Raw genomic sequence first — 51739 nt, 5'->3', positions numbered from 1 at the left:
GCTAGGTCGTGTTGACGGTTCTAACCCAGAGCAATGCTGCGGCGATGCTTAGCATCGACAGGTACGCTCTGGCGGTTTTTTCGTAACGGGTAGCAACGCGACGGTATTGTTTGATGCGATTGACACAGCGTTCGACGAGATTGCGATGCTTGTAGGCCTCACGATCGTATTTGATTTGGATCGTGCGGTTCGATCGCGGCGGGATCACAGCCTCGATGCCACGCTCTACAAGATCAGCACGAATAGCGTCGCTGTCGTAGCCTTTATCGCCGAGAAGCTTTCTGGGATTGACGTCGTGAAGCTCCATCAATGCTTCGTAGGCATTAACTTCGTGGACCTCGCCGCCAGTGATGTCGAAGGTCAGCGGGTTGCCTTCGGCATTGGTGCGGACGTGGACCTTCGTCGAGAAGCCACCGCGCGAGCGGCCGAGCGCTTTCTGATTTTGATTCCCCCTTTTACTCCAGCCGCATGCTGGTGCGCCCGGATGATGGTGGAATCGATGGCGTGCTCCTCGTCGGCGGGAGGCCCGAGACTCGCCAAAGTCTCGAATGCCGCATCCCAAACACCAGATTTGCTCCAGCGGGTGAAGCGAATGAAGACCGAGTTCCACTTGCCATATCGTTCCGGCATGTCGCGCCATGGCACGCCAGTTCGCAGAACCCACAGAATGCCGTTGACCGTACGCCGCTTATCTAGAATTGGCGGGCCACGCTCGCCGCGATCGGGCAACAGAGGATCGAGTATCTGCCATTGTGTCTCCGTCAGATCGCCCCGACTCAATCCTGCCTCCCACAGAAAGGCAGTCTTGAATCAAAACTCGATTCCGCTGTCAAAAACCATCAACACGACCTAGTACGGACTTCAAACTGAATTAAGCCGCCAAGCTCGCAGGGCAAGGTCCATCAGAAAGGCGACCGAACTACACACCGCGGCCGCTGTCGGAGAGAAACGTTAGCGCATCAACTTCAACTTGTTTCGCCAACCAGAGATCGCGTCGCTCACTTCGCGAGAGCGCGTAATGCCAATACGTCGACTGCACTTTTCCGACATACAATAGATCGCAAGTTCTTTCAGTGTACTCTGCGCAACCAAGCAGCCGGGTTAGTTCTCTTGGTAAAGGCCGCGGCAATAATGCTGCCAATCAGCCAGCTGAAGAATGTTCGCATTAGAAGGGCGAAACAGCCCGCAATGAATGCTACTGAAAGTGCCCTAGTAGGAATTCTCCGTCCTTCGCTGTTGGTTCTGCGTCATCGATGAAATAGTTTAGATATCAGGATTGTATACGCAGGCCTTTTCATAAAGTACGCTGCTTCCATCGCTGTGTTAGCATTTCCACTCCGTGTATTTATAACCTCGAATTCAATTTCCTTCTTCAGCAGCCCTTCCAATCGATATGATGTCTGCAATGTCGCACTCGCGCACGCCCGGCGCGACGACATCAATAACTCGTTGCATCATCGCGTCGGCGGTTGACCCGGCTTGACGCATCAGCGCCAGTTCGGCTGGGCTTTTGACGATACGAATCCAGTTTACGAGCAAATCCGCATCGACAAATTTCGCCTGCGGCAACGCCCGCATCAGGTCCGCATGAGCCTTCCGAATAGTAATAGCCGCCTAACTCAACACCTATGCAGGGCCTCTCACCTCCGAGATCTTTGACTGTCTCAGCGATCACATCAAAGGCGGAAAGCGCCGCCGAGTGAACATACTTGTCTTCGTATGCATGGATGTTCTGGTCGTCGAGATAGCTAGTCATGACTGCGGAAACACGGTCCATGAACCGACCGATCCAGACCGGCTGCCGATGTTTCAAAGATACGATTACGAACTGCGGCACATAGTAGGAATAGGCGTCATAGCCCGTCAGGTAATTCATATTTGGCGACTCAGAGTTCATCGCGCAATTAAACGATATCCCGCCGCGATGGAGATCTTACGTGTGCTCCGAGAATTGGTAGGGAGACTATCCTGCCTTCTGCTGTATTCTTCAGGGATGACCGGTTCGCGACTAACGCTGCGACGAACCGCATTTTCAGCATGTTGATAAAGAGACAAGCCGCCATGGAAAATGCGAAACAAGCCCCATCTACACCAAAAGAAAACCGCGACCACTTGGAGTGCGTGCAAGGTTGGATCAACTTTGCTCGACGCACATCCGACGAAAACGCTCCCGACGTTTCTTTGTCAGGACCGTTTCCAAACGCCCTCTTTGGTCACATACCCGACCCACCACCCATGCTCAGCTACGACGTCACTATTCGAAACGCGCGTCCGATTGTGCACGAATTATCACTTGATCGGGAAGGCTTCACTTTAATTCAGCACAAAATATCCTGTGCAAACGAGCGTGATCCGGAGATTGTGTATGACAGGTACTTAGAAGAGATGGTTCCGTTCATCAAAAAGTACTTCAATGCGTCCTGGGTCGTTCCCCGCCGAGAAGCCGTTGTTTTTCGGTCTGCCGGCGGGAGCTCCATGCCCAGAATAAAGGAGCCGATTGTATGGGCTCATATTGATTACGCGCCGATCCTCGGCCCTGTGGCTGCCGCGATTGCGAGCCAATCACGAGGGATTCCGCTTCGATCGTATTCTCGATTGATGATTGTTCAAGCTTGGCATGCGCTTTCTCTGCCCCCCCACGATTTCCCCTTAGCGATCTGCGATGGCACCTCTGTTCACGATACCGATATTGAGGTGGTGGACAACGTGTTTAACGGTACCGCGCTTAAGCTCGGCCTGGCGCACTTCAATCCAGCTCAGCGTTGGTACTACTTTCCGGAAATGACGGCAAACGAGCTTATTCTGTTTAAGGCCTTTGATTCTCAGGAGCACTGCAATCCGAAGACTGTTCATGCAGCGTTTGATAATCGTCGCGCGCATCCCAATGCAAAGCCTCGTGAGAGTATCGATGCGCGCTTCTTCGTGTACTACGAGTGAGCGACGGAGGGAGTTTCCGTCGTTTCAATTATTAGTCGAGTTCCTAGGGGATGAGCTGCCACTGTCGGCGCGCCTGTCTTTTAAGAGGTTACTAAGTGTCCGACATCAAGGCCAGTGCATGGGCCTCCTCAGGCCACCACCCGATGGACCTTCCCGAGTTTGTCTTCGTTATCGCCGCCATCATGGCGCTGAGCACGCTGGCGATGGACATGATGCTGCCGGCACTCCCAAACATTCGCTCCACCTTCCAGATCGCCGACGGCAACCGTCCGCAGATGGTGCTGTCGATCTTCATGGCCGGCTTCGGTGTCGCCCAGTTCATCATGGGCCCGTTGTCGGACTGCTTTGGCCGCCGCCCGGTGTTACTCGGCGGCAACACAGTCTATTGCATCGCCGGCCTGCTCGCGATCATGGCGCCCTCCTTCGAGTCGCTGTTGCTGGCGCGCGTGTTGCAGGGCCTCAGTACGGCCGCGACCCGCGTGATGGCTACCTCGATCGTCCGCGATTGCTACGCCGGGCCTCGCATGGCGAGCGTGCTGTCGCTTGCGATGATGGTGTTCATCGCGTTCCCCATGATCGCGCCGTCACTCGGTCAGGTGGTGATGCTCCTGACGCATTGGCGCGGCATCTTCGTCCTGCTGATGCTCCAGGGCGTGATTGTCCTGGCCTGGAGCGCGACCCGTATACCGGAGACGCAGCCGAAGGAGATGCGCAAGCCGGTGGCGATCCCCGACGTGCTCTCGGCATTCCACCAGACCGTCACCAACCGCCAGACGCTCGGCTATGCGCTCGCCGCCGGCGGCGTGCAGGGCTCGCAGTTCGCCTTCGTGTTCTGCTCGCAGCAGATCTTCGCCGAGATCTTCAAGCTCGGACATTACTTCCCGGTCTGCCGTCGGCGTCGCAATCGCCTGCTTCCTCAACTCTCGCATCGTCAGCCGCATCGGCATGCACGTGATCTCGCATGCCGCGCTAACCGGCTTCGTGCTGGTGGCGGTCGCGCTGCTCGTCGCGGTGAAGATGCAAACCCTGTCGCTGCCGATGTGCATGGCGCTGGCGTCGCTGATGATGTTCGCCTTCGGGCTGATGATGGCGAACTTCACTGCGCTCGCGATGGAGCCGCAGGGCAAGATCGCCGGCACCGCCTCCTCGCTCTACGGCACGATCACGAACCTGCTCGGCGTTGGGATCGGCACCACGATTAGTCAGTATACGATGGCTCGCTTCTGCCATTCGCGACCGGCTTCTTAGTCTGCGCGCTGGTCGCACTCGCCGTCATTCTGGTGACCGAGAAAGGCCGCATGTTCCGGCCGTACCATCCAATTTGATGACTTCCGTAGATGGGGTAACGGGCCGAGCAGGCCGTTGAAAAAGGCGCTCGCCGTCGGCCGGCGACCGTGATTCATTGGCTCCGACGAGATTCGGAGATGGTGCGTGCGCGGCGGCGACGATCGAACGGGCGAGCTGTTCAGCTACGTTGATCCGGAGACGCGGGTGTGGCGTGATCATCCGCTGCGGGCGACGCTGTTGCAGGCGTTTTATTTGATCCGCTCGCCCCGGCAACATCGGCTAGGCCAAGGCCGCGCTCCCGAAAATCCGTCCAATCGCATCAACTCTGGCCCTGGAGAGCGATTCAGGCCGCGTTGTAGCGGCTCGTGTACGACTGCTCTCCCCGCAATTGGCGCGCCGATCGTGAACCCCCGATAAGCCTCTTGCTTGAGAGTAGTGAATAGCGCGTACGCAGTGGCGTGTCATCTGAAGGGACATGCCCGTTGTTGGATCTCCGACAACGCCGTCCTCAACCCCACAGGGGCGGCGTCGATGCCTGCGTAAATGATGCGTTCGGCTCTCGTGCTGGCTTGGACTACTGCTTCATCATGAACGGCGATCTCAAGGAAATTATCAATGTCACTTCGGCCGCGCGGCAGGTCAGCGTACCGTCAGACAAGAGGCAAACAGGAGCTGCCTTCGTTTGCGCGTTTTAGCAAGTAGCGTGTCAAATTTCCGGTAGCAGTAGGATGGCCCATTAGGTTAAAAAACCGTCGTCTGGAACGGCCAAGCACAATCAAGCGCCCAACGAGAATACGGCCTGGCACGACTGTTGCTATAGGTCTGATAGCAACTGGCTAAATGCTTGGGTGCATGTGGACCAGTAAGGCGACGGTGGCCTGGCTCTCGCGAATCCGTACCGCGGTTCTACTAAATTCACACATTATATCGCGCAACGTTCCAGTGCCAGATTTGGATAACAACTAGGTGGGTTTATCGGGGCTCGCCACGCAGCCAGCTCTCCATCCTAAATTCGAGCGACGGGGGTCGATGTAAAGCTTTGGGAGGTTTCTCAAGCGGCCTGAATTGCAGCAAGTGTTTATCAGTGCCGGATGGTCTGCGGCTGGTCCGCGGGTTCTAACTGGCGAGAGCGTGAAGGTGGATATTCAAACACGATTGAGGGGTTCTACGCTGCCGCTCTTTGCGCTGACATTACGTGAACGGGTAAGAACAAGGGACGGGCTTGATGCCAATCGACTATCCCGCAGTACTCAATCTAAAGTCCGAAGCGGCTCCCTATTCGTGGACTGATCATGAGGTAATGCTTTATGCGCTAGGCATCGGCATGGGCTCAGATCCTCTGAATGAAAGCGAGCTGCAGTTCGTCAACGAGGCGAAAGCAATTCCCAAGCAGTTGAAGGTGGTCCCGAGCTTTGCTTCGGTGTGCGTTTGGGGGGCGCGCCCCGCCGCTATCGACCTCAACCTGGTCATGCTAGTTGATGGTGAAAGCGACATCATATTCCACAAGCCAATACCTGTCGCTGCCAGCGTGACGGCGGATGCGCGCGTGCTTGACGTGTACGACAAGGGCAAAGAGAAAGGCGCGATCATTCAAAACGAAGTCATCGTCCGAGATAGTGGTGCTGGCAAGATCGCTACCATTGTCTCCACGATCTTTGCCAGAGGCGACGGCGGCTTTGGCGGACCATCAGAGGGAATGCCCAAGCCACACCAGGTGCCGCGCCGGGCGCCCGACAGATCAATGGACATCCCGATCCGCCCCGACCAAGCGCTGCTCTATCGTCTGTCGGGCGATCGAAATCCCTTGCACAGCGATCCAGAATTTGCGCGTCGGGCGGGCTTTCCTAAGCCCATTCTACATGGCCTGTGCACCTACGGACTGACCTGCCGGGCTGTTTTGCAGACGTATGCAGACTATGATCCCTCTGCATTTCATCGCCATCGCGTCCGCTTTTCTGCGCCGGTGTTTCCTGGCGAGATCCTTGCGGTCGATCTCTGGAGGGACCGAAATTTGATTTCGTTTGAAGCTCATATTCGAGAGCGCCAAGTTACGGTAGCCAAGCACGGGCAAACGCTGCTGGTCTGAGTATTTCAGGAGGTGTTCTCCTAGGACAATGCAGTTTGTCGCTTTCGCCCACAAAGCTGCTCTCGGGAATTTCGACTAATCTGTACTCATGCAATATGCAGATCTACTGCCGAGGTTGTGCCTCAAGGAACGCCATTTCTCCCTGGTGGTCTTTGTACGTCTGAGCGCTGCCCGCAGGAAACCATCTCATCACTTGTAGGAACCGCGAATAAGCGGTCAAGAGCTTCCGGCAACGATCGTGACAGGCGCGCGAACTGAAAGTTGACTTAAGCGGCCCTGGAAATATCGCCCAACGGGACGGATTCGTGCCGATGCTTAAGGGGCGCGGGAGCCGAGCTTGTGCGCGCTTCAGTGATGCGGTGATCAGCCACAGGTAGGGTAGGACACGGCGCTTGGTGCGGTGATCGCGACAGTCGACTCAAGATAATTTGAGGATACCGGCACTGAATTGGCTGGCGAGCTTTAAAAGCTCATGCTTGCCATTCGGATCCCAGGTTACGGGCTCGTCGCTCTTGCCGCTTATCGGGGTAGATGCAGCCGCCTCCCTTAAGCATCGGCAACTAATTTAGACACAGTGGAGCGTCGGCCGATCAGGTTGCAAGTAGCCTGCGGCGGCCGACGACGAAAGTGTAGCAATGGGAGAGCGGAAGCAGCTGCTGCGAGCGCCAAGAGCACAAGAGATCCGTCGATCACAGAGGCCCTGATCAGCCATCTCAAGCTCGAGATCGAGAAGCTGCGGTGGACACATTGCGGCACGCGCTGCGAGCGTAGGGCGCGCTCACTGGAGCAGATCGAGCTTGAGCTCGGGACCTGCATCCGCAACCGCAGACGAGCCGAGAAGGGGCGGCTTGGATTCAGCTTCAAGCCGCATAACGTTCGACCAAGTTCAGGCATCGCCACACGCCGTGGCCAGCGAGTTCGTCGTTGGCAAGATGCGCCGCGTGGACCTGGACGAGCCTGTTCGTGAGGTCCACCGTTAAGGCGCCCGAATAGTCGACGCGTGCCCAAAACCCTTTCAATCATGTCCGGGCCTCGGCAGTTGAAAGCGATTGTACGAGGCAACTATGCCGAGCCAATTCCACGCTGATCATGACGAATCGCGGGAAGAACAAGCGCGTTCGGCATAGTTCGCCTACCGCACACAGCCCTCACCCCTCATTGGCCATGCTTATGATTGAGCTGCCTCCAACACCTATAATATCGAGAGCATATTCCCGGCAGGGTAGTGACGCCCCCTACTTCACAAAAAGTTTGCGAGGCGTCGACGAGAGCGGTTCGTGGCCCGTCTCGGTAACGGCAAACGATTGAGTAATGGCAATACCGACATCGTCGAGCCACAAGCCGGGCATCATGTGGAAGCACATGCCAGACTGGAGAACTGTTTCGTCACCCTCGCGCAGACTTGCGCTCCGCTCAACAGCGCCAGGCGGATAACCAAGACCGATCGAGTATCCTAGCCGCGCTTCCTTCTCCAATCCGTGGCGGGCAAGTGAGCGGCGGAACACGCTTTCAACTTCAGAACAGGTAAGGCCGGGACGGACGCTATCCAAGGCCGCGTTCATCGCTTCAACTGCTACATCGGCTAGGTTTTGGAAGGCCGGCGAAGGGGTCCCCACCGCGATCGTACGACTGAGATTGACCTGGTACCGAAGTCGGTTTCCGAACAACTCAAGGTTGAGCGTTGTCGATTTGGACAGGGGCTTGTCTGTCCATGCAGCGTGCGGTGCAACCGCGCGCTCGGCGACGCAAAGCATCGGAGGAGCACACATGTACGAGCCTCCGAAATCGGGGGTACCAGAAGCCATCTGGTGATAAACTGCTGCTGCAATGTCGCACTCGCGCACGCCCGGCGCGACGACATCAATAGCTCGTTGCATCATCGCGTCGGCGATTGACCCGGCTTGACGCATCAGCGCCAGTTCGGCTGGGCTTTTGACGATACGAATCCAGTTTACGAGCAAATCCGCATCGACAAATTTCGCCTGCGGCAACGCCCGCATCAGGTCCGCATGAGCCTTCCGAATAGTAATAGCCGCCTAACTCAACACCTATGCAGGGCCTCTCACCTCCGAGATCTTTGACTGTCTCAGCGATCACATCAAAGGCGGAAAGCGCCGCCGAGTGAACATACTTGTCTTCGTATGCATGGATGTTCTGGTCGTCGAGATAGCTAGTCATGACTGCGGAAACACGGTCCATGAACCGACCGATCCAGACCGGCTGCCGATGTTTCAAAGATACGATTACGAACTGCGGCACATAGTAGGAATAGGCGTCATAGCCCGTCAGGTAATTCATATTTGGCGGCTCAGAGATCATCAGAACGTCGATCCCCCGTCTTTCCATGGTAGCCTTGACCGCGGAAAGACGTGCTTGGAACTCGCCCTTCTCGAAATACAATTCTTTGTTCACGTCTTTACCCGTATCCGGTGTCGTGAAGCCTTGCTTGATTTCCGGCACATTGCCGGCGACGCTTTCAATACTACAGCGAAATTGTGCCGCTATGAGGCAAGATTCAGCAAGATTTGCAAATATACTACAAGATTGACGATATAGTGCAGAATCTGCTCGAAGAAGCGGGCCAGTCTGCTGAATCAGTCAAACTAAACGAGAATCTCGAGGCGCTACGTCTGCGGCGATCAGTGGGCGCGTGCATAGCAGATCGGTATCCAGTATTGGCGCATCGCCTCGACGGCCGCTGGAATGTCGATGTCGGCGTTACGCAGAATGCCCCGGGTCTCACGGCCGCTTCGTAGTGATCCGAGCATCGGGCGATCGTGATCGTCGCGGCAGTGCAGCAGAATGCGCAGAAGCAGGCCGTGATTAACGTTGCGGGTCCAGCAATGGCTGTCCACGCCGACAGTCTAAGTCGCGTCCGCGGCGTAGAAACCCCGGCAAGAGGGAGCGGATCGACATCGCCTTTGATTTCGTGCCGGTGTATCGGCTCGAACGGCGAGGCGTAGTCGAACGGATCTGTTTGATCTTGTTAATGGCCGCAGCACGACGCCGGAGATCTCTGCGAACTCCGGCGTGCCGCCGTGGTTGAAAGCATCGGCATCGATGGCGAGCAAGGGACATATCCAGTCGAGCGGGCTCATAGACACCCGTCTGACCACGATCGCGGCGACGTAGCCGTGGTGCATGGGGAGGGTGACGTCAGGATGGTGATCAACGCCAGCTCGGAGCCATCGTTCGAGTTCCTCAAGCGGCATCACGGCCGCCGCCATTGATGACGAATGGCGACGCTCCCTCATACAGCGGCCTGCGCGATGCGCTCGCTGCGCGTTCCCGTTCCAGGCGAGCAGCACGTGCAGCTGACCGCTCATGCTGAATAATGCACCTTCCCATTGCAATCGGGCGGAACGCTCGACCGCATTAGCGACGACCTCGACGCGGCTGTCGCAGAGAAACAGCGTCAGCTCATTCCAGTGATTGATAGTTGATCGCCTCCGCCAGTTTCGACTGGGAGAAGAGCCGGCCGATCATAACGGTCCGTCGCGCCTTAAGCGTCGCCATCAGTGGCGCGCTCCTGGTGCGACGGGCGAGTGCCTTGTCGACGGCATAACTACCCACCTGCTCCAACGCTCTCCCGACCGATCCGGCGGCCCTGACCGAGATGGTGCTCGCGCTCGATGCCGAGGACGAGAAGCTGGCTTCCGGAAGATCATCTCCTTGAGCGTGTGCATCGCCACACCCGAATGCCGTAAAAGCCACGCCGCGTTCGATGAGGCGCGTTAGCAGCTTCGCCTGAACCAGCCTATCGGTGCGGCAGCCATAATCGCGATGAGCAGACGATACATGCGCGCACCGCATGCTCGGACCGCGCGTGCCGATCGGGAGCCAATTTCTATATTTCGGGACATAGACGGTAGCGTCGACACTCTGAGTCAGGACAATGCCGCTAACGGGGCGACCAGCTCCCCTGCCCCCATTTTTAGTTTTGGTTTTGTTCTCCAGTTAGGAGACAGACGATGCGTAAAGACAGGTTCACGGAAGAGCAGATCATCAAGGTGCTGGAGGAGCACGCTGCCGGATGTCGGCGAGCGCTCTATGCCGAACGCACGGAATCAGCGACGCGACGTTCTACAAGTGGCGGTTGCACTATGGCGGGATCGATATCTCCGACGCCCGCAAGCTGGAAGGCCTCGAAGAGGAGAACAGCAAGCTTAAGAAGTTCCTGGCGGAATCGACGCTGGATGTATCAACACTGAAAGAGATGCTCGGAAACAACTTCTGACGCCCAGCTTGCGGATGCCATGCTGTGACGAAGGCGATGAGCGAGAAGAATTGCTCGCAGCGGCGGGCTTACGGCCTCGTCGGGCTGTATCCGACAACCTATCGCTATGCTTCGACGCTACCGGACGACGGTGCATTGCGGACCCGGCCGAAGGAGTTGGCTTCGCAACGTTCTCGCTTTTCGGCTACCGAGGCCTGAGGCTGTTATTGGCTCGGCAAGGAGTCCACATCAACCACACGAAGTTGCACCGGCTCTACAAAGAGGAGCGTCCTGACCGTGCGCAAGGGCGTCGGCTGCAAACGGGCACTGGGCACGCGAGCGCTGGCGATCCCGCAGGATCAGAACCTGTGCTGGTCGCTCAAGTTCTGATGGATACTTGTCAGCGGCCGGCACGCACTTCCGTGTCCTCACGCTGGTCGACGACTTCACTAGGGAATACCTCGGCCTCGTCGTCGACCCTCGCTCACCGGCGTGCACGTGGTGCGTGAGCTCGGCCACTTCATCCAAAGCCGGGCTGCCACGCATGATCGTTAGAGAAGGCACCGAGTTTACCTCAAATGTTATTCTGGCTTGGCAGGAGGGGCTCGGCATCGAGGTGGCACTACATCGCACCCGGAAAGCCGATGCAAAACGGGCTTGTCGAAAGCTTCAACTGCCTCCCGCGTGACGAATGCTTGAACGAGCACCTGTTCGCAAATCTCAACGAGCCTCGGCAGATCATCGAGGATTGGAGGTTCGACTGCACCAACCGACCGCACACAGGCCTCAATGGGCTCACACCAACCGAGTTTGCAACCTGCCCAACGGGGCCAAGCCCAGAACAGATCCTTCTTTTAACGAGGGCAAAAGGGGCCACAGATAACGTTCTCTGGCATCGGATTCGGAATGGGGCAAAGAAGGAATCTGCAGGTTGTTTGCGCTCCATCCGTTCGAGCGCGACGGCCGCCACTGCTTTCGCAGGTGCGGCCTTAGGCGACGGTAGTAAAGGAAGCAGCGCCGCGAAGGCCGCTCTTTGATCGCGCCTGCGCCGAGAGCTCTCAGGGGCGACGCTGCAGCTCGAAAATCCGTATGGCGCGTTCCCAAGCACGCCCGGCATCCTCTACCAGAATGTGCGCGTTACTTTTCTGATGTCCGACGCGCAACGTGGGTGCGTCTTCCGCTTGATAGCCCCGGGCAATCGCGCAACGGACAAGCTTGCTTCCGTCCACTTAATGAGTTGCCCTCGATGCGCATCGATCCACTCGCTGCTTCCGGGCTCCCTTGGTGCGTTTCTCCCTGACATTGCGCGTGCGTGCGCGAGTTGACGAGGCCGAGGACTCTCGATGAACCGTCCTCCTTCGGTAGCCGGAGTCGACGTTCGATTCATATCAATCGACCTTCACGTCGATCATTCTCTGAGCCGCTGCGGTGTCGACGTCGAACGGACGTCGTGTCACGTGTGACGCTGCGACGATCATGATCGCTGACCGGTAATTCGCAATCAATGACGAGGCGGCGTACCTTTTGATGCTGATCCGCATGGGCGCGGACCGGGTAATGTTGGGCAGCTCGATTGTCCCAGATCGCAATGTCATCTTCCGTCCAGCTCCAGCGAACGGTATTTTCAGGCGCTGTGATATAGGATTCGAGCAGATCGAACAGCTTGTTGCCTGTATATGTCTGCAGGCCCACGAAACGTTGTTCGAAGTTGCCGAGCACTAGCAAGCGCTCGCCGGTCTCGGGATGGAATCTAACCACCGGATCCGCTCCTTCGCAGGGCATTCCGGCGAACGATTTGTCAAGCGGCGGTGTGCCCGCCCTGATTGGGCGCGCCTCCAGCGCATGGTCATGAGCGTTGCTGCGGACGACCCAAAGCTCGTCCGCGAGCCTGCGCAGTGGTAGCGGAAGGTCAAGATACGCAGCCGCCAAATTCGACCAGGCGGCATCTCCATGGGGCGCCATCACCGCGCCACGCATGACGGAGACCGTCTGGTCGTACCGAACATTCGCTTGCCCCGCCGAACGACCTTCGAGACCCGGATCTAAATCGGTACCTGACGACAGTCCCTTGGTCGGGGCTATAGACTGCTGTGCGAGTTTACCGAGCCTGATCGCAAGGCGCTCCTGCTCGGCACCGTCGAAATGCCGCTGGCCGCGAAAAAAGAGGACCCGATGCTCGATCAACAATTGCCTGATAGCGTCGACGACCTCCTCCGACAAGTCACCCGACAGCCTAACATTCCGAATCTCGGCACTAAGCCGTGCCGCGCACTTGATGACGTCCGCGCTCGGAATAACGTTACCACTGGAACTCGCAATACTCATCATTCTATTCCTATCATCGCGTTCCGCTGAACAAAGTGCCGCCATGCCTAGCTCTTGGTGCGGTTGTATTCAGTTGCTGGGAAGTCGGCACCACGGGCCCACGCTTCAGTTACGCAAACGGCTTCGATATGGCGCCACCGCATTGCGAGCCGTATCGGCTTGGCAATGATGTTGCCGATGGAAGCGATCAGTCGGACGGATTCGCGAAGCGATGCGGTCAGGGTCAAGGTGCGGCATAATGATGACCTCGCTTTGTGCTTAGAACTTAGGAGCAATCGGCTGCTAGTCAATGGAACGAGACCAACGTTATTATCGAGGGCAAATAATGATCATTCCGCGAGTGATGCTAACGCAGAAATATGCATTATGATTAGCGAATGGCCGGACACCTCACGCACTCTCTGGATAGGTCAAGCGATACTCCTGCGATCCGCAGAATGATAATGGACCATGTGAGCACTTCGCCACCAACGTCAGTTCACCTTATCGTTGAGGATGCAGATGGACTCACTGAGTACCGAAGTTCGAGACTGCCGAGGCATTCTGCTGGCGTTATCTGTCTCGAAGTAAAAGCAATTCAAAGACTTCGGATGAGGAGCTAGCCGAGCCTGTAATTAGTCGCGTCCGCAGGAGAAGTATCGCAACTTCATTATCGACGAACTAATACGAGATCATGACGAAATTGCCAAATGGTAGTCATCAAATCAATCAACAACCTGTGAGGGCGATTTTGGGCAGGCGGCCATTCCGTCGCGGCTCAAGGGTTGCGGTTGCTCTTGTCGCGTCCGGATCCTGGTTACCCAAGGCCCCGGCATTTGGCTCGAGCTGTCGGATCTCTTCAGCTCTCGCTGAGAGGCCAAGTCTCGTCACTTCGACGAGATCGTCTCAGAATTTGACGCAAGCATGTGTGCGACCGGGCTGGTAATGTATCGACGATCGTGCGCCTGACCCGCGCGCCCCAATGTGACTGCCGTTGTGACGGGCTGTAACGAAGGACTCTCGTCCCGTGCGTGACGCCACGGCTTGCCGCCGCTTCGGGTCGCCGATAGAAAGTGTCGAGGAGATCGGCTCCTTCAATGCTGGAGGCATCGCAGAACGCCAACGGGACATTGTGTGGGGGCGGCGAAATAACTTGCCACGTCTGGACGATCATCATACGGGAATACGCGCGGATCTCGAGGCCCTGAAGCTGGTTGTCCCGAGCGGCGATCATCGCTCCGGCGACCGGCGAGTAATCGATGTGGGCCCACCCGGCACCGTAGTCCTCACACTGGATCTAGTTTGCTCCGCCGGAGGAGCAAAGATGTTCCCGCCCAGAGAACGAATGTGTTGACACCTCCAAGGTCTACGGAGGTCACCCAAGACGCGTTGAAGTATTCCTTGAGGATTGGACCCATTTCCGCAGCGTACTTCTTGCGGAGAATGGCCGGATCGCGCTCGCTCACACAGGACAACTTCTTTCGAAGGAGCACGAAGCCTTCCCCGTTCAAAGGACAGCTCGTCCACGATGGGTCGCGCATTATGGATCGTGACATCGTGGTAGACAGCAGGAAAGTCGTCGAACCACTTCGGCGGAGTGGCCGCCTCTGCCTTCTCATCGGGCGCGCGACGTGCGAATAAGATCCGGCCCTGCACGCCCTCCAACTGATCACGGTTGACTGGTGGTGACGACGACGCCCGTTTCGCATTTCCCATGGCGTTCTCCATTGACGACATTACAATACCAACGAGGGTCGAAGCAAAAAGCGGCGAAAACTCTTCCCTACTGCAGAAATTCTGCAAAATGAGCGAGGCTTGTACCGATTCTGACGCCGTCGCGCATCCGACCGCTAGGTTGTTCAGAGCAAGCTTTTCGCAGACTGCCGCATCCGCGTACGAGAGATGACTTCAATCGGTGAGGTACCTGCGGTGGGCTCGCCCCTTCGGCGGGGCTACTTTGGGCTCTCTATGGCTTGCCGCAATGGCATCTTCCGGCGCACGCGGCGTAGCTAAGGGACGCTCCCTCGGCACGGCAACCCAATAACCTCCAGCAACCTGATTGGGAACAGCTACGGTCACGATCTCCGCAACAATCCGTGCCTGTCTTCGTCGCCACGCTTCAGCCGACGACCGGCTCCGGTGAAGATCGCCAGCTGCCGCACTGGCTCCGTGATAGCATTACGCAAGGTGTCCATTGTAAACCTAACGGTCCAACCGACCGCAGACCCGCAGATCAACCCGTCATTCGGTAGCTCGCCCCCTGAACGCCGCTTGCCGATCAGAGGCACGGGCCGACCCTCAACTCCTGGAGAGGAGCGGCCGTTAAGGGGGCATCGAGAGCCAATTTCTAGTATGCTTCTCGATTGGCCTTTTGGTTTGCGAAGCGAGCTCCAACAAATTCGAGCTAGGCTCACCAGTAACCGACGCGGTCTCCACGATTCGGCGGCGTTAAGTCGAGGGAGGTCGCTCAGCCGGCGACGGCAGGCCGTCGGGGGACGCTAAGTTGATGCATGATATCGCCGCCCCGACCTGAAGCCAGCGCGAAGCCGCAGTCATTAGGATTGCGACGCCAAGATCAATGAGATGGTTGGCCGCGTGCAGATCGTAACACGGAACAGCGCCAGAGAAGGAGTGGCGCCTTCGATAGCAATCGCAGTCGCAATACCCTCTACGTGTTGTCACATCTCGCACGTATCCTGCCCCTAACGACCGAGAACAGCCGGTGCAGGTCTTGTCGCCGTGCGGCATCCTGTGATTGATGAGTATGAATTTCATTTCTTCGACCGTGCAGTGCCGTTCCCACTGAAAGCTCTGTTGGAGCTGTCAAGCTGCTCCAAGCTAGACAAGCCATTTATGATAAGCCTCTCGCCGGGCTTTAAATCGGTCGACGCGTTTCTAGAACAAAGTGCTGTTCGCCAATAGTAGTGGCGGATTAGCCCGAACCGTCCACCGCATACAGCGCAGCAATTCACTGAAGAGCCTTGGATGTGATGAGAGCGGTTGCGCATTACTTGCCTCCGTTGACATAAGGTGGTTAGCCCCCTCAACGCAGCACCACCTCGCACGTGAAGCGCGCGTCGCATCTGCCAGAATTTGCTGCATGTACGGAACCCCGGGCGCAATGACTCGATCTGAGGTGCGCCGCGCTGGCGAATACGCACTACCTATCCCAATGCATCGCCAGTATGCGCACTGTACCCGCTTTCTTATGCGAGTTACTGCAATGAGCGGCGCGACGACGTCTATAAATCCTGTGGTGGGGCGGGTTTTGACGATCAATTTCGTTAAGCAGATCAGGCACACGGCTTGGCCTCACCACTCCACGCTCTCATCTGGCTCCACAAGCACGACGGGTGGAATGACGGCATCAACCGAGTTGCAGCCGTCCGCGAACTCATGTCCGCCCCAAGACGCTACCATTGGTTTTGGCGCTCGAAACCGGGGCATTGCAAACCAGGCTAGTGCGGCCAGTTGCAGCTGAATATTCACAGCGAAAGCGGTCTAGTAGGCCATCGCAGGATAGTGTCCAGCCTCGACAGCCCACTGCTCCAGGATCACCCCTGTCGCGTACTGCACGATGAAAGCCGAGCCGAACTGCAAGACACTCAAGCCGCTGTTCACGCGGGCAACCAGCCCCGTCCGAAAATAGTCCGCTATCATGGCGTAAGTCAGAGCTGTGGCAGAGCCGGCCATAGCTACGGTGCACCAAGACAAAAGTGAAGACCACGGCGGATGAAGGATGAGCGCGAGCTCCGCCACAACCAGCGTCGCCGCGACAATCGCAAACAGAGTCTCTGTCCTCTTGCTACGACTGCGCAGCCAGTTGCCAAGTATGCCTAACGCCAATGCGCCGAGACTCAGAGCGACCGCCATCGCGAACAGTTCGCTCACGAGACTCGCTCGGTCCAGTCGTTCGACATCGCAAAGCCAGGGTGCCGCCCACAAGGACTGTAACGCCCACGCCGAGCCGATGCAGATCGCTGCTAAAGGCGCAATTCTCCAGAACCGCGGATCCGAATAGATCCGTTTCAGAGTAGCAGCGTTGGTGCGGCCCTGCGGCTCTGTCTTTCGCTCAGGAACCGCGAGATAACTCAAAATGGCCATAGCAGCGCTTGCAACAGCTAGCGTTTCGAACAGTCCTCGCCAGCCCATCTTGTCAAGGGGCATCCCGGCAGGAGTCGTTGCCGTAACTGCTCCCAGCGAACCCAACATGATCATATAGCCATTGATGAGGGCGATACGCTCTCGTGGGAACCAGAGAACGATGATCTTCAGCGAGGACATGGGCTGCTGCAGTCCCAAGTCCGATCATCGCGCGCGCCAAGAGGAGTGACAGGATCCGGTCGATTCTGCGAAAACCGCGCACTGCCGGCGACAGTCAGCAGGAGCTGCGCTCTGGACCCTGCGCGGGCCAAAGCGATCCAAAAGCATGCCGAACGGAATTTGGACCGCCATGTCAACCAGGAAGTAGATCGACGTGAGTAGCCCGATATCGACAGCGCCGAGCCGAAGACCGGAGGCCAAATGACCCGCAATCAGCGTATTGATCATTCGGAACAGATAGGACAGTTAGTACCCGGCGCGAGGGGGAGAAACACGCACATCACGAGCCGCCACCTGGGAAGGGGGCTCAACGAGGGTTTCTGGCAATGTTCGAAGAACTTGCGCTCCGCCTGCCGACGCGGGCATGGAAAACCATCATCTGACGCGAGGGCACGGCTGATCATCGGTCTTTCTCGTTTTGCTTGCTTGCGCGTTGCGCGTTCGTGTCGCGCATCGTGATCAGCGACTCCAATCGCCGGCCTGAGGAATGGCTACTGATCGAATGGCGCAAGCGGCGAGCAGGAGCCGACAATATTGGCTCTTGACACTCGCGAAAGTTACCCTTTTTTGTGCGCCCGTGGACTTCGCCAAGCTGCGTTGCAGCGTCGAGCGTGACTATCAGGAGCTCAAGCAACAAGTTGGGGTCGGTCACTACGAAACCCGAGGACGGCGAGGCTTCATCGCCATATCAGGATGTGCCTCGCAGCCTGCGAATTCCTAATCTCTAAGCGGAAGATTTCACCGCGCCTTTCCCGCAACATGCCCTAACCGACGGCTACCGCCTCACAGGATCCGCCATTGCGGCCAGAGCGGCAATTTCCGAATTCGGCTGCAACGGTGCGCAGACGATTGATCGCTGCTCCCATCAAAAAAAGTCGCGATGCCCGTGCTGCACAGCTCCCATGGCCCGACAATCGCAGCGAGACATTTGTGACGCAGGAATACTACTAGAAGGGGTCGGTGCGCGCAGCATGGTAGCGTGCTAGGGGGAGCAGCATGGGAAATGAACTGTCACGATTCATCGAGCTACTCGAGTTGAGCCGATGGGGCGGCCAGAACGATTGTCACGTGTTCGTGGGGGCGGTGCGCCGGAGCTCCTAAGCTGCGCGATAGTTACCAAAGGCAAGGGGGCCGAAATATGTGCGGCATCTGTGGATGGATTGACTTCGATCGTGACTTAGGAGGCCTCGAGGCGCGACGGGAGGTTGCCCACATGACGGCCACCATGGCCTGCCGCGGCCCAGACGACGAGGGGACTTGGATCGACGGGCCCGCGGCGCTGGGGCACCGGCGCCTGGCGGTCATCGACCTTGAGGGCGGCCGCCAGCCGATGACGTTCGATGAGGACGGCCGACCCGCCTTGGTGCTCGTCTACAACGGCGAGACTTACAACTATCGCGAGCTGCGTCAACGGCTCGCCGCCCTGGGCCATCGGTTCGACACGAGCAGTGACACCGAGGTGGTACTGCACGTCCACCGCGAGTGGGGCCACCGCGACCCCCGCAGCGCCGTGAGCGAACTCAATGGGATGTTTGCCTACGCTCTCTGGGACACCGCCAAGCGCGAACTGCTTCTCATACGCGACCGGCTCGGCATCAAGCCGCTTTACTACTACCGCACCGAACACGGAGTGTTGTTCGGCTCCGAGCCAAAGGCGATCCTCGCCAATCCTCTCGCGAAACGGGCCATGGACGCCGAGGGGCTTCGTTGCATCCTATGCTCCGTCGCCGACCCGTATAACACCGCGTTCCGGGGCATGCGTGAGGTACGGCCCGGCCAAATCGTCCGCGTGACCCGCGACGGCATCGAGCAGATGAGCTACTGGCAGCTCACCGACAGCGGGCACACCGACGACGTGCCTACCACCGTTCGGCGCGTCCGCGAGCTGCTCGAGGACACGATCCAGCGGCAGCTCATCGCCGACGTACCGCTATGCACGCTTTTGTCGGGCGGGCTTGATTCCTCGGCCATAACCGCGCTGGCCGCGCGCTTCAGCGACGGACGGATCCGGTCCTTCGCCCTCGACTTCGTCGGCTACACGGATAACTTTATCCCCGGCCCGACGTGCGCCACACCCGATAGACCGTACGCGCAGGAGGTCGCGAAGTTCGTTGGTACCGACCACACGGACATCACGTTATCCGCGGACGAGCTCATGGACCCGGACGTGCGGGCCAGCACCCTCCATGCTCGCGACCTGCCGTTCACCATGGGCGACACCGACAGCTCGCTGTATCTGCTGTTCCAGGTCATCCGGCAGCACTCGACGGTGGCCCTGTCCGGGGAGACGGCCGACGAGCTTTTTGGCGGTTACTGGTGCTTCCACGATCCCGCGCGCGTTCAGGCCGACACGTTTCCCTGGCTCGAGGTCAGCGTAGATACCGCCCGGAAGTCCCTAGACCCCGAGCTCGCCGAGAAGCTCGATCTCCCCGGCTACCTCGACGAGCAGTACCGCAGGGCACTTGCAGAAGTACCCGCCATAACCGGGCCGGTGTCGGCGGATCCGCACGAGCGTCGCATGCGCGAGCTCTGCTACCTCTATCTAACGCGCTACCTGCCGAGGCTGTTCGACCGCAAGGACCGGCTGAGCATGGCTTTGGGTCTCGAGGTGCGGGTCCCCTACTGCGACCACCGCCTCGTTGAGTACGTATTCGGCACCCCATGGGCCCACAAGACTTTCGACAAGCGCGAGAAGAGCCTGCTGCGGGCCGCCACCGCGGACCTGCTGCCGCAGTCCGTGGCGCAGCGAGTTAAGAGCGTGTACCCGGCTATCCAGGATCCGACCTACGACAGAATGCTGCGCGCCCGGTTCACCGCGCTGCTGAATGACCGCAACGCGGCAGTGGCACCACTGCTGTCCGTCGACCACTCCCGTGCCTTGCTCAACGCGACCGACAAAGTCAGGTGGATGGAGCATATCCTGACTCTCCAAGATTTCCTGACCGACTACAACGTGAGCCTCACGCTCTGAAACGGCGGAACACGCATGAGACAGCAAAGAAGGTCTGGGCGCCCGATACCGCATTTGGATCCATGGCCAAGTCCCGAACTGTTAGCATTGCACATCGCTCAGAGCGCTGAGGCGCTTAAAAAAACGCAGGAGCCTCTGAAAAGATATCCCCGACCCTGCATCTCGGTTTGGCACAGCGGTGGCGTACGGATTCCGCACGATCTCTCCCACCATTTTGGATCTCGCCCATGATACCGATTTGAAGTCGTGCATCGTTTCGAGATCATCGCGCCCGCCATTCCCAGATGATGTCGCCCGGGGTGGGCTTTCTGGCTTTGATACGTCCAGCTTTTTTGGCTTTACGAAGAAGCGGACCTGGATATTGCGGGAGAGGCTAACGATGTGCCCTGTGCGCGATGTGATCAGACTGAGTCGTCCGGAATGCCTATCTGCGAGATCGCGCGGATCGGGGCTGCGCCTTCAACGGTGCGGGTGACGATCGCCTGTTCGAAACAGTGGCCCTGACCTGGCCGCTACCGGGACGTCACGGATGCAGTTGTAGCGGCCCGGCTTCTCGCTGGCGCCGGTACCAACACGGGCATAAGCACCGCGCCGAGCCCCGCTGGGCACCGGTCCACGGCGAGCTCAAGCGCAAGCATGTAAAGCCTGAAATCCTTGAGGTGGCAGAACATGCGTTCGATAAGATTGCGGCCTTTCTGGGTTTTGGCGTCGTATCTGTGAGGGTGTTTGCGGATTGGGGTAGGTGGGATCACAGCCGTTGTACGGCGTTCCGACCGACCACGCAGGCTCTTGGCATGGTAGGCTCTGTCGGCGAGTAATCGTCGAGCTGCAGGGACGGCTGGCAGCCGATCGCGTGGCCGCGAGATCATGGCAAGTGCCAAGGGTGATCAAGAAGGTGATCGGACGTCCGTGGTCCTCGGTCAGCGCGTGGATTTTGGTGGTACGCCCGCCGCGCAAGCGACCGAGGTGCTGAACGACGCCTTGGCGGCGGCCACTGGCGGGCTATCGGTCTGACGGTACTTCATGTAGAGCCTCCTGTGGTTGCCGCCCGTAATGCAAGAAGTTTTTGACCTTTTTGGCGTGTGATCGAGTGCGGTCTTCTGTCAGGCCTTCCTTTACGGCGTTTTCAGAAGCCGCTGGCCGGTATGGTGATCCGCTGATCAGGTCCAATTCGCATCTCCGAGCACATCGGCTCTTTGGCTCTAGCTGGTTTTCCTGATCCAGATCTGTTCGATCGTTGCGCCCATTCGGGTCGTCGCCTTCTCACCCCCCTTTCACCAACGAGCGAGCTGCTCCGGCTCTATATTCCTGCACACTGACGAAGCTGCACCATGAATTTCGACCCTTTTCCAAGATTCTCTTGTCATCTTAGCTAGCATGCAAAGTTGCTCTGAGCGCCATCCCAGCCGCCTGGCTGTTCGGCCATCGAATACGAGTGAAGGCACTGATCGTACCAACATGAGGTGAATTACAAATCCCGGAGTCTTGACGAGTTCGCCGTCGCAGGACGACTAGAGCATATTCCGATCACGTTGCGTCGTATCCTGCGGCGGCGAGATAGTTTCGACACTCGTCTGGCGCGAAGCGGTTGATTGCGTTGACGATTGCTTGCCAAAGATCTGGCATGGAGCGCGCGGCAGCGGCGCGCAACGACGCCTGCAATTTGGAAAAGGCCATTTCGATCGGATTGAAGTCGGGGCTATACGGCGGAAGGTAGAGTAGGCTCGCTCCGACCGCCTGGATGGCCTCTCGCACGCCATGAACTTTATGAGCGGGCAGGTTGTCCATGATGACGGTGTCGCCGGGGCGCAGCGATGGCGCAAGCAGCTGTTCGACGTAGGCAAGGAGAGCATCTCCATCCATGACTGGAGTTACCGATATCCCTGCTCCTGCAGGTCCAGGGCAAGGCCACGCCTGCAGGTGAAGACCGAGGAAACGTTCGAATTCGCGTGCGCCGACGCACATCGAATACTGGACCAAAGGCACGGCCCCCGTCCTGCTGATCGTCGTGGCTCTGAAGACGCGGAAGGCCTACTGGAAATCGCTGAAGGAGTGGTTTGCGGATCCGGAGCGCCGTAAGTCCCGCAAGGTCGTCTTCGAGAAGGCGAACCTACCAACACTAAGGGGTGTCCCGATGGGGCGATCTGAGTACAATAGGATCTGTGCTTGGTGGCAGGATTAAGCCGCCACAAAGATCGCACATGCCCCAGAAGCGAGGACTACGCATGCGCCGGAATTATCTTTTCGGAATGAGGCAAGCCGCGAGGCAAGCAAAGGCACTCCAAATTCCCGAAATCGGCGCTATCGAGTTTGGCGTCGCTGGCGGTAGGGGACTGCTGCAGATGGAACAAGTCGCCGAGAGTCTTCAGGCTGAAACGGGAGTTCGCTTCCGACTCTACGGCTTCGATCTGGAAACTGGCTTGCCGCCCTCTGACGATTACCGAGATCTGCCATACGTCTGGCGCGCCGGTTTTTTCAAAATGGATAGGGCTAAATTGGAGCCTCAATTAAAACGCGCCACCCTTATAATCGGCAATGTCGGCGAGACGGTTCTGACGTTTATCGAACGCTATTCGCCACCTGTTATCGGCTTTGTATCTTTCGACCTCGACCTCTATACAAGTACTAAGCTGGCACTAAACCTTTTCAACTCGGCTGCATCTCACTTTCTACCACGAACGTTCTGCTACTTTGACGATATCGTCGGTGATCTTGATGAAATACACTGCGAATGGGTCGGGGAACTTCTGGCAATCCGGGAATTTAACGATGCTCACGCAGCGCGGAAAATCGCAAAGATAAACGGTCTGTCTTGGAAGTTTGGCGCACCAACGGAGTGGCATGACCATAGCTTTGTGTTCCACCTGTTCGATCACCCCGCCTACAAGCAATACATCAATGAGCGGACAGACTGGCAACTGCCCCTACCAGAATAGGAAGTGAGGTGGTCCCGGTTGTCTGAACAGCAATTCTGCGTCGATAAGTGGAGCTTCTGCCAGAGTTAGGCTGCCGCGCGGAACGGCAGCGGGTTGAAGTAAGCTTGATCCGGGGTGCCGCCGTCAAGGCTCGAGTGAGGACGCCGGCCATTGTAAAAGTCGAGGTATCGGCCGATCGAGGCGCGGCTCATCGTCTCTCCTGATTCGCGGGACAATCTTGCCCGCCGTCAGGCAGAAATTCCACAATCGCCCTGTCCAGAGTTCCGGAGCCAGCTCTGAGCCGAAGTTTTTATTGAGTGGCTGCGCAAGGGCCTGATCCGACTCACCATTTTTGCGATCGCCCTTTTCAGTTACTGGACACGTTTCGGGTCGAAGCCGAGGAGCTGGAATGCCGCCTCCTGGAGCGGCATCGATTTCGAGAGAAGCGTGAAGCGATGCTTGGCCGCGAGCGGCATGCGCATGGTGTTGCGGGTCATGGTGCCGAGATGGTCGATGAGTCCGGCGAAGCTGTGGACACGGTCGCCATTTGCATTGCGCTTGGTGCCCTTCTTGGTCCGGGCTATCCTTCACGTGCTCGCGTACCAACATGGCAAGCCTCTCCATTCCCTTGCGGAAGTCGACCGGCCTGGTTCCCACCATCACCCGGACAGTTCCGGACGGGCCGATCACCGGCTTGCCTTCAGTGCATGGACGATGGCGCAATCATCGCCACGTCCGCGCCTCGGCCGACCCGGATAGTGACGCCTTCGGTTTCGATCTCGATGCCCCCGACATCCTGCTTGGCCTTGCGTTGCGCTGTCTTGCGCTCATGGCCAGCAACCGCAACTGGTGCCATGGCGTCTACCACCGCCGGTACAAACGGCGGATCGTCAGCCATCGGCGTCGGCAACCGGCGTGCTTGCCGGCGCCAGGTGAATACTTGTTGTGGGGTCAACCCGTGTCGCCTGCGGCAATCTCGGAAACGACCGCGCCTGGTACCAGCGTCTCCTCGACGATCCGGGCCTTGTCGTCCTTGGAGAACCAACGACGGCGTCCCGTCTCCGTGATCACTCCCAGCCGGCGCGCCGTCACGTCTGACTTAAGCGTATGCTCAAGCATAGACACAAGCCGATCCCTTCATAAAGATCGTGAAACTCGCCTATCCCATGTGCCGCGAGAAGGTGGGAGCAGAACGACGCTCTGACGTCCGCTGTCAAGGATTAGAACGCAGAGCCTCGCCCGATCGCCGATCGGCTGCTCATAGAGATGATCGTACATGGGTGGAGGCGGAACCGAAGGACGTCGGTGATCAAGCTCTGATGCGCGGGTTGGCTACCGCATTCCCGATTGTGCGTCCGAGGTCTGCTCCTATCTTACTGCGGGCGTCGGCGCTCTTGCCGGCCACAAAGCGTCCGACGGGCATTCCCTCTGCCGTGGTCCCGCCTCCGCCCATGCACGATGATGAGAAGGGCGCCTGATCAGGCTGCCTGCACTTGCCTTGCGATCGCCCACATGAACCCGACCAGTTCACGGGCGATAGCAGTGCAGACCACCGTCGTTCGCTTGCCGCGTGTAGCCAGCTTCCGGTGAGCGAGCGTACTTAGAGAGGCAAGTCCGTCGTCACCGCGTTGCGCGCTCGCTGTCTGAGTGATGCCGCGCGATCCTGCGATGTGCGGATGGCTTGCCAAGCAAGTTCGTGGCTATCGAACTCGGCCTCCATGAACACACCGTTGGCAAATGGCGCCGCCGATTTTTGAAAGATCGCTGCGATGGTCTGCTTGACGAGGCTCGCCCTGGCCGCCCTAGCACCATCAACGACGATCAGGTTGCCGCAGTGATCGAACGAACGTTGCAGACGACGCCAGCCGACGCGACGCACTGGTCGATCCGCTCGATGGCTGCGGAAACCGCCTTTTCCCACACCACGATCCGCCGAATGTGGGCGGCGTTCGGCTTGCAGCCGCACCGTAGCCAGACATTCAAGCTGTCGAGCGATCCGCTGTTCGTCGACAAGGTGCGCGATATCGTCGGCCTTTACCTGTCCCCGCCGAACCGAGCCCTCGTCCACAGCATCGATGAGAAAAGCCAGATTCAGGCGCTTGATCGCGAGCAGCCGGTCTTGCCGATGATGCCTGGCGTGCCGGAGCGCCGTACGCATAGCTATGTGCGGCATGGTACTACCTCGCTGTTTGCTGCGCTCGATGTCGCCTCAGGGTTCGTCATCGGCAAATGCTATAAGCGCCACCGGGCGGTTCTTGAAGTTTCTAAAAGAGATCGATGCTCAAGTTCCTGAAGGGCTCGATGTCCATATCGTCATGGACAACTACGCCACCCACAAGACACCCAAGATCAAGGCGTGGCTCGGCCGCCGGCCGCATTATCATGTCCACTTCACGCCGACTTCCGCGTCATGGATCAATCAGGTCGAGCGTTGGTTCGCTGAGCTCACCCGAAAGCAGATCCGCGAGGTGTTCACACCTCCGTCAGGCAGCTCGAGCCCGACATCCGCACCTTCATCGAGCTGCACAACAAAAACCCGAAGCCCTTCAAATGGACCAAGTCCGCAGACCAGATTCTGGCTTCGGTCAAACGCTTCTGCCACAAAGCCCAGCAGACTTTATGCGATGAACTTTAGATTCACGTGACTAGCCTATACCACTATCTACCTTTCCAAACCGGATCTCGCTTTTCGGCAAAGGCCCGGCGGCCTTCTACGCTATCCTCAGAATTGGCGAGCGTGTCTACGAGCTGCCGACGTGAGACTCTGTTCATAACATCCTGGAAGTTAGCGCCTCGGCTGAGCGCACCGTCTCCTTGATGGCGGCAAATACCAGCGGTGGGCCACCGGCGAGCCACTTTGCCATCTCCCAGACGCGCTGCTCCAGCTTTTCCTTGGGCAGCACCTCGTTGACCAGCCTCCACCGATGCGCCTCGGCGGCATCCATCCAGCGCCCGGTAAGCAAGAGCTCCATCGCGATATGATAAGGAATACGTTTCGGCAGCTTGATCGATGCCGCGTCGGCCAAGGCGCCGGCGCGGATCTCCGGCAGCGCGAAGGAGGAAGGATCAGACGCGTAGATCAGGTCGCAGGAGAGCGCAAGCTCCGCCGACCGCCATGCCATTGACGCAAGCAATCACCGGCTTGTTGAGATCGCGCAGTTCCTGCAGGCCGCCGAAGCCGCCGACGCCGTAATCGTTGCTGGTTGCATTGCCGGCGGCGGCCACGGGCTTCAGGTCCCAGCCTGCGCAAAAGAACTTGTCACCAGCGGTCTTGACGATGGCGACGCGCAGGTTCGGATCGTCTCGAAACGCCTTGAATGTGTCGCCCATCGGCCGCGAGGTCGTCCAGGCAATGGCGTTGACCTTCGGCCGGTCGAGTGTGACCTTGAGAATCGCGCCTTCATAGCGGGTAGTAATGACGTCAGCCATTCCTGTTTGCCCCTTTCTTTCCTCACAACACCAGCAGCGCGTCGGCGTTCCAGGCGCCCTCGCCTTCTGTACAGACGATCAGCGGATTGATGTCGAGCTCCTCGATCTCGCCGGCATGCTTCCGAACGAACTCGGCAATGCCCGCGATGACATCAATCGCCGCCTTGACATCAGCCTTGGGCCGACCGCGATAGCCTTCGAGCAGCGGGTAGAGCCTCAGGCTGCGCAGTGCCGTTTCAATGTCGTCGCGCGTCGCCGGCAGCAGAAGGGTGACACTGTCGCTTAAGAGCTCGACCATTACACTGCCGGTACCTAGGATTATCACCGCGCCGAACTTCGGGTCGTGGGTAACGCCGACGATCAATTCGGCGACGCCATTGCTTATCATGCGTGCGACATAGAGCCCGCTGCCAAGAGGCGATAGATCCTGAGCGGCGCTGCCGACGGTTTCGGCCTCCTTTAGATTCAGCCGCACCGCCCCGACTTCCGATTTGTGAGCGACACCAAGTTCCTTCAGCGCTACTGGGAAGCCGAGCCGCCTGGAAGACGCCACTGCGTCCAAGCCATTACCGGCGCGTTCGCCTTTCGGGACTGGAAGGCCGGCTCTGATCAGCATCGCTTTGGCTTGGGCTTCGTCGAGCGTCACACATTTGCCAGTCGATGCGTCGGCAGCCGTGGCGTCGACCGGCTGCGCCTGCGGCTCGAGCCAGAACCTGCCGATGGAGCCCGCCGCCTGAGCCGCATCCAAAGCTTCCGAAACGCCGAGGAGCGGCACAACGCCGCGCGCGATCAACTGTCCTGCATGTAATGATGGCGACCGCACCGCGACGTGCGAATTTCACCGGTTCACTTATGCCAGAGGTTCGAGCGCTTGCTCGCCGTCCATCCCTTCGAGCGCGGCAAGCCGTGCCAGGTGATGGTTGGTGTCGCCGAACAGCGTGTTGATCATGGTTACACGCTTGAAAAAATGACCAATACTGTACTCCATGGTCATTCCGATGCCGCCGTGGAGCTGAATCGACTCGTGGCCGATCGACTTCGCTGACCTACCGATCTGGACCTTTGCGGCCGAAATCGCGCGCTCGCATTCGGTCGAGTCGCTTTCTCCCACCATCATCGCGGCGTACATGGCCATCGAGCGCGACTGCTCCAATTCGACAAACATGTCGACAGCTCGATGCTGCAGCGCTTAGAAAGTGCCAATCTTCTTGCCGAACTGTTCGAGCGTTTTTAGATATTCGAGGGTGATAGCCTGCATCTTGTCAAAGCAGCCGACGGCCTCCGCACATAGCGCGGCGCCCCTCGTCGGCTACCCGCGAGATGAATGGGAAGGCCCCAGCCGGATCGCCAATGAGATTGACTGCGTCAATGCGTACATTCTCGAGCGTGATCTCAGCCGCGCGCAGACCATCCTGTGTCGGATAGCCGCGGCGCGTAACACCCGGCGCACCGGAATCCACCACGAAGAGGCCGATTCCAGCCTTCTCCCGGGTCTCTCCGGCCGTTCGAACTGAGACGACAATCTTGTCAGTTGTATCACCGTGAGGACGAGGCCTTTCGCGCCGTTCAGAATCCATCCGTCGCCGTCTTTCTTCGCCCGCGTTTTGAAGCGCTTTTGCGCGCGTAGCGTCGTCTCGTATTCGAGAAGCAGGCCGGCAGGCAGCAGGAATGCCGCTGGGCCGGGCCGACCAGTGCAGGCGGCAACGAACGCCATATCGATGTAGTCTTCGATACGCGACGCTGTTACGAACGTCGAACGAACTTTGCACAGGAAGAGAAGGGTCCGACGTGGTCGAACTCTTGGACGCGTTTCGGTCTGCCTGATCCCGGCTGACCTCTTGTACCAACGCAATCACGGGAATCGAGGCCTTGAGAGCCTCAGCCAGCGGCGGGACTAACAGAGTCTCTGCGGGCCCGTTTTGCGCCGTGACGATGGCGGGCTTTCCCGAAACGCGAGCAAAGGCGTCGGCCATGCATCCGCCCGCGTTCTCAGTCCGGTACGCGATCTGCCGAATCCCAGCCTCCTCACAGGCAAGTTGGAGCATGCTTGGAAGGCTCTGCCCGAAGGTGACCTCAATTCCGTGCCGCTTTAGTGCGTATTCCTAAACCAGCAGCGATTTCAAGTTGATGGTCGGGTCCGCGAGCGCGTCCGCGTTGGGAGCAAGCCGCCTGCCGATCATCATCTCGGCGAAACGTATTTGTTTCGCGATCGCGTCCAGGCTCCCGAAGCCACATGCGGCGACAAGGCGTCCATCGGCGGCTAGATAAAAGAAGATCTGGCCTTTCGCACCGAGGTTTCTTGCAACCGGGACGTCTTCTTCGCGACGGAGACCGGCGATTTGGAGGGTCTCGTCGTATTGATCCGACCAGAACCAGGGCACATCTTCGTAGGGACGTCTCATGCCCAGCATGTTGGTTGCGGCCACTGTACCTTGCCTACGCGCGTTGCGCCATGCCTCCAGCCTGATCCGCTCGCCATACAAGCTATGTGGGAACGAACAGCAGTCGCCAGCCGCGAAGATGTGCGGATCCGAGCTCGCCAGCGTCTCGTCCAACGCGATCCCGTTGTCGATAACCAATCCGGCCGTTTCCGCGAGCTCAACGTTTGGCACGACGCCGACTCCAACGAGCACTAGATCGGCAAGATGCGTACGGCCATCTGCGAGCACGACCTTAGAACGTCGTTCCTTGGCATCAATACGCTCCACCACGGCGCCAGTCTCGATGCGCACGCCCAAACGCTCGTGCTTGGTCCGTATGAGTTCGGCCATGGGCGGCGGGACTGCCCGCGTCAGCAGCCGATGGCCGGCCTCGACCACAGTTACTGAAGCGCCTCTCGACACCGCGCTCGCGGCAACCTCAAGCCCGATGAAGCCGCCGCCTACCACGACCACCTCACCCCCTCTGCGAATCATCTGGCGGATAGCCAATGCATCCGCATACGTGCGCAGCGTCGCCACTCTACTTCCGGCGTCGAACGGAATGCTCAGATTTCGGGGACGGGCGCCGGTAGCCAACAGCAGTCGTTCGTAGGCTAGTAACGACCCATCCGACAGTTTGAGCGTGTGTGTCGCGCGATCTATCCACTCGACGCTCCTCCCTTGGAGATAATGAATTCCCAATTCCGCCAAGCGCTCGGGCGTGACGAGCAGCTTGGGCCCAGGCTCTCTCTCCTCAACCAGGATCGCCTTGGATAGCGGCGGCCGCTCATATGGCAGCATAGTTTCGTTGCCGATCAGGACGAGGCGGCCACGCCAGCCGCGCTCGCGCAGGACAATCGCGGCGGCTGTGCCGGCTTCGCCCGCTCCGACGATGACCATTGTCGGTTCGTCGTTCAATCAACCGAACCGCGTGCGATAGAAAGTTGTTCGTCGACTGCGGTCCGCTCGAATAGGTCGCGCACGACTGACTTGATCAACAGAGCTTCCTCCCAGCGGTCGGTGGTATCGTTGCCCTCGCGATCAGTGATTGCATAGGGCCGCGGCCCGAGCTCGCACGCGAAAGAGAGAATCGCGTCCGCACAGGCGCGCCTTCGCCAGCTTCTGAAGCCGTATTCCCACCAACGTACGAACAGATCAAGCCAAATCTTGTGCTGCGGAAACGTTATCTCTACTTGTATCTGCTCGCGGGATGCGACGCGGCCGTGAAATGCCCACGTTCGGTCAAGCACCTGCCGCACCAACGCTTCGTCTTCGTCAGAGATCGGATACCAGAACTCCCGGCCAAGCAAGACGTGCGAGAGGTCCGCCAGGATACGCATCGCAGGAACTTGATCGATGAGATCGAGTGTGAACAGGAGGTCGGTCGTCATCCTGTTACGATGCGTCTCGAAGTAGATGGGCATGCCGACGTTCTGTGCTACTCTAATCCAGCCTTCCAGCAGCGGGATGCAGTCCGCAACGCGGCGCGGGCGGACGTCGGGCTGCACGTTGAGGTGCAGGGCGCCCAGTTGACCGCCGAGATCAATCGCGGCCTTCAAGTCGTCGACCGTCCGCGGATAGCAGTTGCCCTCGACCGCCAGTCCGGTGCCTGTCAGGGCACGTGCCATCACAGCGACACGTTCGAGATTCGTGCACGAGGCGCTGATACCGTCGAACCCAGCTTCCTTAATCATCGCCAGGTTATGCTCGATGGAGCGCTCGATTGCGTCCGGATGACGCCGCTCCATCGCCCAGAGCGACTGCAGTACAATTAACTTCTGCTTCGACACTGTGCTGTCTCTCGGTGATAGCCCGCTCAAATTTTGATAAAGAGGGTGCCGTCGTTTACCCTGGCCTCGTAGCTTTGCAGGTCAATGCAGGCGGGCAGCGTACGCGCCTCGCCGGTTCGATAATCGAAGCTTCCGAAGTGCTTCGGGCATTCGATGATATGACCATCTACAATGCCGCCCACGAGATGGACCTTCTCGTGAGAGCAGTGGCCGTCAATCGCGAAGTACTCGCCTTCCGGCGAACGAATAATCACAAACGTGCGCTCTCCATGATCGAAGCGGAGCACCCCTTCGGGCGCTAATGCATCAGCAGCACAGACCGCGACCCAATCTCTTGTGGTCGTTAACATGGCTTTCTCTGATCCTTCTTGTTGCATAACGGTCGAGACAGCAGGGCGAACTGCGGTCTTAATTTGTTCTGCCCATCGTCGCAAACCAGCGACCGACATGTGCACCGCGCAGAAGTGTCGGCCGAAGATGACGCGCCGCTGTAATATCAACGCGCGTACTTCTTTGCCTTCACTCGCTTGTACATCGTCTCGTCGGCTTCCGAGGAGCCGTCATGCAACGTGCCGAACCACGCATCGAGCGGAACGAGCTCAGTGCCGTAGTTCACCTCGAAATACTTGTGATGCAGGTAATGAAAGTAGTGGTCCGATTCGAAGTACTTCCCGTCGACCGTCTCGATCCGATGAAATCCGTAATGTCCCTGCACCGCCCCCAGCGCCTGACGAATCAAGTAAAATACTACATGCAGCGGGTGCGAGGGCACTACAAGGTAAATCAACACACCGGAGAAGTAGAGGAGGTGTTCAACCGGGTGCATCGACAGCCCCGACCAGGGCGCCGGGTTAACGTTCTTGTGATGCAGTTTATGGACAAGGTGGTAGAGCGGCCCCATATGGATCAGGCGATGGATTAAATAGAAGTGCAACGAAGTCCACAGCGGCACCAAGAGCATCAGTCCGATGAAATAGATCGGGTGTTGTCGGAAATCGACATACGGGATGTAACCATTGGCGAACGCCCACCAGGTGAACACCTCGTACGCTGTCCACACCGGCACACCGCTGCACATCGACCAAAAAACATTCTCGGCGGTCTGACTTCCAAACAGGAATGTCGAATTGTTAGTATCAGGCCACCTTACATTGTATTTGAAGTCAGTCTGCTGACGCCGCTGAATGTAAAGGAGAGTATGCAGGCCGCCATAGACTAGCAGCGTCAGCACCGCATTGCGCAGGAGAATCAGCGAAACCCAGCCGACTTCGAAATCGCGCATCGCTTCTAGCGAGGGCGTCAGCCCCCAAGCAACGAGCGTGATTACAAAGTAGATCGTGTTATATGGCCAAATATATCCTGGCAGCCAAACCAAGACCTTTTTCACTCGTATCGGCCAGACGAAGATCGGAGGAGTGCGCATCGACCGATTGTTGGGCTCCCAGTTGCCCCGTTTGTCACGCCTGCCATACATGGTGTCGTCCACGACTGTCTCCATTGTGTTGCAGCACCGCTGACACGCGCAATTGAATGCGCAACCTCCGCGACGCTCGTCAGATGCGTCAGACTTTTTCCGTAGGGTGCGCCAGGGCGGTACAGCAAGGGCGCCAACGTATCCACGCTTTATCGGCAAGCTCGCACAATTCGAAAGCAGAAATCACCTAAAGGCGGACGTCATGCAGCCGAAATTCTGCGTCTGTTTGGCCTGCCACTGAGTATTTCCTCCAGAAGGAGTTAGAGTCCGGGCCCGAAGAAGGACGGACAGATGAAGCGAGTAAGGTTCACGGAAGAGCAGATTATCGCGATATTGAAGGAGCATGAGGCTGGGGGGAAGACGGCTGACCTGGCTCGCAAGCATGGGATCTCCGAAGCGACGATCTACAATTGGAAGGCCAAATTCGGCGGCATGGACGTTTCCGAGGCGAAGCGGCTGAGGGCCTTGGAAGAGGAGAACGCGAAGCTGAAGAAACTTCTGGCCGAGCAGATGCTCGATACGGCCGCCCTTCGCGAGCTGTTTTCAAAAAAATGGTAGGGCCCGCCGCCAAGCGCGCTGCGGTCGCGCACCTGCAGGCCGTCATGAGCCTGTCGGAACGGCGGGCCTGCTCGATCGTGGGCGCGGATCGGAAGATGATCCGCTATCGCTCTGGCCGCCCTGCGGATGCGGCTCTGCGCGGCCGGTTGCGCGATCTCGCCAACGAGCGGCGGCGTTTCGGCTACCGCCGCCTGTTCGTCCTGCTGCGACGGGAGGGCGAGCCCTCGGGGATCAACCGGATCTACCGGCTTTATCGCGAGGAAGGGCTCACCGTCCGCAAGCGGCGGGCTCGCCGCAAAGCTATGGGGACCCGTGCCCCGATCCTGATCGAGGCGAGGCGCAACGCGCGCTGGTCGCTGGACTTCGTCCACGACCAGTTCGCCAACGGCCGGCGCTTCCGCATTCTCAAAATCGACGACGACGTCACTAAGGAATGCCTGGGCGCCATTCCGGAGACGTCGATCTCAGGACGGCGCGTCGCCCGCGAACTGACGGCAATCGTCGAGCGACGCGGCAAGCCAGGAATGATCGTGTCCGACCATGGCACCGAGTTCACCTGCAACGCTATGCTCGCCTGGAGCAAGGACACGGTCATCGATTGGCACTTTATCGCGCCGGGAAAGCCGATGCAGAACGGCTTCATCGAGAGTTTTAATGGCCGGATGCGCGATGAACTGCTCAACGAGACCCTGTTCTTCGATCTCGATGACGCCCGCGCCAAGATCGCCAACTGGGTCGCCGACTACAATATCCGGCGGCCTCACTCGTCGCTGAAATACCTGACCCGCGGCCTATGCCGCCCAGCTCACCGCAACGGACGATCGGCTGCGCAACCCCGACCAGCTCCGCCGATCGTCCGTTGCTCCACCCGCGCCACTTGGCGTACAAAACCCTGAGACTCTAACCGCTGCTGGATGAAAGTTCAGTGGCAGGTCACCCTGGGGACGCTTGGTAAGTCCCCAGGGAACGATGCATAGGCAGAAGAGAGCCTAGCTGCCGGGCGCGCCGACAGATCGGGCGCTATTAGAACCTCAAGATTACGCCCGTCAGGAAGGTAGTGGTCTCTGGGTCATCGTAACCAGCGGAAAAGCCGCCGTTGAGCTTCGACCAAACAACGCCACCATAAACGTCCCAGTGCTTGTCAAAACTGTAAACAGCAGAGAGGGACGCGGTCTCCCAGGAACCTGAGCAGTACGAGTGGGCGTTGGTCGAGCACGGCGTGGCAGTGGCGTTCCCCTGATAGTAGCCTTGCATTGCGCGGTAGTATGCAGCCGAGACCGCCCAGCCGCCAAGTTCATACTTCGCGCCAATCCATGCAAATCCAACACGCTTGTGGTCAAAGGAATAGGCGGTGTTGTTGACCGCACCGAACATATAGCCGCCGACTGTCGTATCTCCAATGGAGAGCGGATCAGACGGATTCGAATATGTGATGTTCTGATAGCCCGCATAAAACGTGAGCCTGTTGAGAGGAGCTCCCTTGGCACCCGCAGTAAAATCATAGGCATATTTGCCCATGAGAGCCCACGCGTCCGTGTTCTGTCCGGTAACACTAAGAGTACCGCAGCTCGGGGTGCCTGCCACGCCGCATCCACCAACCCCAAAGAGGCCGGATCTCACAGCGTCTCGCTCCGCGGTATATACCGCGTCGACATAGAGCCCCTGCCAGTTAAAACCGAAGTTCGCTGCATAGGAATCGCCATGGAGGGACGAGCCCTGGTGTTGTCCTTGGGCGAACATAACTCCCGCGTGAAGAAAGTCATTCGTATAAACGTATTTGGCTGAGTTGTTCCACCTGGTCGTCTCAGTAGCTCCCGTGCCGGCGGTAAATCCAAGCCCCCACAAAATCGCCGAGAAGTCGGCGATAACCACCGGGTCGAAACCCCATATGGAATCTGCAGCGAGCGAATTGTTTCTGCCAATCTGCAGTTGCCCGTAAGTTTTGTTGCTTACTCCGACCCAGACTTGGCGAGTGAGCCCGCCACATTGATTCGAGTCGCCGCTTGTCGTTTGCTGGCTGTTCGGCTTTCCATTGTTGTCGACCAGAGTCTTGCAGCCGTCATTAATTTGGCCGGTCAGCGGATCGAAGCCGGTTTCAATCCTGCCGATTGCTTTCCAGTCGTATCCGAGGGGTTCCTCGATTCTGAGACCGACGAACGAATAACCTTGCGTATTAATAGTCGAAATTGGTCCTCGCCCGGGAGGACTTGCGAAGACGTTCGCGTTCACGCCCGCGAAGTAATTGCCGATCGGAGCAGCATTGTTTGAATAGGCGTATCCAACATCAAGCGCGCCGTAGAGCGTGATACCGTTCCAGGTCAGCGTATCAGGGAGTTTTGGAGGAGCTTTCACAACCTCGCTCAAATCCGCCGCCTGTGCAGCGACGGTCAAGCCAGCAATGGCCAGCCCACAAATTACGCCTTTTGCAACCTGTCTCTCAATGGTCATCAATACGTCCCCCTTCATAGCAAGTTAATCAATGCTCGATACATGGTGCTGGATTACGTTCTTTTGTTAGGATCAGGTCATAACAGCACCCATCGTTCTGAGTCTGGACAGCACTGTTGGCCTAGGCCAACCCCATCAGTTCGCGTGCGGTTTCTACGGCGACGGCTACCATTTCAAACCGGCCGTTAGGGTCCGCCACCGACCATCTGTTTGGGGCAGCCGAAATCGCGACCGTTGCTTTCTCAATCTGAAGACACGTCTGGACCATTGACTGGGACTTTCGTGATATCGCAGCAGGCATCGCGCAGCGCCCCATGACACGCGGATTAAGCCTAGCCGACTGCATCCCCTCGGCGGCTGACAAACTCAGTACGTATCGGACCGCGGAAACTAGTCTGCGCCTGCGGCGTGATATTTTTGCATCACGAGCGTCCGTATCGCGCACTAGAACTGGCGACTAGAAGGAACATTCATTGACGCCATCTACCAGTGGTCGACAAAAAAATCGTTTTCGTTCACGTGTTAAGGGACGTCCGGTTCGCTTTTCAGCTTTAGGCTCTACAACGCTGCGGAAGCATCGGAGGCAATGTAAATCCGGTTGAGCAGGTGGAATCGACTTGTGTCGTGGGACATCGATAGAAACGGACAAGGCCTGTAAGGACTGCAATTGCCGAGCAGCAGGTACCGCATGCCAAAGTGAGTCCGTTGAGTTCGCGAGAAGTGCAGCTCGATCGACCATCTAACAAGGCACGGGTCCTGCGACGGCGATCCGTTGCTGCCACCGCCGTGCGCCTTTGCGTTCAGTGTGGCCGCGATTGATTCGGATACCTTAGCTGCTGCCGCCTAAAGTGCGGTGCGGCGTCCGAAGTCGATAGCGGAGGCCTGTGGATAGCCAAGCGCCGCAATTTCGTGAAGACCGCGAGCCATTGCAAGGCGCATCTAGTCTTAAGTTCGACGGCGAAATCGCCTTGAGTGCGCTGAAGGTCCTGCGAGGTCAGCCACGGAGCACGAGAGAGCTCGCTCCGCGTTGAGTGCCCTGAGAAGGGCTCGACGAGAGCATGCGGTGGGGGATCGGCCTCGCGAACAGGCTCGTCGGCCACTCGTACTTAGAAGGGTGGCGATGAGTCACCTTGGTTGCCGCCACTGATCTGCTATTGACGCTGCATTGCGTACCAATCGTCCCAGAAGTCGATCTCCTGCTTCTGCGGTGTCGGTATCGCGGCGATCGTCTCAGCAAAACCCATGGACTGCTCACTACCCGCGGTGAAATTCGGCCACCGTGGAAGTCCTGGGCCGTTGGGATCGCCTGTCTTTGCGAAGTTGACGCAGTACGACGACATTACGTCGGCCAGTTTCCGATCTGCCGGCCTCCAGGGCGGATTCGACGTATCCAGGGTATTCAGCTCGTAAACGATATCTGACCCGTGAAATGCGCCGAAGCGTTTTGAGGCTTCAATTACCGGCGGCATGTGGTCCCAATAGTAGAGATAGATGTTGCTCTTTCCGGTCTTCGCCTGCAGTCGTCCCCAGGCGCGCGAGACCCACCCCATCCAGTCGGTGGACACGATGGCAGCCTGGGCGTTTGGTACATCAGCGTCTGACGTCACCGGAAAGACTTTGAGGAATTCGTCTGCCATTGGCCCAAATCGTTTGCGTGCCGCATCCGGGAATTCGGCCGCTTTGGTGGGCATTCCGGAGTCGTCTCGGAACATCGTTCCGTCTCCGGAGGTCCAGCCGACGATCGTCGGTACATCTTGCTGCGTACCTCTTTCGAAAGTTGTATAAACATCGACGGGCAAGACATAGCCATCAACAACCGGACGAAAGCTGAATTTCGCTTGCACTAGATCCGCGGCCGATGTCGCGCGCAGTTCGGCAATGCCCTTCGCCCTGTGCTCGGCCGCGAACTTCACACCAACCTCTTCCGCATCTTTTAGCATCAAAATTGAGGACGACTTCTGCCACGTCCAATTCGAGGGCGACCTCTGCCACATGTCTGCGTCGCTCGAAGCGATGGCGCGAGCAATCAGACCGCGCGCGAGTGGCGTCGCGACCAGATAGTTGACGTCCATGCTCCTGATGAGTAGCCATGGACCGTGACATTGGCCGGATCTCCGCCAAAGGCAGAGATACGCGATGCACCCATTCCAACGCAGCGATCTGATCGAGCAGCTGATAATTACCCGACACGTTGTGCTCCGATTCCCTGCTAAGGTCCGGATGGGCAAAGAAGCCGAAGATGCCAAGGCGATAGTTGATGGTGACCACCACCAAGCCCTTGGAAGCCAACCCTTCGCCGGCGTCAAAGGAGCCGGACCCGTACGTGAAGGAGCCGCCGTGCAGTAAACCAGCACGGGACGCTTATCGTTTGTCGCCTTGGCAGGTGTCCATACATTCAAGTAGAGGCAATCTTCGCTCAAAGGCCAGCGCCTTTCGGTGGACTGGGCGTCAATGGCGGCCGCTTGCCCGCCTCCACAGCGGCGATCCTCACTGAAGCGGCGCTGACCGCAGGTTGCATGCAACTGTTGCCAAATTTGCCTCGCGCACACCTTGCCATGGTGGCGCTGGTTGTGGCGCACGCCAGCGCAAATTGCCGACAGGCGGGGTAGCGTACGGAATGCCTTTGTAAACGCGAGTTGTAGATCACTTCTTTGCATCTTCCAGCGGGCACATATTCGTGGTCGGCTCCGAGCGTCGGCCAAGCGCGTCGTCATCTTGTCCTATCTCAGAATTCCAGAGGAGTAGGCGAACAGGAGAGTCTAGCTCAGCACGGAGACAGCTTCGTGGTACATGCAGGCCCCGAGCTTACGTAAGCGTCCGCGCGCCTACTATATCGATCTTGATGTGAGCGGCGGTTGAACGGTGTGTCCTCGCGCGCTGATGACTCTAGGGCGTACATGGACGACGTCTGGATCCTGGCGTCAGGTCAACACCATCCGACACTAGGGCGGCAAGCGTGGAAAATGATCTTCCTGAGGAGTTTAGGCGGCGTTTAGCTCCATGTCGATCGAAGGAATATATCCGATGGCGGAATGGAGCCTGGTTCGATTGTAGAAGTCATCGATGAAGGCGAAGACGTCACGCTAGGCCTCGGTGCGGGTCCGGTACAGACGATGATGAACGAACTCGGTCGCGAGGGTGTGGAAGAAGCTCTCCATCAGGGCATTGTCGAAGCAGTCGGCCGTGGGCTCATCGATGCGGTGATGTTGGCCGCGACAAGGGCTGCGCGATATTCGTGTGAAGCGTACTGCACGCCGTGATCGGAATGATGTATCTCCGGCGCCTGGCCGCTCCTGGCGAAGCGCCATTGTCAGCGCGGACGAGACGAGTGCGACCCGCATGTGATCCCGCATCGCCCAACCGAGGATCTTGCGGCTGAATAGGTCCATGATGGCGGCCAGGTACAGCCAGCCCTCCGCCGTTGGAATGTAGATGATATCGGCAAGCCAGACCCGGTTTGGGGCTGCCGCGAAGAGGTCGCGCGCGATCAGGTTCGGTGCGATCGGCAGACGTGGCGACTGTCGGCGGTGCCGACCCGACTTGACGGCGCCATCATCGCCCGAATGCCATTCCGTCGCATCAGCCGTTCGATCCGGCCACAGCTGGCCACACGTCCCTGCCCGAGGATTGCCATAACGCTGGCGGCTCTCGCGATGGACCTGTCGATTCTCGGCCAGCAGCACAGCATTGGAGGTTGCGCGCACGCTCACCGGGCGCTCGCGCGCGTATAACCGGCCGGCGAGACCTCGAGCACCGCGCACATCGGCCGTACCGGATAGCTGTCGCGATCGTTTTCGATGAAGAAGGTCATGTCCGAGTTCCGGCAAAGATCGCGATCGACTTCCTAAGAAACAGCCGGATCGGGGGCGCCTGGAATGGCCTGTAACACGAAGCCCAGAGATTTGGCTCGGCGCTGAAGGATAGCGAGGACACGCCCGCGATATTGCTGCTCATAGTGATCCGCGCCGGGGTCTCTGTAGTGAATGCCGTGCCGGAGGGTGTTGTAGAATAAGACTGCGATCTTGCGGGCGGTCGCTGTCACCGCCTTTGACTTACCCGCGCGTGAGGACAGTCGGCGATAGAATGCACCAAGCGCCGTATCGCTCCGCCCGACGGTGGTTGCTGCCAACCGCAACAGTCCGGCTGCCCGACTGGACGATCTCCGTGTGCGCGAGGACAACACCTTGCCGCCAGAGATTTTGCCGCCTGGTGCAAGGCACAGCCAGGAGGTGAAGTGCTTGGCGTTCGGCCAAGCCCTCAGATCGGGGCCACACTCACCGACGAGCTTCAATGCCAGTGATGGACCCAACCCATGGATCTCAGTCAGATCGACGCCGAGCGCGCCGTACAGCGCGGTCCTGACATCGAAGGTGGGCGCGTTGACCTGTTTGGTCTTGATGCGTGGCTTGGATAGCTTTCCGACCGGCTTTGCGCCTATATTGTTCAGTGCCGCGATCAGGACCTCGAGCTTGCGGTCGCAGTCCAGCATCTTCGCCTGGTAGACATCGTATAGTTCCAGCGATTGGGTCAGCGCGAAGACATGTTCGTGCCGGTCGTTGCCGACCAGTGCCGCACGGATCGTCGCGATGGATGAATGGCATCGCGCGTCCCGATAGGTTGCCAAGACGTCAGGATTCCGCTCGCCTGCAACAATGGCTCGGATAATCCGCATGCCGGTTGCGCCGGTGATATCCGAGACCACATGATGGAGCTGCAGATTCATCTCTATCAGGGCCTTCTGCATGTGCTGGATATGGGCGGCGGCATATTCCACCAGCCGCTCCCGTTGGCGCAGATACGCGCGAAGCGTTGCGATCTCGGCATCAGGTCGGAAGCTGCCGCGTAACAGGCCATAGGAGTGAAGCTGGCGCAACCACGCGGCATCGCTGACATCGGTCTTGCGCCCGGGCCGTTCTTGGCGTACCGCGCATTGACCAGAATCACCTCAAACCCGCGCTGCTCCAGGATCTCGTAGACCGGGATCCAATAGACCCCGGTGGATTCCATCGCGACACTCGTCACGCCGCACGTTTTGAACCAGTCCGAGCTCATGCAGGTCTTGCGTGAATGTGCCGAAAGAGCGCACAGGCACGTCGGTGAAAAGCGGGGTTCACCGCAGCCATGTGCATCGTTGATCCGATGTCGATGGCAGCGGCGCCGACGTTGACCGGCTTCAGTTCCGGACGGTCGCCGGCCGTCCTCTTCTTGGGCATGGCAATCCTCCATTCAATGATGAGCAGGAGGGTCTGGGCTATGCCAATCGTCATCTTCCTAATCGGGATCGTCGCCAGGGCGACGTCACCACTCTCAAGTTCGCATGCACCCATGGACCACGTTTTTTAACGGGGATTGTGCCTCCAACAATCGAACGGCCACTACCCTCCCAGCCGCCAAGGATAGCACAAGGCTGTCTCTACGCCGCACAGGCGCGCCACGGTGCTGGACAGTTTTTTAAAATGTCGCGCTCCATCCGCAACCGTTCGTTCTCCTGGTGTAGCCGGGCGATCTCCGAAGCCTGGTCCGACCACATCGGCACCGCTTGCGTCGTGGACGCCACGCCGCCGATGCCGGCTCCTGTCGGAACTTGTCCCCCCAAGCGCCCGGCACCGAGTCTCGCAGACCGAGCTCCTTGGCGATCGACCCGATCGATCGACGCCCGATACCGCCAGTTCAGGGCCTTGCGCTTGTAGTCCTCTGTGAACGATCGACGTCGAGGTGCTGACATTTGACACCTCCGGGCTCTCTGAGCCTACTACAGGTGTCCACTCATTCGGAGGAGGTTCAAAAATGACTTTGTTAAAGCGGGCATTCTTTTGGTGAAATCGCCAACTCAGACGAGGCATAACTGTCCGAAATAAGCTTGTAGCAACCACAGGCCCTTTGCTCTAGAGCCTTACGTTCGTCGATCTGTAAGACGCCGCGCATCTTACGAACCAATCCTTGTTCATGGAGTCGGATTAGTGTCTCTGTTACGCCAGCGCGGCGCAGCCCTAGGAAGGACGAAAGGTAGTCATGGGTGACTGGAAGCACGTGAGCGCCAAAAGCATCACTCGCCAAACAGAGCCAGCTGGCGAGCCTCTTTTCGCGATCGTGCCGGACTCCGCATAATCCTGTTTGAGCGCAATGCAGGCCCAGTGCCTGAACATACTGCAAAAGGTGTTCCCGGATTTGAGGACGCTCGTCGATTATCCGGCGCAGATCCTCGACAGGAACCCGGTAGGCAGTCCCGCTAAACAACACTACGCACTGATGCGTCGAAAGATGCCCTCCCAGCAAAACCGATGCTCCGATAACCCCCCGATGACCTATGACCGCCGTTTCAAGGATGCTTCCCGCGCCAACAATCCTTAATGATACGAGCCCCGATTCGATAAAGTAGACATAATCAAGCTGGCTCTTTGGGTCTTGCAGAATCATCCTTTCTCTCAGGACGATCGGCTCAAGAAACTGAGCTAATGCCGCGCGGTCTTGCAGAGAAAGTCTGGCCAAAATCGCGTTTTTCACGGAAGGCAAAGTATTGCGACGCGCCGTGTCGGCATGCATCGAGCGAGTGGCGCACATTAGAGGTGTACCAGCTGAGCCGTCGTGCGGCTCGAGGACTGCGGGTACCTGCTGCTGGGTCATGTGCGGTCCGCCTCTTGGCCGCGGATCTATGATCCGTCGCTGGCTGGACCAGGAGTGTAGTTAGATTTCGATCTGATTTAATGCGGCGTACGGCGAGTCAGCGCCGAAATGCCGCGCTTGCGAAGGTTGTTTCGATGGATTTCGACGAAACACATGTGGAGATGGTGCCGCAGGCCGAGGGGCAATCTTGATTCTGCCAAGTGATCGGGCGGTCGTCTACGACGAGACATCCTTACAACGTAGACGAGTGGTTGAAAAGCACAACCTCTTCATCGGATTCAATCAGGGTGGCTTGGTGGTCCCGCGCTGAGCGACGGGATCGTGGTCTCGTCCAACTCCCGCGGCGGCTACCCACAGCGGTGTGTCAAGCGGCGGAACGCCATCGAATGGCTCTAGCGTACTGGCCCCCGTGTCATGGCGAAACTTCGATTATGGTATCGGCTGCGAAGATGCCTTGCCCTAGGGCGTGCGCAAAGACTGGATTGAGGTCTATGGGGGTGCGGCCCTGACTGGTACACCGATAGGTGCGACAGCATCGCTGCCAGTGCTTTGACGTCAACGGGCGGCTTGCCGCGCGACCCCAGCAGCAGCGGCGCACCTTTGATCGAACGAATCATCTCTTCGGCTACGTCCGCACCGAAATAGACATCGGCGTAGTGCCACGTCTTTCATCACCTCAACGCATATGCCGCCCAGCCCGAACACGGCGGCCGAAATACCGTGTCGCGCCGGATGCTAAGGATGCACTCGACACCACCGGAAAGTTGGTTAGCCACTAGTACGACCTGGGGCGCGGCCTGCTTGGCGCGCTCGATTAGCGTGGCGAAGCGATCGCGCGCGGGCCAGCGCTAACCACGTTCAGCAGCACGCCGCCGATCTCGGATTTGTGCAGAATATCGAGCGAGAGGATCTTGAGCAGTACCGGGAAGCTTAACGTCTCAGCGGCGGATATGCCTCGGCGGCCGTGGTACAGGCGCGCTCGGGCACGAGGACCATACTAGCTTCGGCCAGCATGCGCTTGGCCTTCGCCTCGTTTGGTATGCTGGCAGGCGGTGCCGCCTGTCGCACAGAGCGGGGCCAGGTCGACCCGCGTACGAAGGTCTCGCCAAACCGGCCCATCGCCGCGATGGCAACGACTCGCGCGGCCGGGTCTTCGAAGACAACGAAGCCGTGGGTCTTGTCACCCGCTCCTTCGACGCCAGAATTGAGAGCACAAATAGCCGGTCCAGGTGCTTGCCACGCACCGCCTGTTCTTCAGCAGCTGATCCTCCCACGGTACACACCAGGGGGCCTTGTCGAAGGGCGGCGCCATCGTTCGGGTCGTCGGCCCGTAATGTTCGAACGGTCGAAAGTGAGGCGCCGGATGTTAACGGATAATATCGTCGAGCTTCGGCAGCGTGAGGCCAACGTCACGCGCAGTTCAGGAGGTCAAGCGTAGGCACGCTTCTTACCGCTATAACGGCGACAGCCTCCAACAAATCTTTGGCACCTTGGACGGCCTCAAAGTCCTCGCGTTTTGTGTAGGATCGCGATCTTTCACAATCGTTCATTCGTCAGACATTCGTCTATCCCGCCAACGGGCGATGCATTTGCAATTACCGGCGGGCCCATTCAAGTGTCGCCAAGCCTGTTAACGCGGAATTTCCCCATGGTGGCCCCGTGCATCGCGGTTATTTGGCCTGAACCGAGAGAATTTGACGTTTTTCGGCTAGGAGGATCTCTACATTTATCCCGTTGAGTGAGGCCCGATACGGTAGGCCGTCCTAAAGACGCTTGCGAGTGTGCTCCTCTCCTCAAAAAATGAGCAATCGTATCGAACACATGCGAGTGGCGCGAACAATGACCACACGGCGGCTGCCAAATCGAGAGATCACTATTTCCTCCAGGATCAAAGCAGCGCAAAGCAGAAGTGATCTTTTCCGTGGTTCGCAAGCCACCTAACGAACCGCAACCCTCGAGGATTGCGGTTCGGCTTCACGTGCGCTGCCCATTACTGTCTCAGCGAAAACCTTCTTGTATCGGCCTAGCAGGGCAGCAATGACCGCGGTTCCTTTGGCGGAAACGTTGAAGGTTGTTTGATTGAGCACAAACCACTTGCTCGCCTAAGGGAGCTCGAACAATGAACGGTGCTGAAAGTCTGGTGCGGACGCTTGTGAACGGCGGGGTCAATCTTTGCTTTGCCAATCCAGGCACCTCCGAAATGCACTTCGTTGCCGCGCTTGACCGCGTTCCAGGCATGCGCTGCGTACCCGGCCTGTTCGAAGGCGTGGTGACGGGAGCGGCCGACGGCTATTTCCGCATGAAGGGCACACCGGCGTCGACGCTTCTGCACCTCGGCCCCGGCCTCGCCAATGGCCTCGCTAATTTGCACAACGCCAAGAAGGCGCATTCCGGTATCATCAACATCGTCGGCCAGCATGCCGGTTATCACATCGGCTACAACGCACCGCTCACCTCCGATATCGAGGGCCTAGCGCGACCGATGTCGTCCTGGGTGCGCACCTCTCCGGATGCCAGGTCCGTCGCCAAGGATGGCGCCGCGGCGATTGCTGCGGCCAGGAGTTCCCCGGCACAGATCGCGACTCTGATCCTGCCTGCCGATACCGCGTGGAACGAGGCCGCCGGCATTGCCGAGCTGGGGCCCGATCAGCAGCGCCCGTCTTATTCGCCGCAGGCGGTCGAGACCGCGGCAAGGATTTTGCGCAGTGATGGCGAGCGCACGCTGCTCCTGATCACCGGAAGTGCGCTGACCGAGCAGGGACTGCTGATGGCCGAGCGTGTCGCTGCCAAGTCCGGATGCACCGTGATGGGCCCGACCTTCCGCCCGCGCATGGCCCGCGGCCGAGGTCGTTTCTCGATCGAGCGTATTCCTTACGTCATCGAGCAGGCACTGTCGACGCTTCAGAAATTCCGTCACATCGTGCTGGTCGAAGCCGATGATCCGGTCGCTTTCTTTGCCTATCCGAACAAGCCGAGCCTGTTGAAGCCTGAGGGCTGCAATGTGCATCGCATGACCGCCTGGGGCGAGAATTCGATCGCCGCACTTGAGGCGCTCGCCAGCGTGCTCCATGCCAGCGCGAAAGACATCAAGCGGCAGACGCAGCAGGAACTGGTAAAGCCGACCGGCCCGCTCAACCACACCACCATCGCGCAGGCGATCGCTTATGCGATTCCCGAGAATGCGATCGTCATCGACGAATCTATCAGTACTGGCCGCGGTTTCTTCTCGGCGACCACGGCGGCAGCGCCACATGATTGGCTGCAGAACATGGGGGGCTCGATCGGCTTCTCCACGCCGCTTTCAATCGGAGCCGCGATCGGCTGTCCGGACCGCAAGGTGTTCTGCATGGTCGGCGACGGCAGCGCGATGTACACCATCCAGTCACTGTGGACGCAGGCCCGTGAAGGGCTCGACGTCGTCACGATTGTGTTCGCTAACCGCATCTATCAGATTCTGCGTGGCGAGTTCGATGGCGTCGGCGCCGGCGAGCCGGGGCAGCGCGCTCTCGACATGCTGAAGATCGACCGGCCGACCCTTGATTTCGTGGCGCTGGCGCGCGGCATGGGTGTGCCGGGCCGCGCGGTGAGAACTGCCGACGAGTTTAACAGCGCTTTGGCCGAAGCCAACGCCGAGTCCGGACCAAGGTTGATCGAAGTTCAGATGTGAAGCAGGCAGAGCGCCGCTGGCGGGCAAGATGCCGGACCAAACTGAACAAAGGTGATGCCGCGCTTCCCGCGTGTTACGCCGCGCTTTCGAGAAAGGACGGCGGTAAGCTCACCAGCACCTGCGCGCGGCAGGTAGCGTGAAATCGTTCCTGGGCCATCGCCAACAACCATAACCGGCCCAGTTGCCGCACACTGGACTCCCGCACAGCAGCATGCCCTGCTTCCCCCGACGCGTCCGCATGCACTTACAAATCATCATTCCAAAGGGATCCGCTTCGGGGGCCGAGAGGGTTCAAATCTATTTATTAGCTAGCTTTGAGTGTTGCAGCATCGGGCGACATCGAAGGCCACCGTCGGAAAGAGTTCCGGCTGAGCCCCCTTTCGTGCCGTCCTCGCGCGCACCCGGGTCCCTGATGTGGAAAAATCTGGATGCGCATCGACCGCGGCGACCAAGTTCGCGCTCGTGACGCCCAGCGCGCGCTCGCCCGCAATGAAGGACGATAGCTCGAAGATGGCCAGCATGGAATCATCAGCGCCGTCTGCAGCGCCTTGAACAAGTCGGCGTCGACGTCGCTTCGCGCGACTTTGATCGGAATGCGCGGGGTCAGTCCGCACGACTTCGACTGCCTCGGTCAAAGCATTGTATTCTGGTATTCGGAGTTGACGGCAGCGAAAAAACAGCGAAATCGCTGAGTGAAAATGACTCTCAAGTGCATCAGAGACGTTTAACTCTCGGTTCGTTCGAAGGGCAAGGAGAACGCAAGCCCTCCCCTCGCCTCGTTCCGATTTACTTCGCGAGCCAAGCGGTAAATCGCTGTTTAAGCTCGTCACCCTTGTCGGCCCAGAAGTCAGCATCACTATGCAGGGAATTGCCCGCACGCCCGGGCGCAGTCACAAGGTCAGGCAGTACGGCCGGATCGAGAAACGCGGTCGCGTCGTTATTGGCAGGTGGATAGGCGATGTATTCTGTCAGCTTACCCTGCACCTGAGGTGAAGCAGCGAAGGCGATGAAGCGGTAGGCGGCGTCCAGGCGCGGGCTGCCCTTGGGGATCACCCAGACGTTTCCAATTCCCACTTTGCGGCATCCCACATGATCTGGAAGTGCTTACCAGCGTTCTTACTGGCGTCGGAGATGCGATCGTTCCAAGCCGAGGTCATTACAACTTGGCCATCGGCGAGAAGCTGCACCGGCTGCGCCCCCGATGTCCACCAAATGACGTCTTTCTTAATAGTGTCGAGCTTTTTGAACGCGCGCTCAACGCCCTCGGGCGTACCGAGGACCTTGTAAACGTCTTTGATAGGCACGCCATCGGCGATCAACGCCCATTCGAGATTGTCTTGCGGATTCTTCCACAGCCCTCGCTTGCCGGGAAAGTTCTCTGTGTCGAACAGGTCGGCGATGGTTTTCGGGCCGTTTGGCAGTCTGTCCCTGTCATAGGCGACGACAGTGGCAGATATGACGGAGGGGCACCCCGCAATCATACGTTTCGCCGTCCACGAACTGGTCCGATCAAAGCCCAGCCGCTTCCAGTCGATTCTCTCCAGAACACCGTCGGCGCATAATTGATTGACCCAGACCGAGTAACCGTCGACGACATCCCAACTCACGGACTTGGACTTGACCATGGCTCGGATTTTAGCGGCTTCGCCGTTGTATTCGTCTTCAACAACCTCAATCCCGGTCGTCTTCGAGAAGGGCTCGAAAAAGCCTTCCGCTGACCCATCTGCAGGGCTCCGCCCCAGGAGACAATTGTCAAGCGATCCCGTGCGAATGCAGGCGCTGCCGGCACTAGTGCGGTCACCGCCAGTCCGGTTGCGGCAATGGCGCCGACGACAGTCGAGGTTGCCCGCATGGTATCGTTCTCCTCCTGTTTTGCCGGCCTGAAGGAAGCGGCGTTGACGAACGCGGGGACCGTCGCATGAGTTCGGAGCCGAGCGGCCGACGAATAACCGTCTCCTGCCGACGGGGAGCGCCGCGCGCGCGGCTCCAGCTGCATCAGGCCTTCGAAATGCGGCAGCCTGGTCACCAATCATCACGGCCACTCACCACGACGCGGTTGCGAGTACCGTCGGCCAAATAGATCACCTGCGCAACCGGCGCGCAGAGGACAGCGGGCAGCGTGCCCAGTGTCGGGCTCAGCCGAAATCGCTCAGGCCGCAACGGCAGCACGGTCGGCCGATCGATCGCCTCGACATTGATCATCGGCACCTGCATGTCGCTCGCGCCCGCAACCTCCACTTTGCAGGTCATGCCTTTCATCGCCACGACCTCCCATGCGGCCGGATATTTTTGTCGATGAACTGGACGAAGGCCTTTGGACGCTCGAACGGCTCAGTGGGAGCGGCTGGACAACTCCGTCTTTCATCAGACCTCCGTCTTCCAACATTCTCGGGCTCACGCGTCCCATGGACCGTGGTGACATCGAGAGCCTCGTGGATGTGCTTAATCTCGAGCTGAATCTGCTCGCGGAGCGGCCGTTGGAGGTCCGCTGGACGCCGAAAACGTCGCAAAGGCGTTGTTCTCCCGGCATCGACCCTCCCGGCCCCTGCGCTTATCCCGCAACTGTGCCGTCAACTACCAGCGACATTCGGTTTGCTGCGAACGAGCTTGTATTCTAGGCCCCTAGGCAATGTTATCGGTCAGCTAGGGTTAAATTCTATTCATGTTGCATCTCGACCGGCCGAAATCCTGCGGTAATCGGGAATTTTCGAAGCTTTGCGTCCGATTAGGCGGACGTACTCCGGTTGATCTGCAGTGATTTCGGTCGGCCAATCGCGGTTTCGACGAAACCCCCCTTCGATCGAGTTGAGACCAGCCATCGCAGACTACATAGCCGCCTTAGCTGAAGGATCTCGCCTGCTAAGGTTGATCAACCGCCATCGTGGACCGAAAGCAAGGGCGACCATCAGCCTCGAAAAGCCCATCTGCAGTCGCTTATTGCTAAAGTCGCGGTCAGCGCAGCCAAGTCAATGATATGCTGGATACCGTGGTGACTCTATTGCGCCGTAAGCTCACGATTAAAAATGAGATCTCGTCTTCACAACAAGTAAGCGCCTCGCCGACTTCAAGATGGCCGCGCGAAATTCACCCGTCCGCCTGCGCATCGCTCGCAGCTCACCCTGAAACTGCGGATCCGGTGATGGCGATCAGTGATGCGGCCCGTTCGGTGAGCGACAAGGTCCGCAAATCGTCAGCGCTATGTTCCGTCACCTTCGTCCGTCTCCAAGCGGCGCGGGCCCCGACAGGAGCCAAACGATTCGGCTTCGAAGTACGCCCCTCACGTCCACCGTCGAGGGCAGAGGAACGATGGGCTCACGACACACGCGGTCACTTAGGAAATCGATGGCGCCGCCGATTGTGCCTACATAACGGCCTGCCACCGTCTCTGTATTCGTCTGGCCGGAGAGGTCGACTTCCAGGGCGGAGTTGATCGCGGTGAGAACTTCGAAGGCTGCGAGGATCTCAATTGCATGCGTCGCCCGGATCGGCCGCGACAATGCTGGCTGAGGGATTAGAATAGTCGCCCTCGAGGCGTCTGACCGCGCAGGGACGCCGATGGGGTGTGCCCGGCAGGGTTTCCCGTTTCTCGAAGATCAGCATCCTTCGCCTTCGAAAAGGAGCCCGGCGGGCGCGCGCGCTCTGACCTGGTTTTGCCCGGATACTCGCATTGGCCGACCAAACGTTAGGCGCATCGAGCCCCAATCGGCTTAACGGCACTCGAATTCGAATTTTAGACGAGTGAGCTTCGATCGCCTGAAAAGTTCGTGTTTCGCCAACGGGAGCAAAATTGCGACTAAAAAAGGCCCCATATCGCGGAAATCCAGCGCTTGCGGGCAGTAACATCGGACCGAAATACAACGTCGCTCTGCGCAGGAACCGACTTTGGAGCTGGTATCCAGATGGAGATTGCGCAGCACTAGCGCCAAGCGACCTCCGGTCGGTGCAATAGGTCAAAAGTCGCTGCAAGCGGCCCAACACTGATTGGAAACCGCATGTGAGAACCCACAATAGGGACCCTGGATCGCGCATCGTCGCGAGACACGGTCTTCCGGATGAGCTGGTCACAGTAGGAGTTGCTCGACGGCGCGGGCCGATAAACCGGCGCGAACAATTAACCAGGCACTTCCTCATTTCCTTAACAAGCCGAATGGAGCAAAGACAATGACGATCAGCAAAGGACCGCAGCTGTTTCCGCGAGAAGAATACCTGCGCAGGCTTGCCGCAGTGAAAAAAGAGATGGCGCAACGCGACATCGATGCGTTTATCGTAAGCAGTCCCGCGAACATCACGTACCTTTCGGGTCACACTGCTCATACAGCGTATGTCCCGCAAGGCCTTGTAATCTCGATGCAGGAAGAGGAACCGACGTTTATCATGCGTCGTATGGATGCGCCGGCGGCCATCCACGAGTCGTTCCTCAACCGCAATAACGTGATCGGCTATCCAGAAAACCTGATCGCAAACCCTGAGAAGGACGGCTACGACGTCATCATCGATTTTCTTCACGAGCGCGGTCTGGCAAACCGCGGCGTAGGCCTCGAGCCCGGCTTCTTGACGCTTAAGCAGTTTGGGCGGGGCCAAGACAAGTTCGCGATAAGATTGCCGAAAGCGAGGATTGTGGATTGCTCCAGAGCAATAGACTGGATCCGGCTCGTTAAGTCCGACCTCGAGATAGCAGTGATGCGGGAAGCCGCCGCGATCGCTGACGCGGCGATCATGCGCGCGGCAGCCGTGATACGACCCGGCGTGCGGGAAGCGGACGCGGCAGCCGAGGTGGTTGGAACGCTGATACGCGGTGCTAACGGCAAGCCTGGAACAGCAATTGCGCCCTATTGCATGTGCTCCTCGCCGCGCACAGGTACAGCCCACATTCGGTGGAGCGACGACGTCTTTCGTGAAGATTCGCAGATCAATCTCGAAGTGGGCGCCGTCCGCCAAGGCTACACTGCCGCGCTGATGCGCACTTACATAATCGGCAAGCCCTCCGACCGTCTGCGTCGCCTGCATGAGGCAGAGGTCGCCGGCTTGGAGGCGGCGCTGAACACGGTACGGCCCGGTGCGACCTGCAGCGATGTCGCGAACGCATTCTATCGCACGCTTGAGAAGCAGGGTTTCACGAAGGAATCGCGATGTGGGTACGCGATCGGCATTGACTGGACGGAGCCGACCGCGAGCCTCAGGGATGGCGACACGACAGTGCTTAAGCCAAACATGACCTTCCATGTGATGCTGGGCAACTGGGTCGAAGAGGATTTCGGCTACGCCATCAGCGAGACATTCCGCGTTACCGACTCCGGCAGCGAAGCCTTGACAACTGCACCCCGGAAGCTTTTCGAGCTTTGATTGGAGCACCCAACGGCTGTTTTGCCCAATTATGAACTGCAGGGACCGCACGACCTCGGCGGCCCCTCAGGTATCGGAGCCGTCGTGAGACGGTCGACTGCAGCCTTAGGGTCTGTACCTAATTAGCGCGCTCTGATTCTCTTGCACCCGAACTGATTCGGCACGGGGGCTTTGATGCGCAAGGGGCTGTTCTGGCTCAACGACAAGCAGTGGGCTCAGATAAAGCCGCATCTGCCAACGAACCAGACCGGACCGGAGCGCGAAGATGATCGACGCATCATCAGCGGTATCATCCACATGCTTCAGTGTGGCGCGCGCTGGCGCGATTGCCCGCCCGACTTTGGTCCTTACACGACGATCTACAATCGGTTCAATCGCTGGGCCAAGCGCGGACATTGGCAGGCGATCTTTGAAGCGCTCGCCCGCTGCGGCAAGGATGGCGTGACTTTGTCCATCGACTCCACCTCGATCAAGGCGCATCGCTCGGCGAGCGGCGGAAAAGGGGGGAACATGAACAGGCGATCGGCCGCTCGCGCGGCGGGCGGACCACGAAAATCCACGCGCTGAGCGACCCTGATTGCAAACCCTGCGCATTTCATCTCACTCCGGGCCAGGACGCAGATATTGCCGCAGCGCCGGCCCTTTTGGAACTCGCGCCGCCCATGTCTGCCCTCATTGGGGACAAAGGCTACGACGGCGACGGCTTTCGCGCCGAAATCGTCAATCGTGGCGCCAAGCCCGTCATTCCAAACAAATCCAACAGGGTGACCTTCCACAACTTCAGCAAGCGCATCTATAAAGGGCGCAATGTTATCGAGCGTTGCTTCTGCCGGCTCAAGGATTTCAGGCGTGTCGCAACTCGTTACGATAAACTCGCCAGAAACTTCTTGGCTGCCGTCCACATCGCAGCCATCGTCGCCTATTGGATCAATTGAGTCTGGACCCTA

At 58.6% G+C, this 51739-nt stretch carries 35 protein-coding genes and 14 pseudogenes; 13 read left to right on the top strand and 36 right to left on the bottom strand.

What is annotated here, in order from left to right; all coding sequences use genetic code 11:
• Position 1: 1 nt before the first annotated feature.
• A pseudogene (locus AYJ54_RS46825) lies at positions 2–729 on the bottom strand (IS5 family transposase).
• Between the two features lie 709 nt (positions 730–1438).
• Positions 1439–1876: a hypothetical protein gene (locus AYJ54_RS51690; protein ID WP_210184076.1), complete on the bottom strand. Its 438-nt coding sequence runs from the start codon at positions 1874–1876 to the stop codon at positions 1439–1441.
• Between the two features lie 185 nt (positions 1877–2061).
• Between AYJ54_RS51690 and AYJ54_RS06700 the strand changes: the two genes are divergently transcribed.
• From AYJ54_RS06700 to AYJ54_RS06690, 3 genes and pseudogenes are all read left to right on the top strand, one after another.
• A complete protein-coding gene (locus tag AYJ54_RS06700; protein WP_245328920.1) occupies positions 2062–2937 on the top strand; it encodes a CmcJ/NvfI family oxidoreductase in 876 nt (291 codons plus the stop codon).
• Positions 2938–3080: 143 nt separating this feature from the next.
• A pseudogene (locus tag AYJ54_RS06695) lies at positions 3081–4262 on the top strand (multidrug effflux MFS transporter).
• Positions 4263–5449: 1187 nt separating this feature from the next.
• Positions 5450–6310 carry a MaoC/PaaZ C-terminal domain-containing protein gene (locus AYJ54_RS06690; RefSeq protein ID WP_063697644.1) on the top strand — a complete coding sequence of 287 codons (861 nt, stop codon included), beginning with the start codon at positions 5450–5452 and terminating at the stop codon, positions 6308–6310.
• Positions 6311–7545: 1235 nt separating this feature from the next.
• On the opposite strand, the gene AYJ54_RS52060 is transcribed toward AYJ54_RS06690, so the two are convergent.
• From AYJ54_RS52060 to AYJ54_RS52045, 4 genes are all read right to left on the bottom strand, one after another.
• A complete protein-coding gene (locus AYJ54_RS52060; RefSeq protein WP_245328921.1) occupies positions 7546–8187 on the bottom strand; it encodes a M24 family metallopeptidase in 642 nt (213 codons plus the stop codon).
• Complete coding sequence (locus AYJ54_RS52055; RefSeq protein ID WP_245328919.1) at positions 8171–8770, bottom strand: aminopeptidase P family N-terminal domain-containing protein; 600 nt, start codon at positions 8768–8770, stop codon at positions 8171–8173. Before AYJ54_RS52055 ends, AYJ54_RS52060 begins: the two co-directional genes overlap by 17 nt.
• A gap of 179 nt (positions 8771–8949) precedes the next feature.
• Positions 8950–9165 carry a hypothetical protein gene (locus AYJ54_RS52050; RefSeq protein ID WP_063697642.1) on the bottom strand — a complete coding sequence of 72 codons (216 nt, stop codon included), beginning with the start codon at positions 9163–9165 and terminating at the stop codon, positions 8950–8952.
• Positions 9166–9730: 565 nt separating this feature from the next.
• Positions 9731–9883, bottom strand: coding sequence for an IS66 family transposase (locus AYJ54_RS52045; RefSeq protein WP_245328918.1), 153 nt, complete (start codon positions 9881–9883; stop codon positions 9731–9733).
• Between the two features lie 398 nt (positions 9884–10281).
• On the opposite strand from AYJ54_RS52045, the pseudogene AYJ54_RS46810 reads away from it, so the two are divergent.
• A pseudogene (locus AYJ54_RS46810) lies at positions 10282–11344 on the top strand (IS3 family transposase); the annotation flags it as partial.
• A 565-nt stretch (positions 11345–11909) separates the two neighbouring features.
• Here the strand turns inward: AYJ54_RS46810 and AYJ54_RS06665 are convergent.
• The 3 genes from AYJ54_RS06665 to AYJ54_RS52040 form a co-directional block, all read right to left on the bottom strand.
• Complete coding sequence (locus AYJ54_RS06665; RefSeq protein ID WP_063697657.1) at positions 11910–12851, bottom strand: TauD/TfdA dioxygenase family protein; 942 nt, start codon at positions 12849–12851, stop codon at positions 11910–11912.
• Between the two features lie 838 nt (positions 12852–13689).
• Complete coding sequence (locus tag AYJ54_RS54300) at positions 13690–14091, bottom strand: hypothetical protein (protein ID WP_488226330.1); 402 nt, start codon at positions 14089–14091, stop codon at positions 13690–13692.
• 2240 nt (positions 14092–16331) lie between these two features.
• Complete coding sequence (locus AYJ54_RS52040) at positions 16332–17114, bottom strand: MFS transporter (RefSeq protein ID WP_245328917.1); 783 nt, start codon at positions 17112–17114, stop codon at positions 16332–16334.
• A gap of 1177 nt (positions 17115–18291) precedes the next feature.
• On the opposite strand from AYJ54_RS52040, the gene asnB reads away from it, so the two are divergent.
• Entirely contained in the window at positions 18292–20124 is a 1833-nt protein-coding gene (gene asnB / locus AYJ54_RS06650; protein ID WP_063697637.1) for an asparagine synthase (glutamine-hydrolyzing), read from the top strand.
• Between the two features lie 1527 nt (positions 20125–21651).
• On the opposite strand, the pseudogene AYJ54_RS06645 reads toward asnB, so the two are convergent.
• Positions 21652–21963 (bottom strand): annotated as a pseudogene (locus AYJ54_RS06645) (transposase); the annotation flags it as partial.
• 169 nt (positions 21964–22132) lie between these two features.
• Between AYJ54_RS06645 and AYJ54_RS53900 the strand changes: the two are divergent.
• Both AYJ54_RS53900 and AYJ54_RS06640 read left to right on the top strand, forming a co-directional pair.
• Positions 22133–22306: a hypothetical protein gene (locus tag AYJ54_RS53900; protein WP_430641401.1), complete on the top strand. Its 174-nt coding sequence runs from the start codon at positions 22133–22135 to the stop codon at positions 22304–22306.
• A 43-nt stretch (positions 22307–22349) separates the two neighbouring features.
• The gene (locus AYJ54_RS06640) at positions 22350–23060 is read left to right on the top strand and encodes a hypothetical protein (RefSeq protein ID WP_136623494.1); all 711 of its coding nucleotides are present in this window, start codon (positions 22350–22352) and stop codon (positions 23058–23060) included.
• Positions 23061–23125: 65 nt separating this feature from the next.
• Here the strand turns inward: AYJ54_RS06640 and AYJ54_RS53895 are convergent.
• From AYJ54_RS53895 to AYJ54_RS53885, 5 genes and pseudogenes are all read right to left on the bottom strand, one after another.
• Positions 23126–23248: pseudogene (locus tag AYJ54_RS53895) on the bottom strand (IS3 family transposase); the annotation flags it as partial.
• 162 nt (positions 23249–23410) lie between these two features.
• Positions 23411–23620: pseudogene (locus tag AYJ54_RS53890) on the bottom strand (IS1634 family transposase); the annotation flags it as partial.
• Positions 23621–23739: 119 nt separating this feature from the next.
• Complete coding sequence (locus tag AYJ54_RS48990) at positions 23740–23937, bottom strand: hypothetical protein (protein ID WP_136623493.1); 198 nt, start codon at positions 23935–23937, stop codon at positions 23740–23742.
• 53 nt (positions 23938–23990) lie between these two features.
• Positions 23991–24164, bottom strand: coding sequence for a hypothetical protein (locus tag AYJ54_RS50550; protein WP_161491811.1), 174 nt, complete (start codon positions 24162–24164; stop codon positions 23991–23993).
• 353 nt (positions 24165–24517) lie between these two features.
• A pseudogene (locus tag AYJ54_RS53885) lies at positions 24518–24637 on the bottom strand (IS110 family transposase); the annotation flags it as partial.
• On the opposite strand from AYJ54_RS53885, the pseudogene AYJ54_RS06630 reads away from it, so the two are divergent.
• A pseudogene (locus AYJ54_RS06630) lies at positions 24619–25674 on the top strand (IS630 family transposase); the annotation flags it as partial. The pseudogenes AYJ54_RS53885 and AYJ54_RS06630 sit on opposite strands and share 19 nt — an antisense overlap.
• A gap of 23 nt (positions 25675–25697) precedes the next feature.
• Here the strand turns inward: AYJ54_RS06630 and AYJ54_RS06625 are convergent.
• From AYJ54_RS06625 to AYJ54_RS06590, 8 genes and pseudogenes are all read right to left on the bottom strand, one after another.
• A pseudogene (locus tag AYJ54_RS06625) lies at positions 25698–26468 on the bottom strand (carnitinyl-CoA dehydratase).
• Between the two features lie 22 nt (positions 26469–26490).
• On the bottom strand, positions 26491–27261 hold the full coding sequence (locus tag AYJ54_RS06620) for an acetate--CoA ligase family protein (protein ID WP_245328916.1): 771 nt from the start codon (positions 27259–27261) through the stop codon (positions 26491–26493).
• Positions 27262–27318: 57 nt separating this feature from the next.
• A complete protein-coding gene (locus AYJ54_RS51180; protein WP_283808639.1) occupies positions 27319–27654 on the bottom strand; it encodes an acyl-CoA dehydrogenase family protein in 336 nt (111 codons plus the stop codon).
• 453 nt (positions 27655–28107) lie between these two features.
• A pseudogene (locus AYJ54_RS51175) lies at positions 28108–28546 on the bottom strand (thiamine pyrophosphate-binding protein); the annotation flags it as partial.
• 24 nt (positions 28547–28570) lie between these two features.
• On the bottom strand, positions 28571–29788 hold the full coding sequence (locus tag AYJ54_RS06605) for an NAD(P)/FAD-dependent oxidoreductase (RefSeq protein WP_063697622.1): 1218 nt from the start codon (positions 29786–29788) through the stop codon (positions 28571–28573).
• Between the two features lie 14 nt (positions 29789–29802).
• A complete protein-coding gene (locus AYJ54_RS06600) occupies positions 29803–30636 on the bottom strand; it encodes a sugar phosphate isomerase/epimerase family protein (RefSeq protein WP_063697655.1) in 834 nt (277 codons plus the stop codon).
• 68 nt (positions 30637–30704) lie between these two features.
• Positions 30705–31028 carry a Rieske 2Fe-2S domain-containing protein gene (locus AYJ54_RS06595; protein ID WP_063697653.1) on the bottom strand — a complete coding sequence of 108 codons (324 nt, stop codon included), beginning with the start codon at positions 31026–31028 and terminating at the stop codon, positions 30705–30707.
• Positions 31029–31174: 146 nt separating this feature from the next.
• Complete coding sequence (locus tag AYJ54_RS06590) at positions 31175–32164, bottom strand: sterol desaturase family protein (RefSeq protein ID WP_063697651.1); 990 nt, start codon at positions 32162–32164, stop codon at positions 31175–31177.
• Between the two features lie 279 nt (positions 32165–32443).
• Here AYJ54_RS06590 and AYJ54_RS52035 point away from each other — a divergent pair.
• Together AYJ54_RS52035 and AYJ54_RS06580 are read left to right on the top strand one after the other, a co-directional pair.
• A pseudogene (locus AYJ54_RS52035) lies at positions 32444–32596 on the top strand (transposase); the annotation flags it as partial.
• Entirely contained in the window at positions 32563–33606 is a 1044-nt protein-coding gene (locus AYJ54_RS06580; protein WP_245328915.1) for an IS3 family transposase, read from the top strand. The pseudogene AYJ54_RS52035 and the gene AYJ54_RS06580, both read left to right, overlap by 34 nt.
• Positions 33607–33733: 127 nt before the next feature.
• On the opposite strand, the gene AYJ54_RS06575 is transcribed toward AYJ54_RS06580, so the two are convergent.
• From AYJ54_RS06575 to AYJ54_RS53870, 8 genes and pseudogenes are all read right to left on the bottom strand, one after another.
• Positions 33734–35158, bottom strand: a complete 1425-nt coding sequence (locus AYJ54_RS06575) for a porin (protein ID WP_136623491.1) — start codon at positions 35156–35158, stop codon at positions 33734–33736.
• Positions 35159–36309: 1151 nt separating this feature from the next.
• Positions 36310–37230, bottom strand: a complete 921-nt coding sequence (locus AYJ54_RS51170; protein WP_063697615.1) for a carboxylesterase family protein — start codon at positions 37228–37230, stop codon at positions 36310–36312.
• A 73-nt stretch (positions 37231–37303) separates the two neighbouring features.
• A pseudogene (locus tag AYJ54_RS53880) lies at positions 37304–37707 on the bottom strand (carboxylesterase family protein); the annotation flags it as partial.
• Positions 37646–37783: pseudogene (locus tag AYJ54_RS53875) on the bottom strand (carboxylesterase family protein); the annotation flags it as partial. The pseudogenes AYJ54_RS53875 and AYJ54_RS53880, both read right to left, overlap by 62 nt.
• Positions 37784–38241: 458 nt before the next feature.
• Positions 38242–38841: a DDE-type integrase/transposase/recombinase gene (locus tag AYJ54_RS06560; RefSeq protein ID WP_161491810.1), complete on the bottom strand. Its 600-nt coding sequence runs from the start codon at positions 38839–38841 to the stop codon at positions 38242–38244.
• A gap of 161 nt (positions 38842–39002) precedes the next feature.
• Positions 39003–40371, bottom strand: a pseudogene (locus AYJ54_RS06555) (IS110 family RNA-guided transposase).
• 583 nt (positions 40372–40954) lie between these two features.
• Positions 40955–41782 carry a Crp/Fnr family transcriptional regulator gene (locus tag AYJ54_RS06550; RefSeq protein WP_063697608.1) on the bottom strand — a complete coding sequence of 276 codons (828 nt, stop codon included), beginning with the start codon at positions 41780–41782 and terminating at the stop codon, positions 40955–40957.
• Between the two features lie 814 nt (positions 41783–42596).
• The gene (locus AYJ54_RS53870) at positions 42597–42734 is read right to left on the bottom strand and encodes an acetate--CoA ligase family protein (RefSeq protein ID WP_430641402.1); all 138 of its coding nucleotides are present in this window, start codon (positions 42732–42734) and stop codon (positions 42597–42599) included.
• Between the two features lie 1167 nt (positions 42735–43901).
• On the opposite strand from AYJ54_RS53870, the gene AYJ54_RS06545 reads away from it, so the two are divergent.
• A complete protein-coding gene (locus AYJ54_RS06545) occupies positions 43902–45449 on the top strand; it encodes an acetolactate synthase large subunit (protein WP_063697605.1) in 1548 nt (515 codons plus the stop codon).
• Positions 45450–45757: 308 nt separating this feature from the next.
• Here the strand turns inward: AYJ54_RS06545 and AYJ54_RS06540 are convergent, their stop codons facing one another.
• The 5 genes from AYJ54_RS06540 to AYJ54_RS53865 all read right to left on the bottom strand — a co-directional run bounded on the left by AYJ54_RS06540 (position 45758) and on the right by AYJ54_RS53865 (position 48946).
• A complete protein-coding gene (locus tag AYJ54_RS06540) occupies positions 45758–45970 on the bottom strand; it encodes a hypothetical protein (RefSeq protein WP_063697603.1) in 213 nt (70 codons plus the stop codon).
• A 265-nt stretch (positions 45971–46235) separates the two neighbouring features.
• Positions 46236–46502 carry a hypothetical protein gene (locus AYJ54_RS53420; RefSeq protein WP_283808636.1) on the bottom strand — a complete coding sequence of 89 codons (267 nt, stop codon included), beginning with the start codon at positions 46500–46502 and terminating at the stop codon, positions 46236–46238.
• Positions 46499–47482 carry an extracellular solute-binding protein gene (locus AYJ54_RS06535; RefSeq protein WP_283808635.1) on the bottom strand — a complete coding sequence of 328 codons (984 nt, stop codon included), beginning with the start codon at positions 47480–47482 and terminating at the stop codon, positions 46499–46501. Before AYJ54_RS06535 ends, AYJ54_RS53420 begins: the two co-directional genes overlap by 4 nt.
• Positions 47472–47699, bottom strand: a complete 228-nt coding sequence (locus tag AYJ54_RS06530) for a hypothetical protein (protein WP_136623489.1) — start codon at positions 47697–47699, stop codon at positions 47472–47474. Before AYJ54_RS06530 ends, AYJ54_RS06535 begins: the two co-directional genes overlap by 11 nt.
• 956 nt (positions 47700–48655) lie before the next feature.
• Positions 48656–48946 (bottom strand): acetyl-CoA hydrolase/transferase C-terminal domain-containing protein, encoded by a 291-nt coding sequence (locus tag AYJ54_RS53865; RefSeq protein ID WP_063697595.1) that lies wholly within the window; start codon positions 48944–48946, stop codon positions 48656–48658.
• A gap of 664 nt (positions 48947–49610) precedes the next feature.
• Between AYJ54_RS53865 and AYJ54_RS06515 the strand changes: the two genes are divergently transcribed.
• Both AYJ54_RS06515 and AYJ54_RS46770 read left to right on the top strand, forming a co-directional pair.
• Positions 49611–50792 carry a M24 family metallopeptidase gene (locus tag AYJ54_RS06515; RefSeq protein ID WP_063697593.1) on the top strand — a complete coding sequence of 394 codons (1182 nt, stop codon included), beginning with the start codon at positions 49611–49613 and terminating at the stop codon, positions 50790–50792.
• A gap of 174 nt (positions 50793–50966) precedes the next feature.
• A protein-coding gene (locus tag AYJ54_RS46770) for an IS5 family transposase (protein ID WP_430641378.1) occupies positions 50967–51727 on the top strand; the annotation gives its coding sequence in 2 pieces (ribosomal slippage) (positions 50967–51323 and positions 51326–51727; 759 coding nt in all).
• The last annotated feature ends 12 nt before the right edge of the window (positions 51728–51739 follow it).

This window comes from Bradyrhizobium centrolobii, assembly GCF_001641635.1.
GTDB classification, from domain to species: Bacteria; Pseudomonadota; Alphaproteobacteria; order Rhizobiales; family Xanthobacteraceae; genus Bradyrhizobium; species Bradyrhizobium centrolobii.
This window is presented reverse-complemented; position numbering and strand designations above follow the sequence as displayed.

What these genes read in the sequence shown, in the direction of transcription:
- AYJ54_RS06515 (WP_063697593.1), top strand. Translation starts at nt 49,611, where the DNA reads ATGACGATCAGCAAAGGACCGCAGCTGTTTCCGCGAGAAGAATACCTG.
- AYJ54_RS06540 (WP_063697603.1), bottom strand. Translation starts at nt 45,970, where the DNA reads ATGCTGGCCATCTTCGAGCTATCGTCCTTCATTGCGGGCGAGCGCGCG.
- AYJ54_RS06690 (WP_063697644.1), top strand. Translation starts at nt 5,450, where the DNA reads ATGCCAATCGACTATCCCGCAGTACTCAATCTAAAGTCCGAAGCGGCT.
- AYJ54_RS06575 (WP_136623491.1), bottom strand. Translation starts at nt 35,158, where the DNA reads ATGACCATTGAGAGACAGGTTGCAAAAGGCGTAATTTGTGGGCTGGCC.
- AYJ54_RS06640 (WP_136623494.1), top strand. Translation starts at nt 22,350, where the DNA reads ATGCGCCGGAATTATCTTTTCGGAATGAGGCAAGCCGCGAGGCAAGCA.
- AYJ54_RS48990 (WP_136623493.1), bottom strand. Translation starts at nt 23,937, where the DNA reads ATGGCTGACGATCCGCCGTTTGTACCGGCGGTGGTAGACGCCATGGCA.
- AYJ54_RS52060 (WP_245328921.1), bottom strand. Translation starts at nt 8,187, where the DNA reads ATGCAACGAGCTATTGATGTCGTCGCGCCGGGCGTGCGCGAGTGCGAC.
- AYJ54_RS06535 (WP_283808635.1), bottom strand. Translation starts at nt 47,482, where the DNA reads ATGATTGGTGACCAGGCTGCCGCATTTCGAAGGCCTGATGCAGCTGGA.
- AYJ54_RS06530 (WP_136623489.1), bottom strand. Translation starts at nt 47,699, where the DNA reads ATGACCTGCAAAGTGGAGGTTGCGGGCGCGAGCGACATGCAGGTGCCG.
- AYJ54_RS06605 (WP_063697622.1), bottom strand. Translation starts at nt 29,788, where the DNA reads ATGGTCATCGTCGGAGCGGGCGAAGCCGGCACAGCCGCCGCGATTGTC.
- AYJ54_RS51170 (WP_063697615.1), bottom strand. Translation starts at nt 37,230, where the DNA reads ATGGACGTCAACTATCTGGTCGCGACGCCACTCGCGCGCGGTCTGATT.
- AYJ54_RS06545 (WP_063697605.1), top strand. Translation starts at nt 43,902, where the DNA reads ATGAACGGTGCTGAAAGTCTGGTGCGGACGCTTGTGAACGGCGGGGTC.
- AYJ54_RS51690 (WP_210184076.1), bottom strand. Translation starts at nt 1,876, where the DNA reads ATGAATTACCTGACGGGCTATGACGCCTATTCCTACTATGTGCCGCAG.
- AYJ54_RS06550 (WP_063697608.1), bottom strand. Translation starts at nt 41,782, where the DNA reads ATGACCCAGCAGCAGGTACCCGCAGTCCTCGAGCCGCACGACGGCTCA.
- asnB (WP_063697637.1), top strand. Translation starts at nt 18,292, where the DNA reads ATGTGCGGCATCTGTGGATGGATTGACTTCGATCGTGACTTAGGAGGC.
- AYJ54_RS06595 (WP_063697653.1), bottom strand. Translation starts at nt 31,028, where the DNA reads ATGTTAACGACCACAAGAGATTGGGTCGCGGTCTGTGCTGCTGATGCA.
- AYJ54_RS52040 (WP_245328917.1), bottom strand. Translation starts at nt 17,114, where the DNA reads ATGTCCTCGCTGAAGATCATCGTTCTCTGGTTCCCACGAGAGCGTATC.
- AYJ54_RS06700 (WP_245328920.1), top strand. Translation starts at nt 2,062, where the DNA reads ATGGAAAATGCGAAACAAGCCCCATCTACACCAAAAGAAAACCGCGAC.
- AYJ54_RS06600 (WP_063697655.1), bottom strand. Translation starts at nt 30,636, where the DNA reads ATGGAGCGGCGTCATCCGGACGCAATCGAGCGCTCCATCGAGCATAAC.
- AYJ54_RS06665 (WP_063697657.1), bottom strand. Translation starts at nt 12,851, where the DNA reads ATGAGTATTGCGAGTTCCAGTGGTAACGTTATTCCGAGCGCGGACGTC.